This window comes from Burkholderia sp. Bp8991 (assembly GCF_003853795.1).
Lineage (GTDB): Bacteria > Pseudomonadota > Gammaproteobacteria > Burkholderiales > Burkholderiaceae > Burkholderia.
Genome location: NZ_QTQJ01000047.1, coordinates 1 through 44,239 on the forward strand (window position 1 = coordinate 1; position 44,239 = coordinate 44,239).

The 44,239-nt window shown below is 66.4% G+C and carries 38 protein-coding genes and 4 pseudogenes; 26 read left to right on the top strand and 16 right to left on the bottom strand.

Translation table 11 applies throughout. The annotated features are described in order from the left end of the window. Positions 1-147: 147 nt before the first annotated feature. The 4 genes from DIE02_RS32885 to DIE02_RS32900 all read left to right on the top strand — a co-directional run bounded on the left by DIE02_RS32885 (position 148) and on the right by DIE02_RS32900 (position 4,639). On the top strand, positions 148-594 hold the full coding sequence (locus tag DIE02_RS32885) for a DoxX family protein (RefSeq protein ID WP_124524228.1): 447 nt from the start codon (positions 148-150) through the stop codon (positions 592-594). A 383-nt stretch (positions 595-977) separates the two neighbouring features. Beyond that, entirely contained in the window at positions 978-1,997 is a 1,020-nt protein-coding gene (locus DIE02_RS32890) for an aldo/keto reductase (RefSeq protein ID WP_124524227.1), read from the top strand. 17 nt (positions 1,998-2,014) lie between these two features. Beyond that, positions 2,015-2,428, top strand: coding sequence for an SRPBCC family protein (locus DIE02_RS32895; RefSeq protein ID WP_124524226.1), 414 nt, complete (start codon positions 2,015-2,017; stop codon positions 2,426-2,428). A 627-nt stretch (positions 2,429-3,055) separates the two neighbouring features. Further along, positions 3,056-4,639: an aldehyde dehydrogenase (NADP(+)) gene (locus DIE02_RS32900; RefSeq protein WP_124524225.1), complete on the top strand. Its 1,584-nt coding sequence runs from the start codon at positions 3,056-3,058 to the stop codon at positions 4,637-4,639. A 153-nt stretch (positions 4,640-4,792) separates the two neighbouring features. On the opposite strand, the gene DIE02_RS32905 is transcribed toward DIE02_RS32900, so the two are convergent. After that, positions 4,793-5,701, bottom strand: a complete 909-nt coding sequence (locus tag DIE02_RS32905) for a LysR family transcriptional regulator (protein WP_044847137.1) — start codon at positions 5,699-5,701, stop codon at positions 4,793-4,795. Positions 5,702-5,802: 101 nt separating this feature from the next. Between DIE02_RS32905 and DIE02_RS32910 the strand changes: the two genes are divergently transcribed. Both DIE02_RS32910 and DIE02_RS36240 read left to right on the top strand, forming a co-directional pair. Further along, positions 5,803-6,822 (top strand): aldo/keto reductase, encoded by a 1,020-nt coding sequence (locus tag DIE02_RS32910; protein ID WP_124524224.1) that lies wholly within the window; start codon positions 5,803-5,805, stop codon positions 6,820-6,822. A gap of 242 nt (positions 6,823-7,064) precedes the next feature. Further along, positions 7,065-7,260: pseudogene (locus tag DIE02_RS36240) on the top strand (IS5/IS1182 family transposase); the annotation flags it as partial. On the opposite strand, the gene DIE02_RS32915 reads toward DIE02_RS36240, so the two are convergent. Both DIE02_RS32915 and DIE02_RS32920 read right to left on the bottom strand, forming a co-directional pair. Then, a complete protein-coding gene (locus tag DIE02_RS32915; protein ID WP_124523814.1) occupies positions 7,247-7,693 on the bottom strand; it encodes a DUF6196 family protein in 447 nt (148 codons plus the stop codon). The pseudogene DIE02_RS36240 and the gene DIE02_RS32915 sit on opposite strands and share 14 nt — an antisense overlap. Positions 7,694-7,999: 306 nt before the next feature. Continuing rightward, positions 8,000-8,788, bottom strand: a complete 789-nt coding sequence (locus tag DIE02_RS32920; RefSeq protein ID WP_260427905.1) for a DMT family transporter — start codon at positions 8,786-8,788, stop codon at positions 8,000-8,002. Positions 8,789-9,032: 244 nt separating this feature from the next. On the opposite strand from DIE02_RS32920, the gene DIE02_RS32925 reads away from it, so the two are divergent. Then, on the top strand, positions 9,033-9,932 hold the full coding sequence (locus tag DIE02_RS32925) for a LysR family transcriptional regulator (RefSeq protein ID WP_124489418.1): 900 nt from the start codon (positions 9,033-9,035) through the stop codon (positions 9,930-9,932). On the opposite strand, the pseudogene DIE02_RS36515 reads toward DIE02_RS32925, so the two are convergent. The 4 genes and pseudogenes from DIE02_RS36515 to DIE02_RS32945 form a co-directional block, all read right to left on the bottom strand. After that, a pseudogene (locus tag DIE02_RS36515) lies at positions 9,924-10,046 on the bottom strand (IS5/IS1182 family transposase); the annotation flags it as partial. The gene DIE02_RS32925 and the pseudogene DIE02_RS36515 overlap by 9 nt on opposite strands. Then, positions 10,040-10,144 (bottom strand): annotated as a pseudogene (locus tag DIE02_RS36245) (IS5/IS1182 family transposase); the annotation flags it as partial. The pseudogenes DIE02_RS36515 and DIE02_RS36245, both read right to left, overlap by 7 nt. Positions 10,145-10,256: 112 nt before the next feature. After that, positions 10,257-11,198 carry a LysR family transcriptional regulator gene (locus DIE02_RS32935; protein ID WP_124523820.1) on the bottom strand — a complete coding sequence of 314 codons (942 nt, stop codon included), beginning with the start codon at positions 11,196-11,198 and terminating at the stop codon, positions 10,257-10,259. A gap of 542 nt (positions 11,199-11,740) precedes the next feature. Further along, the gene (locus DIE02_RS32945; RefSeq protein WP_124523822.1) at positions 11,741-12,040 is read right to left on the bottom strand and encodes an H-NS family nucleoid-associated regulatory protein; all 300 of its coding nucleotides are present in this window, start codon (positions 12,038-12,040) and stop codon (positions 11,741-11,743) included. 393 nt (positions 12,041-12,433) lie between these two features. Here DIE02_RS32945 and DIE02_RS32950 point away from each other — a divergent pair, with 393 nt between their 5' ends. Further along, positions 12,434-12,829 carry a hypothetical protein gene (locus DIE02_RS32950; protein WP_124523824.1) on the top strand — a complete coding sequence of 132 codons (396 nt, stop codon included), beginning with the start codon at positions 12,434-12,436 and terminating at the stop codon, positions 12,827-12,829. Positions 12,830-13,086: 257 nt separating this feature from the next. Here the strand turns inward: DIE02_RS32950 and shc are convergent, their stop codons facing one another. Continuing rightward, a complete protein-coding gene (gene shc / locus DIE02_RS32955; protein ID WP_124523826.1) occupies positions 13,087-15,147 on the bottom strand; it encodes a squalene--hopene cyclase in 2,061 nt (686 codons plus the stop codon). A gap of 52 nt (positions 15,148-15,199) precedes the next feature. Here shc and DIE02_RS32960 point away from each other — a divergent pair, with 52 nt between their 5' ends. The 3 genes from DIE02_RS32960 to DIE02_RS32975 all read left to right on the top strand — a co-directional run bounded on the left by DIE02_RS32960 (position 15,200) and on the right by DIE02_RS32975 (position 18,219). After that, the gene (locus tag DIE02_RS32960) at positions 15,200-15,934 is read left to right on the top strand and encodes a TetR/AcrR family transcriptional regulator (protein ID WP_124523855.1); all 735 of its coding nucleotides are present in this window, start codon (positions 15,200-15,202) and stop codon (positions 15,932-15,934) included. A gap of 712 nt (positions 15,935-16,646) precedes the next feature. Further along, the gene (locus DIE02_RS32970; protein WP_124523828.1) at positions 16,647-16,901 is read left to right on the top strand and encodes a hypothetical protein; all 255 of its coding nucleotides are present in this window, start codon (positions 16,647-16,649) and stop codon (positions 16,899-16,901) included. A gap of 145 nt (positions 16,902-17,046) precedes the next feature. Further along, positions 17,047-18,219: a 4-hydroxybenzoate 3-monooxygenase gene (locus DIE02_RS32975; protein ID WP_124523830.1), complete on the top strand. Its 1,173-nt coding sequence runs from the start codon at positions 17,047-17,049 to the stop codon at positions 18,217-18,219. 78 nt (positions 18,220-18,297) lie between these two features. Here DIE02_RS32975 and DIE02_RS32980 read toward each other — a convergent pair whose 3' ends face one another. Continuing rightward, on the bottom strand, positions 18,298-19,197 hold the full coding sequence (locus tag DIE02_RS32980; protein WP_124523832.1) for a helix-turn-helix domain-containing protein: 900 nt from the start codon (positions 19,195-19,197) through the stop codon (positions 18,298-18,300). A 183-nt stretch (positions 19,198-19,380) separates the two neighbouring features. On the opposite strand from DIE02_RS32980, the gene DIE02_RS32985 reads away from it, so the two are divergent. The 5 genes and pseudogenes from DIE02_RS32985 (at position 19,381) to DIE02_RS33000 (ending at position 24,082) form a co-directional block, all read left to right on the top strand. Further along, a complete protein-coding gene (locus tag DIE02_RS32985) occupies positions 19,381-20,217 on the top strand; it encodes an SDR family oxidoreductase (RefSeq protein ID WP_185641049.1) in 837 nt (278 codons plus the stop codon). An 83-nt stretch (positions 20,218-20,300) separates the two neighbouring features. Then, positions 20,301-22,112: an FAD-dependent oxidoreductase gene (locus tag DIE02_RS32990; RefSeq protein ID WP_260427906.1), complete on the top strand. Its 1,812-nt coding sequence runs from the start codon at positions 20,301-20,303 to the stop codon at positions 22,110-22,112. A gap of 14 nt (positions 22,113-22,126) precedes the next feature. Continuing rightward, entirely contained in the window at positions 22,127-22,468 is a 342-nt protein-coding gene (locus DIE02_RS32995) for an NIPSNAP family protein (protein WP_124523836.1), read from the top strand. Between the two features lie 48 nt (positions 22,469-22,516). Then, positions 22,517-22,615, top strand: a pseudogene (locus DIE02_RS36520) (SDR family NAD(P)-dependent oxidoreductase); the annotation flags it as partial. Between the two features lie 93 nt (positions 22,616-22,708). Beyond that, entirely contained in the window at positions 22,709-24,082 is a 1,374-nt protein-coding gene (locus DIE02_RS33000; protein WP_260427904.1) for an MFS transporter, read from the top strand. A 125-nt stretch (positions 24,083-24,207) separates the two neighbouring features. Here DIE02_RS33000 and DIE02_RS33005 read toward each other — a convergent pair whose 3' ends face one another. Beyond that, the gene (locus DIE02_RS33005; RefSeq protein WP_124523839.1) at positions 24,208-25,149 is read right to left on the bottom strand and encodes a dihydrodipicolinate synthase family protein; all 942 of its coding nucleotides are present in this window, start codon (positions 25,147-25,149) and stop codon (positions 24,208-24,210) included. Between the two features lie 589 nt (positions 25,150-25,738). On the opposite strand from DIE02_RS33005, the gene abaF reads away from it, so the two are divergent. Together abaF and DIE02_RS33015 are read left to right on the top strand one after the other, a co-directional pair. Continuing rightward, entirely contained in the window at positions 25,739-27,118 is a 1,380-nt protein-coding gene (gene abaF, locus DIE02_RS33010) for a fosfomycin efflux MFS transporter AbaF (RefSeq protein ID WP_124523841.1), read from the top strand. A 363-nt stretch (positions 27,119-27,481) separates the two neighbouring features. Next, positions 27,482-30,247: a UPF0182 family protein gene (locus DIE02_RS33015; protein ID WP_124523843.1), complete on the top strand. Its 2,766-nt coding sequence runs from the start codon at positions 27,482-27,484 to the stop codon at positions 30,245-30,247. A 157-nt stretch (positions 30,248-30,404) separates the two neighbouring features. Here the strand turns inward: DIE02_RS33015 and DIE02_RS33020 are convergent, their stop codons facing one another. After that, a complete protein-coding gene (locus DIE02_RS33020) occupies positions 30,405-31,775 on the bottom strand; it encodes an MFS transporter (RefSeq protein ID WP_124489394.1) in 1,371 nt (456 codons plus the stop codon). Between the two features lie 460 nt (positions 31,776-32,235). Between DIE02_RS33020 and DIE02_RS33030 the strand changes: the two genes are divergently transcribed. After that, the gene (locus DIE02_RS33030; protein WP_124489393.1) at positions 32,236-32,637 is read left to right on the top strand and encodes a hypothetical protein; all 402 of its coding nucleotides are present in this window, start codon (positions 32,236-32,238) and stop codon (positions 32,635-32,637) included. Positions 32,638-32,828: 191 nt separating this feature from the next. Here DIE02_RS33030 and DIE02_RS33035 read toward each other — a convergent pair whose 3' ends face one another. After that, positions 32,829-33,752, bottom strand: coding sequence for a recombination-associated protein RdgC (locus DIE02_RS33035; protein ID WP_124523859.1), 924 nt, complete (start codon positions 33,750-33,752; stop codon positions 32,829-32,831). A gap of 242 nt (positions 33,753-33,994) precedes the next feature. Next, entirely contained in the window at positions 33,995-34,912 is a 918-nt protein-coding gene (locus DIE02_RS33040) for a LysR family transcriptional regulator (RefSeq protein ID WP_124523845.1), read from the bottom strand. 138 nt (positions 34,913-35,050) lie between these two features. Here DIE02_RS33040 and DIE02_RS33045 point away from each other — a divergent pair, with 138 nt between their 5' ends. The 3 genes from DIE02_RS33045 to DIE02_RS33055 all read left to right on the top strand — a co-directional run bounded on the left by DIE02_RS33045 (position 35,051) and on the right by DIE02_RS33055 (position 37,529). Continuing rightward, complete coding sequence (locus DIE02_RS33045) at positions 35,051-35,815, top strand: SDR family NAD(P)-dependent oxidoreductase (RefSeq protein WP_124489416.1); 765 nt, start codon at positions 35,051-35,053, stop codon at positions 35,813-35,815. A gap of 83 nt (positions 35,816-35,898) precedes the next feature. Continuing rightward, positions 35,899-36,606, top strand: a complete 708-nt coding sequence (locus tag DIE02_RS33050) for a pirin family protein (RefSeq protein WP_124523847.1) — start codon at positions 35,899-35,901, stop codon at positions 36,604-36,606. A 242-nt stretch (positions 36,607-36,848) separates the two neighbouring features. Beyond that, a complete protein-coding gene (locus DIE02_RS33055) occupies positions 36,849-37,529 on the top strand; it encodes a GntR family transcriptional regulator (protein WP_044847167.1) in 681 nt (226 codons plus the stop codon). A gap of 142 nt (positions 37,530-37,671) precedes the next feature. Here DIE02_RS33055 and DIE02_RS33060 read toward each other — a convergent pair whose 3' ends face one another. Continuing rightward, positions 37,672-37,866, bottom strand: a complete 195-nt coding sequence (locus tag DIE02_RS33060; RefSeq protein WP_124523848.1) for a hypothetical protein — start codon at positions 37,864-37,866, stop codon at positions 37,672-37,674. A 557-nt stretch (positions 37,867-38,423) separates the two neighbouring features. On the opposite strand from DIE02_RS33060, the gene DIE02_RS33065 reads away from it, so the two are divergent. From DIE02_RS33065 to DIE02_RS33080, 4 genes are all read left to right on the top strand, one after another. Next, positions 38,424-39,410 (top strand): TRAP transporter substrate-binding protein, encoded by a 987-nt coding sequence (locus DIE02_RS33065; RefSeq protein ID WP_124523850.1) that lies wholly within the window; start codon positions 38,424-38,426, stop codon positions 39,408-39,410. Then, positions 39,407-39,985 (top strand): TRAP transporter small permease, encoded by a 579-nt coding sequence (locus DIE02_RS33070; protein ID WP_124524223.1) that lies wholly within the window; start codon positions 39,407-39,409, stop codon positions 39,983-39,985. The genes DIE02_RS33065 and DIE02_RS33070 overlap by 4 nt, the downstream gene beginning before the upstream one ends. Before the next feature lie 4 nt (positions 39,986-39,989). After that, positions 39,990-41,342 carry a TRAP transporter large permease gene (locus DIE02_RS33075; protein ID WP_124523853.1) on the top strand — a complete coding sequence of 451 codons (1,353 nt, stop codon included), beginning with the start codon at positions 39,990-39,992 and terminating at the stop codon, positions 41,340-41,342. Positions 41,343-41,662: 320 nt separating this feature from the next. Beyond that, positions 41,663-42,487 carry an alpha/beta fold hydrolase gene (locus tag DIE02_RS33080; RefSeq protein ID WP_124524222.1) on the top strand — a complete coding sequence of 275 codons (825 nt, stop codon included), beginning with the start codon at positions 41,663-41,665 and terminating at the stop codon, positions 42,485-42,487. A gap of 98 nt (positions 42,488-42,585) precedes the next feature. On the opposite strand, the gene DIE02_RS36250 is transcribed toward DIE02_RS33080, so the two are convergent. Both DIE02_RS36250 and DIE02_RS33085 read right to left on the bottom strand, forming a co-directional pair. Then, positions 42,586-42,714, bottom strand: coding sequence for a hypothetical protein (locus DIE02_RS36250; protein WP_260427357.1), 129 nt, complete (start codon positions 42,712-42,714; stop codon positions 42,586-42,588). Positions 42,715-42,854: 140 nt separating this feature from the next. Further along, a complete protein-coding gene (locus DIE02_RS33085) occupies positions 42,855-43,922 on the bottom strand; it encodes a porin (protein WP_124530225.1) in 1,068 nt (355 codons plus the stop codon). Positions 43,923-44,239 lie beyond the last annotated feature (317 nt).

Sequence of the window (44,239 nt, forward strand, 5' to 3'; positions counted from 1 at the left end):
GCGCGGCGGCCGCCGCGATGTGCGGCTGCGCGAATGCATGCAACGTGCACCAGCATGCGCACGCGAGTGCGTGGGGCAGCGCGCTGCCGACGTCGGACGCGAAGGGCTTCTGGGGCGCGTTCGGCTGTTCGTGCTGGGCGGTCTGACATGTCGACGACGATCGGCCGGTACAGCCCCGCGTGGATCCGTGTCCTGCTCGCGCAGCCGTGGGTCGGCGCGCTGGTCCGGCTTGCACTCGTTTCCGCCTTTCTGATCGGCGGCGTCGCGAAGGCGCTCGACTTCGACGGCGCGGTCGCGGAGCAGGCGCATTTCGGCCTGCATCCGCCTGCGCTATGGGCTGCACTGGCGATTGTCGTCGAGATCGGCGGTTCGCTGTGTGTGGTGTTTCGCCGCTTCACGTGGCTCGGCGCCGGCAGCCTCGGCGTGCTGACCGTCGTCGCGATGCTGGTGGCGAACGACTTCTGGAACCAGACGGGCGCAGCGCGCTTCATGGCGCTCAACGGTTTCTTCGAGCACCTCGGCCTGATTGCAGCGCTCGTCCTCGTCACGATGCTGGGCGATGCCCGGCATGCGCAAGGCGACGGTCGCGCCTGAGGGCATGAGCCGCGCATTGCGACGGAACGCAGATTCGATCACCAGGCGGCTTTTCCCCGTTGCGCCTTTGAAAGAGGCGCAACGGGGATTCCTTTGCGCGACGCGTTGCAGGCGTGCGGCAATTGGGGGCACGCGTGGCGTTGCCCATCGTGCTCACCGGCGAAATCACTTTTGATCTGAAATCACGAATCGGCGGCCGATTCCGTCGCCAGCCTTGTCGGGCGGGGCCGCCGCGCGAACGGACCCTCCGGACGCGATATCCGCCCACCCCTTCAGACCACGTTTTAGACCTCCAGGGACTCAACTGTGTCGAATTCCGTCTTGGACAGACTTAACCCGTCTGCCTAGACTGAACTCGCTTTCCCTCACCCCTGGAGAAAATGATGAGTCTCAAAGACAAGCTGCCCGGTAACAAGATCCTTGGTTTCGGTACTGCCCCGCTCGGCAACATGTTCCGCAACATCCCGGACGCGGAAGCGGCGGCCACCGTCGAAGCGGCATGGCAACACGGCATCCGTTATTTCGATTCGGCCCCGTTCTACGGCGCCGGCCTCGCGGAAATCCGCCTCGGCGACGCGCTGGCGAATCACCCGCGTGACGAATACGTACTGAGCACCAAGGTCGGCCGCGTGATCCTCGACGAAGTCGAGGACGTGTCGGCGCGCGATCTCGGCGAGAAGGGCGGCCTGTTCGAACACGGCCGGCCGAACCGCATCGTCAACGACTACACGGCCGATGCGACGCTGCGTTCGATCGAGGACAGCCTGAAGCGTCTGCGCACCGACCGCCTCGACATCGTCTGGGTGCACGACATCGCACAGGACTTCTACGGCGACGAATGGCTCGCGCAGTTCGAAGTCGCGCGCAAGGGCGCATTCCGCGTGCTGAGCAAGCTGCGTGAAGAAGGCGTGATCAAGGCGTGGGGCCTCGGCGTGAACCGCGTCGAGCCGATCGAGCTCGTGCTCGACCTCGCCGAACCGCAACCGGACGGCATGCTGCTCGCCGGCCGCTACACGCTGCTCGATCACGAGCGCGCGCTGCAACGCGTGATGCCGGCGGCTGCCGCGCAGAACGTCGGGATCGTCGTCGGCGGCCCGTACAGCTCGGGCGTACTCGCGGGCGGCACGCACTTCGAATACCAGAAGGCTTCGCCGGAAATCCTCGCGAAGGTCGAGCGCATCAAGGCGATCGCCACACGCTACGACGTGCCGATCAAGGCCGCCGCGCTGCAGTTCTCGATGTCGCATCCTGCCACCGTCGCGGTGATTCCGGGCGCGAGCCGTCCGGAGCGGATCGCGGAAGACCAGGCTGCGCTGAACGTGGTGATTCCGGCCGACTTCTGGCGCGAAATGCGTGAACAAGGTCTGATTGCGGCCAATGCGCCGCTGCCGACCGATCGTTGATCCGCAAAGGTGATGACATGGCACAGGCCAATGCAAGCATCGAGATCACGGCTTCGGCCGACACGGTCTGGACACTGATCGGCGGCTTCGGGTCGCTGCCCGACTGGCTGTCGTACATCCCGGCGAGCGAGCTGAGCGAAGGCGGTCGCGTGCGCAGCCTCGCGAACCCGGACGGCGATGCGATCGTCGAGCGGCTGGTCGCCTTCGACGACGCGGCACGCAGCTACACGTACGCGATCCTCGACGCGCCGTTCCCGGTCGTGAACTATCGCTCCACGCTGCGCGTGCGCGAGAACGGCGCGAACGCGGCGACGGTCGAGTGGTCGGGCACGTTCACGCCGGATGGCGCGACCGACGACGAAGCGATCCGCCTCTTCCGCGGTATCTACGAGGACGGTCTTGCCGAGCTGGCGAAGCGGTTCACGGCGTGACGGTGTCGTGGCGTAGCGGCGCGATCGCGTGACGGTGTGACGATGTCGCGCGCGGTGGCGCGGGTGCCGGTCGTGTCGGCACCCGCCGGCGCCTTGCGCCGTGGCGGGTTTTCATCCGTGACGACGCGCGGCACCCGCGCCACCGCGCGTGCATCGTCAATCGTCGTATGAACGTGCCGAGCCGTCGTCGGCGGTGCGGTCGCACCGTTCGTCGTCCGGCCGCCGCGGCGGCATGCGATGGACGCGGAACGCGCCCGCATGCGGCGGCGGGGCAACGACCGATAACGCGCGGTTATACCGGTATCACATCCCGTCAATTGTCGCGCGGGGGCGGACTCCGTATGCTGGCCCATTGCGCGGCTTTCCGGCGCATTTCGGACGTGCGCGTCAGTCGGTGCGCCGCCGGCACGCGCTGCGCGCACGGCAGCGCCGGCGCGTGAGCGTGCCGGCCGGCGCACGCGGCGGCACCCGAGCCCGGCATCGAGCGCCCCGCTGCACGGGTTCGAACCGCCCGGCCCACTCACGGCGACGCGACAGGCGCGCCGGCACGACAAACAACACACAACACCTATGCGAGCCCGTGATCGCACGGCGTTCGCCCCCGATCCATCTACAGAGGAAACGAACATGACACTCGCAGGCAACCTGCTGATCGGCTCGCGCGCACGGCGCGGCACGAACGGCGACACATACGCGGTCGACGCATCCAGCGGCGAACGCATGGCGCCGGCCTTCGGCGGCGCGAGCAGCGTCGATCTCGATGAAGCATGCGCGCTCGCCTGGGCCGCGTTCGACACGTATCGCGAAACGCAACCCGAAGCGCGCGCGACGTTCCTCGAGACGATCGCGGCGAACATCCTCGCGCTCGGCGACGAACTGGTCGAGCGCTGCGTCGCGGAAACGGGCCTGCCGCGCGCCCGCGTCGAAGGCGAGCGCGGCCGAACGGTCGGCCAGCTGCGGATGTTCGCCGACGTGGTGCGCGCGGGCGACTACCTCGACGCGCGCATCGATCCGGCGCAGCCGGCACGCCAACCGGCGCCGCGTCCCGACCTGCGCCTGCGTCATATCGGCCTCGGGCCGGTCGCGGTGTTCGGCGCGAGCAATTTCCCGCTGGCATTCTCGGTCGCGGGCGGCGATACGGCGTCCGCGCTCGCGGCCGGCTGCCCGGTGATCGTGAAGGCGCACCCGGCGCATCCGGGCACGTCGGAACTGGTCGGGATCGCCGTGCAGCGGGCGGTGAAGACGTGCGGGATGCCGGAAGGCACGTTCTCGCTACTGTTCGACACCGGCCTCGAGATCGGCCAGGGGCTCGTGCGCGATCGGCGCATCAAGGCGGTCGGCTTCACCGGTTCGCGCCATGCCGGCACCGCGCTGATCGCACTTGCGAACGCGCGGCCCGAGCCGATCCCCGTGTACGCGGAAATGAGCAGCATCAATCCGGTGCTGCTGTTCCCGAACGCACTCGACGCGCGCGGCGACGCGATCGCGCAGCAGTTCGTGCAGTCGCTGACGCTCGGCGCCGGGCAGTTCTGCACGAATCCGGGGTTGATCCTCGCCGTGGACGGGCCGGCACTCGAGCGCTTTACCGCCGCGGCGGCGGAGCGTCTCGCCCAGGCCGCGGCGGCGACGATGCTCACGCCGGGTATTCATCAGGCCTTCGAGCGTTCGGTGGCCGCGCTCGCGCAGCATCCGCAGGTGCGCACCGTCGCGCGCGCGCATGCGCCGGCCGGCGCGTACCAGGGGCAGGGCGCGCTGTTCTCGACGAGCGCGGACGCGTTCCGCGAGTCGAAGGCGCTGCATGAGGAGATGTTCGGCGCGGCGTCGCTGATCGTCCGCTGTCCGGACCTCGAGACGATGCTCGATCTGATCGAGTCGCTGGAAGGGCAGCTGACGACGGCGCTCCATATCGACGAAGCCGACTACGCCGCCGCGCGCACGTTCCTGCCGGCGCTGGAGCGGCGCGCGGGCCGCGTGCTCGTCAACGGTTTCGGCACCGGCGTGGAAGTCGCGCATGCGATGGTGCACGGCGGCCCGTATCCGGCCACCGCGGACGGGCGTACGACGTCGGTCGGCAGTCTCGCGATCCGTCGTTTCCTGCGGCCGGTCTGCTATCAGGACATGCCGGAGGCGCTGCTGCCCGATGCGCTGAAGACCTCGAACCCGCTGGCGATCAACCGGCTGATGGACGGGAAGGTCACGCTCGCGAACTGACACGCGAGCGGGGGGAAGCCGGCATCAGGTATCGCGCATGCAATCGCATGCGGACCGCTGCCGGCGCGATCGATTTCAGCCGCATTCGTGTGCGGGGATGCGGACGGCACGATAGATTCTTTGTCTTTGCCGGCGATCGCGCCCCCCGTCACGTCACTTGACCGTCGCGACCACATCCTCGCCGGTCAGAATCTCGCGAAACACGCCGACCAGCGGCCGCAGGTTGACCTTGTGCCACGCGGCCCACAGCGGCGTGCGATAGCTGAACCACGGCAGCTCGCGCAGCACGACGCCTTCCGGCACCTGGTGACGCAGGCTCTGCTGGATCATCGTCACGCCGAGCCCGGCGGCGACGAGCCCGAGCGCCGCGAGCGGCTCGCTCGCCTCGACGGAAATATCCGGCGAGAAACCGGCCTTCGCGCACGCGGCGACGAACGCGCCGTGACGCGGCGCGCTTTCCTGCTGCGTGACCCCGATCCACGGCTGCGTCGCGAGATCGTCGGCCACAAGCGTCTTCTTCTTCGCGAGCGGATGGCCTTCGGGCAGCGCGAGCAGCATCGGGTCGTTCAGCACGCGCATCGATTCGAGTTCCGGATCGTCGGGCGCGGGCGGCTCGGTCACGAGCGCGATGTCGAGACTGCGCTCGCGCAGGCCTTCGAGCTGCGCGGCGGACGTGTAGTTGTACAGCGCGATGTGGACGGCCGGGCGGTCCGCGCGCAACGTCTTCAGTGCGCGCGGCAGCACGCCCGAGTGCGTGGCCGTTTCCAGGTAGCCGATGCAGAGCCCGCCTTCGTCGCCGCGGCCGAGCCGGCGCGCGAGCGATTCCAGCCGGTGCGCATGGCGCAGGAACGCCTGCGTCTCGCTGAGGAACGTGCGGCCGTCGCGTGTCAGACGAATACGCTGCTGGCTGCGCTCGAACAGCGTCAGCCCGAGCTTTTCCTCGAGCTGCGCGATCTGGCGGCTGAGCGGCGACTGCGAAATGTGCAGCCGTTCGGCGGCGCGGCCGACGTGTTCTTCCTCCGCGACCGCGATGAAATATTGAAGCTGACGGATGTCGAGCATATAAGACCTCGGGGGACTCAACTTTGATGAATTATGTCTTGGACAGACATAACCATGCAACCTAGACTGGACGCACTTTTCCGTGACCTGTGGAGAAATGCATGCGTCTCAAAGCCACGCTGCCGGCCGACAACACGCTCGGTTTCGGCGCCGCCCCGCTCGGCAACATGTTCCGCGACATCCCCGACGACGAAGCCGCCGCGACCGTCGAAGCCGCGTGGGCGCGCGGGATCCGCTACTTCGACACCGCGCCGTCGTACGGCGCGGGGCTGGCCGAGTCGCGTCTGGGCGACGTGCTCGCAGGCCATCGGCGCGACGACTACGTGATCAGCACGAAGGTAGGTCGCGTCGTGCTCGACGAAATGGAAGGCGCGAGCGCGCGCGACTACGGCGAGAAGACCGGGATCTTCGCGCATGGCCGCGCGAACCGGCTCGTCAGCGACTACACGGCCGACGCGACGCTGCGCTCGATCGAGGGCAGCCTGAAGCGCTTGCGTACCGATCGCCTCGACATCGTATGGGTGCACGACATCGCGCAGGACATCTACGGCGACGAATGGCTCGCGCAGTTCGAAGTCGCGCGCAAGGGCGCGTTCCGCGTGCTGGGCAAGCTGCGTGAAGAAGGCGTGATCGGCGCGTGGGGGCTCGGCGTGAACCGCGTCGAGCCGATCGAGCTCGTGCTCGATCTCGACGAACCGCAGCCGGACGGCATGCTGCTGGCCGGCCGCTATACGTTGCTCGATCACGAGCGCGCGCTGCCGCGGGTGATGCCGGCGGCAGCCGCGCGAGGCGTCGGGATCGTCGTCGGCGGTCCGTACAGTTCGGGCGTGCTGGTCGGCGGCGCGCACTTCGAATACCAGAAGGCTTCGCCGGAAATCGTCGCGAAGGTCGAACGCATCAAGGCGATCGCCGCACGCTACGACGTGCCGGTCAAGGCGGCCGCGCTGCAGTTCGTGCTCGCGCATCCCGCGGTCGCGTCGGTGATTCCCGGTGCGAGCCGTCCGGCGCGCATCGCGGAAGATGTCGACGCGCTGAACGCGACGATTCCGGCCGATTTCTGGCGCGAGATGCGCGAGCAGGGGCTCGTCGCCGCGAACGCGCCGCTGCCGATCGATCGCTGATCGGGCCGGTCGACGCGAGTCGATAAAAAATGCCCGCGCAAGCGGGCATCGTCGGGACGGTGCGGTGCGGCGCGCCGTTCGGGCGCGCGCTTGGCCGTTCAATTAGAATCTCTAACAAAATGAACGGATGGGGCTGCCAACCTGTCGCCCGCTCTGCTCACCACTTCGTTGTTTCGCTGACGACGAGACCATGGCAAAACCGATACTCGATGGCGAAATGCGGTCACTGATCCAACCGCTGCGATATTTCGTGCGCGAATGACTGGTTTAGCGCTTGCGTGCCGTTGCGGTCATCGCCGACAAAGGTACGACTCGAACGCCTTTGTGGAGAGTATTCACTCTCCGCGTGCGAAGGCCGTCATCCCGCTTCGCTCGAACAGAAAAACCAAGCGTCGCTATAGCCGCGTGCTGTATCGGATGAGCTTTATCGATGATCGCTCTGCCCCTGAACAAGCCGCTTGACTTCCTCGATCACTTCGTCTGCCAGCGACTCGGGTACGCCCCAGTAATCGAAGATACCGCCATCCGCATGATTCTGTCCGCACGTCACAAATACGCCGGTGCCAAATCGATTCTTGAGATGGGTAGCCAGCCAGCCAACGAAGCCACTATTGTCTGCCCCTGCCGGGAAGTGGAATCGAAAGATGCCGAACTGTTCCTGGTGTGAACCGTCACTCGGCACAAGCTGACTCCACACGTTGTCGTCTCGCACCAAGGCAAGTGCGTCGGCCCGCACAGCGCTTGGGAATTGATCCAGCGGAAATTCAATGAACGTGTACGTGCCGGAGTAAATCCGTAGGCGTGCCTCGGTGATGACTCGTCGAAGGCGACGCTCAGTTTGTTCGACGGTCTCACGTGAAATATCAACCATGTCTACTCCGAGAATGAGGCGGTTACAGGTCAGATCATCAATGCAAGTAGAAACGAACTTCATCCTACCAGCATGTGACGCAATCACCGGCGAATAGTCGCCCGAACCGAGCGGACCGGATAACCCGACAACCCGCACAAATGTAAACAGACCCTGGAGCTGCCCGGAGCAGGCGTTTGGCGGACAGACAGGTCGCTCAACATCACCCTGCACTCGAATCGTCGATCGCGGCCAGCGCCTGCCCTGTCAGTCCGACTCCGATGGCGAGGCGACGAAGCGCATGCCAGCCAAGCCTTGTGGCGCCGGCTACTGCTGCATCACGGCGCCTGCGCTGGCACCGATGACAAACAACGTGCCGATACTTTGCAGCAGGGTCACGGGCTGCCCGAGTACCGCAAATCCGATTGCCGAGGCGATCGCAGGCTCGACGCTCATCAGGATGCCAAACGCCGACGCCGTCATGCGCCGTAACGCAATCATCTCCAGAACATAAGGCAGGAGCGGGACGAGCACGGCGAGACCGGCAGCGTCGATCAATTGCCCGGCCGGAAAATGCCCGCCGCTTTCCGCGAGGCCGAATGGCGCGGTCACGAGCGCCGCGACGATCAGCGACGTGGACAGGCCTTGCAAACCATCGAACAGCGACCCCACGCGCTTCATCATCAGGATGTAGGCGGCCCATCCGAGCGCCGAGCCGAGCGGGAATACGAGCGCCGAAACCGGCACGATCCACATGTCGTCCTGGCGCGCGAGCAGCACGATTCCTGCCAGGGCGAGCGCGGCCCACGCAAGCATCCGGATCTTGCGTACGCCGATGGTCGCGACGCACAGCGGCCCCAAGAAATTGATCGCGACCGCGAGCCCGAGTGGCACGCGCTTGACCGCCTCGAAGAAGCACAGTGTCATGCAGGCCATCGCGCAGCCGAGCGCGATGGCGGCGATCCAGCGCTGCCGGGAATAGCGCCGGACGGGCGGGCGCACGATCACGGCCAGCGCGAAGGCGGCGAAGCACAGGCGCAGCCAGGTCGTGCTGAACGTTCCGTACTCGATCATCGCGGGCCGCGACAGTGCAGCGCCGAGCTGGACGCTGCACATCGACACCACGGCGAACCCGGGCGCCAGAGCCGCTTGGAAGCGTCGTGTCCGCGACGCGCCAAACGACGCATTCGCCGTGAACGCGTCGCGCGCAACCGGTGTGGAAGCGGTCGTGTGCCGGCCGGCCCGGATGCTTCCGGTTTCTTCGTTCATGCAGTGCTCCATGATGGCGATGCGGCGATGGTAACCACGCATGTTCGTTTGGTATAAGCTCGAATTTTTTATGGGCGCTTCAAGAATATTTATGGCTCGGGATCTCGACAGCGGCTTGTTGCGCACCTTTCTGATCGTGGTCGAAACCGGTAGCGTGAGCGAGGCGGCGCAGGCGCTGCATCGCACGCAGGCCGCCGTCAGCATGGCATTGCGCCGGCTGGAAGAATCGGTCGGGCAGCGCCTGCTCGAACGTTCGCCACGCGGCATCAAGCCGACAGCGGCGGGCAGCGTGCTGCTGCCTTACGCGCAGCGCATGCTCGACATCGGTATCGCGGCGCGCGCTGCGCTGAATGCAGGTGAGATCTCAGGGACGGTCCGGCTCGGCCTCCTCGAGGACATCGCTGTTGGCCATCTGCCGCACACGCTGCGTGATTTTGGCGCGTCGTTCCCGAATGTCGCCGTGGAGATCGTCGTCGATTCGAGCAAGGCGCTGTCGCAGGATTTCATGAATGGCTCGCTCGATTTCGCGATCATCGACCCGACGTTCATCCATGCGGAACCGCTCGTGCGGTGGCAGCATCCGCTGTTCTGGGCGGCTGGCCTTGCGTATGACGGAGATGTCCGCCACGGTCCATTGCCGTTCGTCGCATTCGGCGGTGCGTGCCCGTGGCAAGACAGGCTGTATGCGTCATTGCGCGATGCTCGGGTCGCATGGAAAGTCATCTGCACGAGCACGAGCCTGGCCGCCATTCAATCCGCAGTCGAGGCAGGGCTGGGGGTCACGGTCCTGCTCGAATGGAACGTCCGGCGCGATTCGATGCGCGTGCTCGATCCGGCTGCCACCGGATTGCCGCACCCGCCATCTGCGGAATTCGGCTTGTTCAGCCGTGCGGATGGCAGCGATCGCATGTCGGCGGTACAGGCCTTGCAGCGCTTTCTCCTTCGCGAGTTGCGCGATGCCGCAACGCTCCAGGAAGCGCTCACACAATGAGTCTTGAAGCCGTCGCCGGCAGTTGATGCAAGCGGCGATCTTCATGAACGCTTCGTGGATCGCCGCGAGGCGCTCGAACCGGATGTGCAGTCGCCCGAAGTTGTGCAGCCAGGCTGTTGCCAGTCGCGCGGTCTGCGCCAGCAGCTGATGCCCGAGCCGCAGCCCGTTTCCTGCGGAAGCATCTTCCAGGAAATGCCGGACTGCGGCACGAACCCAACGGCATCGCGAACGCGGCGCTGCTGCGTTCGTGATCGACTTCAACCGCTCCGCGTGCCCGACGCTCTACCGCGACATGGCGGCGGCGTTCGGCCGCGTTCTCGCCGATCAAGTAGGCAGCGGCTGCTGTAGCGTCTCGACGAGCATGCGCGCACCGGGTGTCAGGTGCGCGAAGGTGCGGGCCACCACGCCGAACGGCTCGTCGAGCGCGGGGATCGCGACCGGCAGGCATGCGACGAGGCCGAAGCGTTCGCCGAACTCGGCGACTTCGCGCGGAATCACCGCGACCAGTTCCGGGTTCGCCTGCAGCAGCGTCAGTGTCGCGAACGTCGACGCCGTCTCGATCGGATAGCCCGGCACCTCGATGCCGGCATCCGCGAGCGCGCGTTCGAGCGCGAGCCGCATCGGCGTGTTGACCGGATACGCGACCCATTCCGCGTCGGCGAGATCGCGCAGCGTCAGCGCGTCGCGTTCGGCCAGCGCATGCGTGCGCGCGGTCACGACCGCGAGCGGTTCGGACTGCAGCGGGATATGGTCGTAGGCTCCCGGGCGCCGGTTGTTGCCGTTGCGGCAGATCGCGAGATCGATGCGGCCGTCGTCGATCAGGGTCAGCAGGCTCGCGCTGGTGCCTTCGACGATCTCGACCGACAGGTGCGGCTGGCGGCGGCGCAGGTCGGTCAGCGCGCGCGTGAGCAGCGGCACCGCGCCCATGACCACGCCGACGGCCAGATGGCCGCCATGCCCCTGCGTGATCGCGAGCACTTCGGTATGCAGGTGTTCGAGGTCGCTGTAGATGAGGCGCGCATAGCGCGTGACGCAGCGGCCGAGGTCGTTCGCGACGAGGCCTTTCGGTTGCCGCTCGAACAGCGGCATGCCGAGGATGTCCTCGATTTCGCGCAGCACCTTGGTCGCACCGGGTTGCGATATCGCGATTTCTTCGGCGGCCTTGTGCAGCGAGCCGTGGTTTTCGAGCGCGATAAGCAGCTTGAGCTGCTTCAGGCGAAGGCGCGACGCGATGTTCGCGAGAGAGGGAACGGCCAGCGGTTTCATGGCGTCGACCAAACCGAAAGCGGCGATTATAGCCCTGCCGGGCCGAAAACGATCTTGAGGATCGCCAATGCAGAACCGGTCAGCGCGCGTGCGGTGAAGCGGCCCCGCACGCGACGCGGCCCGTGATGTTCGTCGTCAATTACCGTACATGTCGAAGTCGAAGTATTTCGACTGGATCCGGTTGTACGTGCCGTCGCCGTGGATCTGCGGGAGGCATTTGCGCGGATGCGGGATCGGCGCGACGCATGAGCGGGGGAGCGGAGGAGCGGATCGCGATTGCGCCGCACCGATTGGCCGTTGCCCGTCGATCATGCTCGGCCCGTATCGCAATGCAGGCAGGTGTTTGCCCACACGTAGCGGAGTGTTCGGCGTGTTGCGGTTGCTCGGGCGAGCACACAAGCGAGCGTAGGGTGCCACTACGCTCGCTTCAGCGCTCCTTGCGAGCGGCTTCATCGACGCGATGACGTGCATTGCCGAAGCACATGATCGGCGCTCGATGAGCGTGTTGCCGCTGATCGAGCCGCGGCGTTATCCGGAATGGTTCATTCCTGAATCAGGAATCGATTCCGGTTCTTGGCATCCTTGATCCATGCGGGCGCGCGGCCACGGCCTGACCAGGTTGCGCCAGTCTTGGGATCGCGATACTTCGCATTCACGGTCGACGGCTTTTTTGCCGTCGCTCGATCCCGACGAACACCGAAGATGTCTTTTTCGGTAATTCCGTACTCCGCGACCTTGGTACGGATGTCTTCGATTACAGCCTGGAGCTCGGTGAGACGGGCGGTTTCCGCTTTCTCCGCCAGCGCGTCCATTTGAGCCTTCAGTTCCTTGTATGTAGCCATGCTTTCCTCCGCGGGTTGTACTGCAAACATGATATGCGGCTTTTTGCCGAAATGATAATGATTGGCTATGCCTAATTCGCCAAGTTTAAAGCAAATTGAACTTTGGATCTCCCTTGCCTTCGGCGCGAGGAACTGTCCGGCTATCGAATTCTATTTTCATATGATGTGAGTTTCGCTGCCGATCGCACCGCCTACGACTGGAAATCGGCGATGAATCCGTTTGCCATCGTGTTTGGCGAGCGATTCACGCCATCGTCGCGACAAGCAGGTCGATCCTGAGTGTCACCAAAAGCGGAGCGGGACCCGCAGGCTACAACATAGTTACCGAATGGCAACGGAAAGCCGGCAATAACGTCGCGAAACGAAAGATGATCTAAAGAGGACACCTGGTTTATGAACTCCGCCAAAGGCAGCGGGGCCGCTGCGCTTACTCGAACGGCGGACTTTCGTGCTCTGTTGGCGAAATTGCTTTACGAACGGGGCCCGAATTTCGCGCTCGAGGTTCTTGTGGTGACCACGACGCCGGGTTGGGAAGAAAACAGACGAGCGCAAATTTGCGACATCCTTTCAGATGAGGCGAGGCTTGCGGTTATTCAGCGTATGGCGGCAGCGCAGCAGCCTGAAATCGTAGACCAGACAGCGTCCACAACGGTGATTGACGAAATTGCGAGATTTGCTCTGGAATTCCGGATCGAGTCGAAGCGTTTAAGGCAGGGTGCGGCGAAAACGCTCCGTACGAGGATCTTATCTTCCGCCGGCGATCGATTACCTCGCTGTCAGACCGCGTGATCAACCGCTTTTCCCGTGCGTTTTCGCAGCCACGTTGCGGCCGATGATCGTCCGAGAGGGCGGGCATACCCTACATCAGGTAGCAGGACGGGCTCGGCGGAAAGCTTCCGCCGAGCCCGTCCTCGCCGTTCATGTACTCGGCGCGTCACGCGATCGAGCGCGAGGAACGCGCGGCACCTCCCGCGCGCGGGCGGGAAGATCGCGCGCGTTGCCGCTCGAGTTCGGACTCGTGCTTGCGCTCATGCACACGCTCAGGCTCAGGCGAGCGCGGCATCCGTGGTGCGGGAGGCCGACACGCCGGCCCCGCTGGACGAAGACGTACCGGCCAGCGCAGTGCCGGCCAGACGCCGATAGCGCGCAAGCGCCCACAGCGGGAAGTACGCGGTATAGCCGTGATACTTCAGGTAGAAGATGCGCGGAAAGCCCGGAGCATTGTGCGAGCGGTGCCACCAGAAGCCGTCGTCCTGCTGCACCGATTGCAGATACGCGATGCCGCGTTTCACCGAGTCGGATTCGCAGTCGCCGAACGCCATCTGCGCGAGCAGCGCCCACGCGGTGAAGTTCGACGTGCTTTCGCCCGCATTGGTGCCGGCGAGCGCCGGGTCGATGTAGCTGTCGTTCGTCTCGCCCCAGCCGCCGTCCGCGTGCTGACGCGCGCGCAGCCAGGCCAGCGCGCGGGCAATGTACGGCTGCGCGGGGTCTTCGCCCGCGAGCGCGAGCCCGGCCAGCACGCTCCACGTGCCGTAGATGTAGTTCGTGCCCCAGCGGCCCCACCAGCTGCCGTCGGGCTGCTGCGTGCGCTTCACGTAGTCGATCGCGCGCGCGAGCGACGCGCGGTCGGCCGCGCGCTTCGTGACACCGAAGCACAGCAGCACGCGGCCCGATACATCCTCGGTCGGCGGATCGAGCAGCGCGCCGTGATCGGCGAACGGGATCGCGTTCAGGTACATGCGGTCGCAGTCGGCGTCGAACGCCGCGAAGCCGCCGTTGCGCGATTGCAGCCCGCGCATCCAGTCGAGTGCGCGTGCGACGCGCGCCGCATACGGGTGCGAGCCATCCGCGTTGCGGTGCGTGCGGCCACGGCGGTCGAGCATCGCGGTGACGACCGCGGTGTCGTCGATGTCGGGGTAGTACGGGTTCGCATACTGGAACGCCCAGCCGCCCGGTTGCGTGTCGGCGGACGCGTTCTCGATCCAGTCGCCGCGCAGGTCGTTCACCTGGCGCTCGGCGAGCCAGTCGTATGCGCGGGCGATGCATGCGTCGAGTTCATTCTGTGAGCCTGACGGCGCGCCGGCGTCGGGCGCGGCCACGCCACGCGCCTGCTCGAGCGCCATCGTGCTCCACGCGGTGTCCCATACCGGCGACAGGCACGGCTGGCAGTACACGCTGCCGTCGGGCCGCGTGACCAGCAGCTTTTCGAGCGCGTTCTCGCAGTCGCGGCGCAGCGGATGATCGTCCGGGTAGCCGAGCACGTCCATCATCTGGTAGCTGTACACGATCGGCGGAAAGATCCCGCCGAGCCCGTCCTCGCCGTTCATGCGCTCCGCGCACCACGCTTCCGCATGCCGGATCGCACGTTGCCGCAGGCGTTTCGGCAGCAGCGGCTCCACGTGACGCACCACGCGATCGAGCGCGAGGAACGCGCGGCGCATCCCGCGCGCGGGCGGAAAGTATTGGCGTTCCTGGTCGGGCGGCGTGACGAACAGCTCGGGGATCGCGATGTTGCGCGGGTTGCGCGCACGCGCCTTCAGCGAGCACAGCACGAGCAGCGGCACCATCGTCGTACGTGCCCAGTACGCGACCTTGTACATCGAGATCGGCACCCACTTCGGGAACAGCACGAATTCGACCGGCATGAACGGCGCCGCGCGCCACGGCACCTGGCCGAAGGTCGCGAGCAGGATGCGCGTGAACACGTTCGCGCGTGCCGCGCCGCCGAGCTTCAGGATCGCGTCGCGCGCGCGGACCATGTGCGGCGCCTGCTCGCTGTCACCGGCGGCCTTGAGCGCGAAGTACGCCTTCACGCTGCACGACACGTCCGGATCGCCGTCGACGTACAGATCCCACCCGCCATGCGTGTCGAGCCGCTGGATCGCGCGCAGGTAGCGCGCCATCTGCTCCTGGCGCGCGTCGTCGATCTTGTCCATGAAATGCATCATCAGGATGTATTCCGCGGTGATCGTCGCGTCGGATTCGAGTTCGAAACACCAGCTGCCGTCGGGCTGCTGAAGACGCATCAGCGCGTCGCGGCCGCGGGCGATCGCGGTGTCGAGCGCGGACCAGGAGGAGGGGGCGGGTTTATTCATGCGGCGGATCATACCATCCAGCCGGAATGTTTATATCGAGACCACGGGTGCTAACATCGCCGCCATGAAGAAACGCCCCGAACCCGCTTTGCACGACATCCCCGCGCCCGTCGACACGGCCGAATCGGCCGCCCCGCAGGCGTCCGGCGCACCGGCTGTGCCCGGTTCTGAGGCTGATTCCGCGCCCGTCGCCGGCGTGCGGCGTAAAAAGGCGCCGGAACAGGTGCGCGCGCAACTGCTGAAAGCCGCGTCGGAAATCGCGACCCATCACGGCGTGGCCGCGTTGACGCTCGACGCGGTCGCCGAGCGCGCAGGCGTGACGAAAGGTGCGCTGCAGTATCACTTCGCGAACAAGCAGGGCTTGCTCGACGCGCTGTTCGGGCAGGCGACCGAGCGCTTCGCGACGCAGATGGCCGCACGCCGCGCGGCCGATTCGCACGGCGACGGCGCGGCGGCGCGCGCATATCTGCATGCGGTGCTCGACACCGCGCAGCCGGCCGCGAGCACCGACGTGCTGCGCGTGCTGGTCGCGTCGATGATCACCGAGCAGGAGACGCGTGCGCGCTGGTCGGTGCCGATGCGCGAGTGGACGCGGCCGGACCCGGTGCCGCTCGAACGGGCGGCGACGCTGATGATCTGCCGGCTCGCGGCCGACGGGCTGTGGATCTCGGAGCTGCTCGACAGCGTGGAGATTTCGGCGGAACTGCGCGCGGAGATCGTCCGGCAACTCGACCGGATGACCGCGGCCGAGCCCGCGGGCACCGGCACGATCAAGGGGGCGCGCGGCCGGCGCCGCTGAGTATTCGCTCGCCGAACGGCGCGACGAGATCGGCAATACGTCGCACACCCGTCTTCGCGAAGACTGCCTTGCTCTGGCTGCGCACGGTGCGAATCTGTACGCCGTTGCATGCCGCGTGCTCGGCCGGCGCCAGGCCGCCGGCTATGCCGGTCGCGACGGCCGGTTCCGCGCGGGTGAGCGAGAGCGGACGCCGGTGCCGGTGCGCGCGTCGCGCACGAAGCAGTTCGCCGCTCGCGCGTCGGCGAGCGCCATGAGGGCCTCGAGCGCGACGTCCGACTGTTCGGGATCGACGGCGGCCGTGCAGAGCGCCGCGATCGACTCGTCGGCAGCGCAAATCCTCGCGTCCCCGTTCCCCGTTTGCCGCACGCGCTACGTTGCGCGTGTTGCCGCATCGCGTTCGCCGGATCTGGCATGCCGGCGTGTCGCACGGATGCGGTGCGGTCGACTTCTGCAGGCATCCTCAATTTTGGGGATGCCATCGTGAGGCGGAGTGTCTACGATCGGCAACGAAGAGAGGGGCCGTGGACGTGACGCGTGCGGTACGACATCGATCCGACGATATGAAGAAAATCGTCGTGCTGCCGGGTGTTTTTCTGACATACGACGCGCGTACCGTGAAGCGAAACGAGGACGACGCGTCGAGCAAAAGGACCATGCGGCGACGCGCCGATGAAGACAGGCCAGGTGCTCTGTTTCGGGGAGTGGCAAGCACATGCTGACGAGAGACTATGTGGAGCGCGAGCTCTCTCATATCGAGAGAATGGTCGCGCTGCTGGAAAGCGATACCGATACCGGCGCGGCGGTGATGCCGGTTGCGATGCGCGTGAGTCACCCGAGTTACTGGCGCGAGCGGATCGAGGCGCTGCTGGCGATCCCCGGCATGCCGCGCCATCTGACGAAGCTCGGCAATGCGCTGCTCGCGAAGATCGACGGGATGGAGTCGCGGCCGGCGCCGGCGAAGCCCTGAACGGATGGACGCGCGCGGCCCGGGACGTGCCGCGCCCGCCCGCCTGTATCCATTATCGAGATAGTCCATATTCCGGATATCGCGTTGCGGGATAGCACTCGTCGCCGCCACACTTGCGCAAAATCAATCCCAACCGGAGACATTCATGCGTACGCAAGTCGGCATCATCGGCGCCGGGCCCGCGGGCCTGCTGCTTTCCCATCTCCTTCATCTGCGCGGTATCGAGTCGGTCGTGCTCGAGTCGCGCAGCCGCGAACAGATCGAATCCACCATCCGCGCCGGCGTGCTCGAACAGGGCACGATGGACGTGCTGACCGAATCGGGCGTCGGCGACCGGATGAAGGCGGAAGGCGCGCTGCATCACGGGTTCGAACTGGCATTCGAAGGCAAGCGCCGCCGCATCGATTTGACCGAACTGACCGGCAAGGCGATCACCGTCTATGCGCAGCACGAGGTGCTGAAGGATCTCGTGGCCGCGCGCGTGGCGGCCGGCGGCGCGCTGTACTTCAACGTGTCCGGGACGACGGTTGCCGGCATCGAGACCGATGCGCCGTCGATCCGCTTCGTGCACGACGGCGTCGAACAGACGCTCGACTGCGACTTCGTGATCGGCTGCGACGGCTCGCAGGGCGTGTCGCGCACGATGATCCCCGCCGCCTTGCGGCAGGACTACGAGCGCGTGTTTCCGTTCGGCTGGTTCGGCATTCTCGTGGAGGCGCCGCCGTCGTCGGACGAGCTGATCTATGCGCGCCACGAACGCGGCTTCGCGCTTGTCAGCACGCGCTCGCCGAACGTGCAGCGCATGTATTTCCAGTGCGACCCGAAGGATTCCGTCGACCAATGGTCCGACGATCGCATCTGGGCCGAGATGCACGCGCGTGTCGACTCCGCCGATGGCCGGCAGGTCGTGGAAGGGCGGATTTTCCAGAAGAACATCGTCGGCATGCGCAGCTTCGTGTCGACCACGATGCAGCACGGCCGCCTGTTCCTCGCCGGCGACGCGGCGCACATCGTGCCGCCGACCGGCGCGAAGGGTCTCAATCTCGCGGTGTCGGACGTGCGCATCCTGACGTCCGCGCTGCAGGCGTTCTACGACGAAGCGCGCACCGACCTGCTCGACGCCTACAGCGAAACCGCGCTGCGCCGGATCTGGCGCGCCGAACACTTCTCGTACTGGATGACGCGCATGATGCATCGTCTCGACGACGCGTCGCCGTTCGAGCAACGTTTGCAGGTGGCCGAACTCGAGCACGTGACGACATCGCGCACGGCGGCGATGGCGATGGCTGAAAACTACGTCGGCGCGGTCGCGGTCTGACGCGCGGCGATCGAGCGGGCTGTTGCGGTCGCGGCTTTCGGGAGCCGCGACCGCGCGCATCGCCCGCACCGCGCCCGCTTACGAGCGGCCCGGCATCAGGTCGCGATGGGCCGCTTCCCTGAACTCGCCCGGCGTCAGGCCGGTCTGCTTGCGGAAATAGCGGCTGAAATACGCGCTGTCCGCAAACCCCATCTCGTGCGCGATCTGCTTCACGCTCAGATTCGAATAAACCAGATCGCGCTGCGCTTCGCGAATCAGATGCGCGTTGACGACCGCCGTCGTCGAGATACCCAACTCCTCCCGGCACACGCGCGCAAGCTGCGCGGCCGTTACGCCGAGCCGGTCCGCGTAGAATTCCACCGGCCGATGCTCGCGAAAATGCGTGTCGATCAGTTCGCGAAACCGCCGCAGCAACGTGGCGCGCCGATCGGTGCCGGCATGCGACGGCGCGGCCGCGAGATCGCTCAGGCGCGCGACATGCACGATCAACGCCACCAGCAACGCCATCCCGGCCGCGCCGCGTCCGCGTGAGGCACTGCGGAATTCCTGTTCTAGCAACGCGAACAGCGGCATCAGCATCGACGCGCTCGCGTCCGGCTCCTTGACCGGAATCACCGCCGCGCGTTGCAGGATCGACAGCGCGCCCGGCGCGGCGGTCTTGACCAGCGTTTCGAGCGCGCGCTGCACGACCGTGATCACGAGGCCGTCGATCTGCGGCGAGAACTCGAACGCATGGACCGTCTGCGCGGGCAGCACCACGAGGCACGGCGGCGCGAACGTGTGCTTCCCGCTCTCGATCACGACATGCCCCTGCCCGCCGCGGATGTACAAAATCTGCAATAGCGCATCGTGACGGTGCGCGGCGATATGCCAGTCGTTCGGCTGGCTGCGCTCCGGTATCCATTCGAAGTTGAACGCGTCGTACCAGGGCGGACGCGCCGATTCGCCATACAGATCGTAGTTAGGGATTCTCCTCATGCCGCACGGCCTCCTGTGTACAAATTGTCCTGTTGCTTGCGGCGTTTGTCCAATTTTCGCGCGATGCGCGCTTCTATACTTTTCCCATCGACGTAGCGCTTGCCACTGACGCAGCGCGCGACGTTCGGGTAGCGTGTGCCGGATCGAGCCGGATCTCTCAAGCTCATTTCAAGAGGATACCTAATGATATCGCAAGCGAACAATAAACAGCAGGACTGGCTTCGTCTCGACGGGCAGGTGTGCGTCGTGACGGGGGCCGCGGGCGGCATCGGCGCGTCGATCGTCGAAACGTTCGTGGCGGCCGGCGCGCGGGTCGCGCTGCTCGACCGCGACGCGGACGGCACCATCGCGATCGCCGAGCGGCTGCGCGCGGCCGGCGGCAACGTCGTCGCGATCGGCTGCGATATCGGCGACGCCGCCAGCGTGACCCAGGCCGCCGAACGCGTGGAGCGCGACCTCGGTCCCGCCGACGTGCTCGTGAACAACGCCGGCCTGTTGCGTGCCGGCGGCATCGAGACCATCGACCTCGACGCATGGAACGCGATGCTGCAGGTCAATCTCACCGGCTACATGTTGTGTTCGCAAGCGTTCGGGCGCGCGATGCTCGCGCGCGGCTCGGGTGCGCTGGTGCATGTCGCGTCGATCGCGGCGCGCCACCCGCAGACGTACAGCGGCGCCTACAGCGCGAGCAAGGCGGCGGTCGCGATGCTCGCGCGGCAACTGGCGGCGGAGTGGGGGCCGCGCGGCATCCGCAGCAATACCGTGTGCCCGGGAATGATCCGCACGCCGCTGTCCGAGTCGTTCTATGCGAGCGGCGACATCGAGGCGCGCCGCAGCGCGATGACCGCGAACCGCCGCATCGGCCGGCCCGACGACATCGCGAACGTCGTCGCGTTCCTCGCGAGCCCGCGTGCGGCATACGTGAATGGCGCGGAACTGGTGGTCGACGGCGGCCTCGACGCGATGCTGATGGATCTCGTGCCGCGGCCCGGCTACGAGGCCGGTGCCGGCGCACGCTGATTCGCGGCCTTGCCGCGCTGCACGCACGGCGCGCAGCACGAGCTCGGCGACGCACATTTATTCAAGAGATGGAGGAAGACATGATGAACGACCAGCAGCGTTCGAAGCACGTCACGTGCGATCTGCTCGTGATCGGCTCGGGAGCGGGCGGCCTGTCCACCGCCATTACCGCGCGCAAGGCGGGGCTCGACGTGATCGTCGTCGAGAAGGAAGCGTGCTTCGGCGGCACGACCGCATTTTCCGGCGGCGTGCTGTGGATTCCCGGCAATCGCCATGCGCGCGCAAACGACGTGCAGGATACGCGCGAAGCGGCCCGCACGTATCTGCGCGGCGAGACGGGCCCGTTCTACGACGATGCGGCGATCGACGCGTTTCTCGAGCACGGCCCGCGCATGCTCGACTTCTTCGAGCGCGAGACGGACGTGAAATTCGTGCCGACGCTGTATCCCGACTATCACCCGGACATGCCCGGCGGCGTCGACATCGGCCGCTCGGTCGTCGCCGCGCCGTACGATGCGCGCGGGCTCGGGCGCGATCTCGAGCGCCTGCGTCCGCCGCTGAAGACGATCACGTTCATCGGGATGATGTTCAATTCGTCGAACGCAGACCTGAAGCACTTCTTCAACGCGACGCGCTCGCTTCGGTCGGCGTGGTACGTGACGAAGCGGCTTGCCGCGCATCTGAAGGATCTCGCGCTGTACCGGCGCGGCGTGCAGATCACGAGCGGCAACGCGCTCGCCGCGCGCCTCGCGAAGTCCGCGCTGGATCTCGGCATTCCGATCCTGACGAACACGCCCGCACGCGAACTCGTCGCGGACGGCGCGCGCATCGCCGGCGCAACGGTCGGGGCCGACGGCGCGACGTATCGCATCACCGCGCGCCGCGCAGTCGTGCTCGCGAGCGGCGGCTTCTCGCACGACGTCGCGCGCATCGCGCGTGCTTATCCGCACGTTGCGCGCGGCGGCGAACATGTATCGCCGGTGCCGGCCGGCAACACCGGCGACGGCGCGACGCTCGCCGAGCGCGCGGGCGGCCGCGTCGAGATCCGCTATCCGCAACCGGCCGCATGGATGCCCGTCTCGCGCGTGCCGCTCGGCGACGGCAGCTTCGGTGTGTTTCCGCATCTGCTCGATCGCTACAAGCCCGGCGTCATCGGCGTGACCCGGCGCGGCACGCGTTTCACGAACGAATCGAATTCGTATCACGACGTCGGCGCCGCGATGATCGCAGCATGCCAAGGCGAGACCGAGACGGCGATGTGGCTCGTGTGCGATCACGCGACGATCCGCAAATACGGGCTGGGCTTCGCGAAACCCGCACCCGTGCCGCTCGGGCCGCTGCTGCGCAACGGCTATCTCGTGCAGGGGCGCACGCTGGCCGAACTCGCGCAGCGCGCCGGCCTCGATGCGGCGAATCTGGAAGCGACCGTGCGACGCTACAACCGCGATGCCGCGCGCGGCGAGGATCCCGAATTCGGCCGCGGCACGACGTCGTTCAACCGTTATCTCGGCGACGCCGACCATCGTCCGAATCCGTGCGTGGCGCCGCTCGGCGACGGGCCGTATTACGCGCTGAAGGTCGTGATGGGTGACCTCGGCACCTTCGACGGCATCCGGACCAACGTGGTCGGCCAGGTGCTCGCCGCCGACGACCGGCCGATCGCCGGCCTGTATGCGGTCGGCAACGATCGCGCCAGCATCATGGGCGGCAACTATCCGGGCGCGGGGATCACGCTCGGGCCGATCATGACGTTCGGCTATCTGAGCGCACGCCATATCGCGGGGCTGGCCGATCTAGGCGACCAGACCGACCTTCGTGACCGACTCGATCTTGCCGAGCCGACACCATCCGCCGCCGAGCCGACACCACCCGCCGCCGCGCGCGCGACCGCCTGACCCCGGAGCCGACCATGACTACCGCTAAATCCTTCATCGACCATCGCATCTATACGATCCGCCCGCGCGGCATGGCGGAGTTCATCGAGATCTTCGACCGGCTCGCGATGCAGATCCAGGTCAAGTATCTCGGCGCGCCCGTCGGCTTCTACATGAGCGACATCGGCGCGTTGAACCAGGTCGTCCATCTGTGGGGCTACGACAGCATCGCCGACTACGACGCGCGGCGCACCGCGCGCGATGCCGATCCGGACTGGCCCGCGTATCTGCAGGCGTCCGGCCACCTGATCGTCGCGCAGGAGAGCCGCATCATCCGCCGCGTCGAGTTCCCGAGCCTCGCGTACCTGACGCGCTGAGCCGATGACGATGAAACCCGGACCCGACACGGACGACACCCCGCGCGCGTGGCGATCGTCACGGGCGGCGCGGACGGCATCGGCCGGGCATGCGCGATGCGGTTAGCCGCCACGGGCTGCCGCGTCGCGATCGCCGGCCTGCAAGGGCGCCGGGTTCACGACGAAACCATGACCATGAACAGGTCCGCGCGCGGGCGGTGCATCGGCACCGTCGTGCGACCGGACCGAAGGAGACATACGATGAAAACCCCCCAGCGTACGCTCGACGTGCAGTCGTTCATCGACGCCGAGCGCTTTTCCCCCTGTCAGTGGCTGATCCTGATCCTGTGCTTCCTGGTCGTGGCCGCCGACGGCTACGACACGGCCGCGATCGGCTTCATCGCGCCCGCGCTGACGCACGACTGGGGCATCGCGCGCAGCGCGCTCGGCCCGGTGATGAGCGCGGCGCTGGCCGGGCTCGGCATCGGCGCACTCGCCGCCGGCCCGTGCGCGGACCGGCTCGGCCGCAAGACCGTGCTCGTGCTGTCGGTTGTGTGCTTCGGCGCGTGGAGCATGGTGTCCGCGCATGCGCAGTCGATCGAAGCGCTGACCGCATTCCGCTTCCTGACCGGGCTCGGCCTCGGTGCGGCGATGCCGAACGCCGTTACGCTGATGGCGGAATATGCGCCCGCCCGGATCCGCGGCGTGGTCGTCAACGCGATGTTCTGCGGTTTCTCGTGCGGGCTCGCGGCGGGCGGCATCACGTCGGCATGGCTGATTCCCCATTTCGGCTGGCAAAGCGTGCTGACCGCGGGCGGCATCGGGCCGCTCGCGCTGGCGGTCGCGCTCGTGATGCTGCTGCCCGAGTCCGCGCAGTATCTCGCGGTGCGAGCGGGCACGCATGCGCGCATCGCGCGCATCCTCGCGCGGATCGCACCGCGCGAGCGCTTCGACGACTGCACGTTCGTGGCCGCCGGCGCGCGAGCGCAAACGGGCGGGGCGTCCGCGCTCGCGCAGGTCGTATCCGCGCAGTTCCGTTCGCGCACGCTGATGCTGTGGGCGGCCTATTTCATGGGACTGCTGATCTATTACCTGCTGACCAACTGGATGCCGACGCTGCTTCGCGACGCCGGTTTCAGCGCCGAAGGCGGCGCGCTGATGACGTCGCTGTTTCCGCTGGGCGGCGTGCTCGGCAACCTCGGTGCCGGGTGGCTGATGGATCGCTTCAACCCGAACCGGACGATCGTGTGCGCGTATGCGCTGGCGGCCCTGCTGGTGCTCGCCGCGAGCCGCACGATCGGGCATGCCGCGTGGCTCGGCACGTTGATCTTCCTGTGCGGCACCGTGGTGACGAGCGCGGTGACGTCGATGTCGGCCTATGCGGCGAGCCTGTATCCGACGCGCTGCCGTGCGACGGGCGTGGCCTGGATGCTCGGCATCGGCCGGATCGGCGGCGTGGCCGGCGCGTTCGCCGGCGCGATGCTGATGGGGCTCGGCTGGCACTTCGGCGACGTGTTCAGCCTGCTTGCGGTGCCGGCGCTCTGCGCGGCCGGGGCGGTGTACGCGATCGGCCGTTGCCGCATGGAAATCACGGAACAGGAGCGCGCGAGCGGCGCGGCCGCGCAGCAGCACTGATTCGGCAGGTGCGCGATTGCAGCGCACAGCGCGAATGAAAAAAGCCACGGAGGGTTCCGTGGCTTTTTGTTTTCGTCACGCAGCCGTTTCATGGCTGCGTATCGAACGGTTTCGTGCGAACGCGCTTACGCGATGCTCTTCGACCAGTTCGCATACCAGTTGCGGAACAGCGTGTACTGCGCTTCCGCGTAGTTGCGCTGCGCGTCGCTCAGGGCGTCGGTTTCGTTGAAGTGCAGCGTGTATTCCTTGTCGCCGTTCAGCACCATCAGGTGCTTGTAGAACAGGACCAGGTCGCAGCCTTCGTCGAACGACGACAGCACGGCCAGCGCCGCCTCCAGTTCCTTCGCCCGCACGCGCGCCACTGCGTCGCCTTGCGCGGCCTTCTTGCACAGGTCGACCAGTTGCAGCACTTCACGCGGCAGCGCGTTGCCGATACCGGTGATCGCGCCTGCGGCGCCGCAGTTCACGAAGCCGTGGAAGACCTGCGTGTCGACGCCGGCCATCAGCGTGACGCTGTCGTCCTGCGACGTGATGTTCTCGGCTGCGTAGCGCATGTCGGCGGCGCCGCCGAATTCCTTGAAGCCGATCAGGTTCGGGTGCTGGCGACGCAGTTCGAAGAACAGGTCGGCGCGGGTCGCGAAGCCGTAGTACGGGCTGTTGTAGATCACGGCCGGCAGGTTCGGCGCGGCGTTCAGGATCGCGGCGAAGTGCGCCTTCTGGGCCGCCGGCGATGCGCCGCGCGACAGCACGCGCGGGATCACCATCAGGCCGTGCGCGCCGACCTTCGCGGCATGCGCGGCGTGCGACACGGCTTCCTTCGAGTTCACCGCGCCGGTGCCGACGATCGTCGGGACGCCGGCTTCGACCAGGCGCGCGACGCCTTCCTGGCGCTGCGCTTCGGTCAGCAGCGGCCAGTCGCCCATCGAGCCGCAGTACACCACCGCGCGCATGCCGAGTGCAATCAGTTCCTTGCCCTTCTTCACCAGCGCGTCGAAATCCGGCTGACGGTCAGCGGTGCACGGCGTCATCAGGGCCGGAATGGTGCCGGTAAAAATGTTGTCGCTCATCTCGTTTCCTCACATTCAGATAGGGTCAACTGCCATTGCTGGCAACCTGGGCTGTACGCGCGCTCGCCGTCTCGTCGGTGCTGCATGCGATCCGGACGGCGGCTGGCCGCCTCTTGTTTGCCTCGGTGCCGAAACGTTGCCTCCGGTTTCGCCCGAGAGTCAGCCATCGACGGAAGTCATTCTAGCCAGTTCGAATATTTTATACAATATAAAATAAAAAGGGCGTGACGAAGGTCGTCGTGCCGGAGCCGCGGGGAGGGTGGCGAACCGCGCCGCAGCGGCTTTGGGCGGGGGCGACGGACGATCCCGTCGACGCCGGAAAATTCACGCCACGCCCCGTCCGTCGGCCCGCGAGCCGCGGTCGGCGTCCCATAGACGGGTCCTGCCGTACTTTCCTCTGATCAGAACCATCGCGCTCGCAGGCTCGGAACCTGACGGCCAGATGCCGCCCCGCATGTCGCATTTCTGCCGAAACCTTTTTTGAGATTGCGTGGATTGTGTATTGGATATTGTATAAAATCTTTCGACGTGCTTACGCGCGAACCCGGCCCGCCAAGGGAAATGGAAGACAACGAGAGGAGATACGGAGATGACAAGTCAGGTCGGCGAGGCAGTCTCGCCTGGTAGTGCAGCAGCCGTGCGGGACACGGCGTCGAAGCGGGAATTGAAGCGGGTCGTCGCGGCGTCGATGGTCGGCTCGGTGGCGGAGTGGTACGAGTTCTTCCTGTATGGAACGGCGTCGGCGCTGGTGTTCGGCACGCACTTCTTCAAGAAGACCGGCAACCCGATCGACGGCCTGCTCGCCGCGTTCGCGCTGTATGCGGTGGGATTCGCCGCGCGCCCGATCGGCGGGCTGGTGTTCGGCTACTACGGCGACAAGTTCGGCCGCAAGTATCTGCTGCAGGTGAGCCTGATCGTGGTCGGCGTCACGACCTTCCTGATGGGGTGTCTGCCGACCTTCGATGCGATCGGCTACTGGGCGCCGGTGCTGCTGGTGTCGCTGCGCCTGATCCAGGGCTTCGCGTTCGGCGGCGAGTGGGGCGGCGCGATCCTGCTGGTCAGCGAACACAGCCCGGACAACCGCCGCGGCTTCTGGGCCAGCTGGCCGCAGGCCGGCGTGCCGGCCGGCAACCTCGTCGCGACCATCATCCTGCTGGTGCTGTCGAGCTCGCTGTCCGAGGCCGACTTCCTGGCGTGGGGCTGGCGCGCGGCGTTCTGGTTCTCGGCGGTGGTCGTGCTGATCGGTTTCTGGATTCGCCGCAAGGTCGACGATGCGCCGATCTTCAAGGAAGCGCAGGCGCGCCGCGCGCAGAAGCAGGAAAAGCAGCTCGGCGTGGGCCACGTGCTCAAGTATCACTGGCGGCAGGTGCTGATCGGCATCGGCGCGCGGTTCGCCGAGAACATCCTGTATTACATGGTCGTCACGTTCTCGCTGACTTACCTGAAGCTGGTCGTCGGCTTCGACACCACGCGGATCCTGAAGCTGATGTTCGCCGCCAACGCGATTCACTTCTTCTTCATCCCGCTGATGGGGCTGATGTCGGATCTCGTCGGGCGCAAGCCCGTGTATCTGACGGGCGCCGTGCTGACCGCCGGCTGGGGCTTCGTCGCGTTCCCGATGATGGATACCGGTAACGACTGGATCATCATGGCCGCGATCGTGCTCGGCCTGTTCATCGAATCGATGACGTACTCGCCGTATTCGGCGCTGATGACCGAGATGTTCCCGACCAACGTGCGCTATACCGCGCTGTCGCTGTGCTACCAGGTCGCGCCGCTGATGGCCGGCTCGCTTGCGCCGCTGATCGGGCTGTCGCTGCTCGAGCGCTATCACTCGTCGACGCCGATCGCGTTGTATCTGGTTGCGGCTGCGGTGATCTCAATCGTGTGCGTCGGGCTTGCGAAGGAAACGCGCGGCAAGTCGCTGCGCGAGGTCGATGCGGAGGCGAGTCGGCGCACGCACGTGTGAGGCGGGTGATCGACGACTGATTGCGCGCACGGAAGCCACCCGTGAGGGTGGCTTTTTTGTGCTTCATCGAGGATGTCCGGGGAGCGCGGGGAAGACGGCCGGCGTTCGGTTCACTACGGTCGTCACTGATTGCGCCCGGCAGCGGCCATCGACGGGTGCTTGTCGAGGGGGGATCGAATCTGCCGCGGTGCACTGCACTGCGTTCGTTCCCGGGTGATGTCGCGCATGCCGTCGGATGGCGACGCGTCGGCAACGGGCGTAGCATTCAGACATGCGGCCGGCCGCGATGCTCGCTGCCGGATCGGCGGCACGCCAGGTCCGGCCGCGGCCGGCCACCCATGACGGCCCGGCAAAGGAGCCTCGATGCGCTCGCAAGCAACGTCCGTCCCACGCCTGAGACGCTACGGGATCGCGGCTGCGATCGTCATCGCCTGCCTGATCGTCGTCGGGCGCGTCACCGGTCTCCTGGTCGACTGGCTCTGGTTCGCGTCGATCGGCTATGCCGGCGTCTTCTGGACGATCCTGTCCGCGAGGGTGCTGCTGTTCGCCGCGGTGTTCGCCGTGTCGGCGGCCGCGATCGGCGCGTCGGGGTGGCTCGCGCATCGTCATGCCAGGCCCGTCGATGTCTGGCAGGTAGCGGACGCTTCGTCGACGCGTGCGGAGGATGTCCTGCGCGCGCTGGCGGGGGAGGTCGCGTCGCGCATTCCCTGGCGCGCGGTCATTGCCGCGGGTGCCGTCATTCTCGGGCTTGCGATCGCCGCCGGTGCGATGTCGAGCTGGGATGTCGCGCTTCGCTTCCTGCATCGGGTGCCGTTCGGCGGGCGCGATCCGATCTTCGGCAAGGACATCGGTTTCTATCTGTTCGCGCTGCCCGTCTGGATCGTGCTGAAGAACCTGCTGCTGCAAGTGGTCGTGTGCTGCGCGATCGTCGCGGGCGGCGTCTACTGGCTGCGTGGCGACATCATGCTCCGCCCGCCGAAGGGGCTTTCGTCGGCCGCCGCGGTTCACGGGTCGGCGCTACTGGCACTGTTCTTCCTGCTGAAAGCCTGGTCCTGGTGGCTCGAACGCTTTCTGCTGCTCTACGACAACAACGGGGTCGTGGTCGGCGCCGGTTATACGGATGTCCACGTGATGCTGCCGGTGCTGTGGCTGCTCGTCGGCCTCGCCGTTGCGTCGGCCGTTGCGATGCTGGTCAACCTGCGCCGGCCCGGCTATCGGTTGCCGGCCGCCGCGATGCTGCTCGTGTTCGGCACGTCGTTCGCGCTCGGCATCGTCTATCCCGCGCTGTTCCAGCGCTTCTACGTCAAGCCGAGCGAACTGCAGCTCGAGACGCCCTATATCCAGCACAACATCGCGTTGACGAGGCAGGCTTACGGTCTCGCGCAGATCGAGGTCAAACCGTTCGCGGCCGAGCAGGGCCTGAACATCGCGTCGCTGCAGGCCAATCGCGCGACCGTCGACAATATCCGCCTGTGGGATGTGCAGCCGCTGATGGATACCTACGCGCAGTTGCAGGAGATCAGGACTTACTACAAGTTCTTTTCCGTGGATATCGATCGCTACCGTCTCGACTCCGGCTACCGGCAGGTCATGCTGTCGGCGCGCGAACTGGAGCAGTCGATGCTGCCGGAGAACGCCCGAACCTGGGTGAACCTGCATCTGCTGTTCACCCACGGCAACGGCATCGTGATGTCGCCGGTCACGGAGAAATCCACGGAAGGCTTGCCGTCGCTCTATCTGCGCGACATTCCGCCCGTCGCCGATGGCGGACCGGCGATCGACGAACCGCGCATCTACTTCGGCGAAGGCGGGCAGGGCTATGTGATCGTGAAGGGCAGCGTGCCCGAATTCGACTACCCGAAGGGGGACAGCAACGTCTACACGTCGTACAGCGGGCGCGATGGTGTCGCGATCGGCGGCGCGGTGCGGCGCAGCCTGTTCGCATGGCAGTTCGGCGATCCCAACATCCTGCTGACGCACTACATCACGAACGAGAGCAGGATCCTCTTTCACCGCAACATCCGGGACCGGATCCGCACGATTGCACCGTTTCTCGCGCTCGACCACGACCCCTATGTCGTGGCAAGCAACGGACGCCTGTTCTGGATGCAGGACGCCTATACGACCAGCCAGTGGTTTCCGTATGCGCCGCCCGGCACTGGCGATGGTGCCAACTACATTCGCAACGCGGTCAAGGTGGTGGTCGACGCGTACAACGGCACGGTCGACTTCTACGTCAGCGATCCTTCCGATCCGCTGGTGCGGACTTACGCGCGCATCTTCCCGGGCATGTTCAAGCCGCTCGACGCGATGCCGCAGGATCTTCAACGGCACATCCGCTACCCCGAGGATCTGTTCCTGATCCAGGCGAACCTCTACCGCGCTTATCACATGGATGCACCGGAAGTGTTCTATAACCGCGAGGACCTCTGGCAGTTTCCTCGTGCGCTCGGCGACATCGACGGGGGCGACGCCGCGAACCGGCAGATGGCGCCGTACTACACGATCATGCGGCTGCCCGGCGATGCGCAGGCCGGCTTCGTGCTCATGCTGCCGATGGTGCCGAGCCAGCGCGAGAACATGATCGCGTGGCTGGCCGCGCGTTGCGATCCGCCCGGGTACGGCAAGCTGATCGTCTACGCGTTCCCCAAGGAAAAGCTGATCTACGGGCCGTACCAGATCGAGGCGCGCATCCAGCAGAGCACGGAAATCTCGCAGCAGATCTCGCTGTGGAACCAGATGGGCTCGCGCGTCATCCGCGGACATCTCGTGGTCGTTCCGATCGAGCACTCGATTCTCTACGTGTCGCCGCTCTATCTGCGCGCGTCGTCCGGCCAGTTGCCCGAGCTGAAACGGGTGATCGCGGCCTATGGCGATCGCGTCGTGATGGAGGAAAACCTGAGCGAGGCGCTCGCGGCGCTCTTCAAGGAGACGAGGCCAGGGCCGGGGCCGGTGGCGACGCCGGCCGGCGCCGCCGCGGATACGCGCGCCCGCGACGCGCTGGCCCATTACGATCGTGCGATCGAGCGGCTGAAGGCGGGGGATTGGGCCGGCTTCGGCGCGGAACTCGATGCGCTTCGACCGTTGCTCGAAGCGCTGGGCGCCGCTCGCGCGGATCACAAACAGTGAGTGAGGCGCGGCTGAGAGGGCGTGGGCGTAATTGACCGCAATCAAGCAGTTGTCGTGTCGTTCCGGGCGCACACGTTGGCTTGAATCGGGACCGGGCGCGGAAAGCGGGCCGGCAGCCGGCTCGTCGTCCCATGCATCGAGCGAACCGGCCAACCCGTCAGGTCAGCGGCGGCGCGTGCCCATGATCCTCCAGACTTCGCGCGTCGTCGTATTCCCGCGAAATATCCTTGTTCGTGTAGTCGCCGAGCTTCGATGCGGCGACCAGGCTCAGCACCGCACATATCAGCACGTACACCGCGATCGCATACCCCGAATGGTAGTAGGCAAACAGCGCGGTCGCGATCAGCGGTGCCGGGCCGCCCGCAATGACCGAAGCGAGCTGATAACCCATCGACGCACCGCTATACCGCAACCGCCCGGTAAACGATTCGGCGATCAATGCCGCCTGCGGTCCGTACATCATCGAATGCGGGACCAGCGACAGCACGATGGCCGCGAAGATCCACGCCGGATTCCGGCTGTCGACCATCGCGAAGTAGAGGAATCCGAATACACCGACGGAAACCGCACCGATCATGTACATCCGCCGCCGCCCGATCAGATCCGACACGTGGCCGAACAGCGGAATGGTGACGAATTCGACCACGGACGCCACCAGCACCGCCGTCAGCAGCAGCTCTCGCGTGACGCCCAGCGCCGTGATCCCGTAAGTGAACACGAACGCCGTGAAGATATAGAACGGCGCCTGTTCGGCCATCCGCGCGAACGCCGACAGCACGATATCCCTCGGCTGCTTGCGCAGCACTTCGAGCATCGGCGCCTTCTCGATCCGGCGCTCGGCCAGCAGTTTCGCGAAGATCGGCGTCTCGAGAATGTTCAGGCGGATATAAAGCCCGATCGCGACCAGCAGGATGCTGAGGACAAACGGCACGCGCCAGCCCCACGTGAGAAAACTGCTGCCGGACAACCAGCTCATGGCCAGCACGGCGAGGTTGGCGAGGAACAATCCTGCCGGCACGCCGAACTGCGGCCACGACGCGACGAAGCCGCGATGCGCATTGGTGCGCGCCCACTCCATCGACATCAGGACCGAGCCGCCCCATTCGCCGCCGACGCCGACGCCCTGGATGAAGCGCAGCACCGTGAGGAGAACGGCGCCCCAGATGCCGATCGTCGCGTAGGTCGGAACGAAGGCCACGGCGAACGTCGCGAGCCCCATCAGCAACAGGGTCACGATCAGCGTGGCCTTGCGGCCGATGCGATCGCCGTAGTGGCCGAAGATCGCCGCGCCGACCGGCCGCGCGACGAAGCCGACGGCATAGATCAGGAACGCCTGAAGCGTGCCGACGAGTGGATGGGATTGGGGGAAATACAGCTTTGCGAAGACCAGGCCGGTGACCGTGCTGTAGAGGAAAAAGTCATACCATTCGATCGTGGTGCCAATCGTGCTGGCGATGACGGCGCGGCGCAACTGGCGCCGGGCTTCCTCGTCGGAGAGGGGCGTGGCCGCGGATTGCATGGCAGCCATTTTGGTATCTCCCGGAAAAGGGCGATAGAGAAATAAACCATACGCCCGGCGACAGGTTTCAGCAAGCGCAGGCCACGAATGGACTGCAGGGCGCTCAAGACTTTCAATAAGAAGTCCTGATATATAGCCAGATCAACCGCCCGCGCGCGCATGCATGTCGATGAACGCGCGGTTGCACGATGGCTCGGTGATTTCCGTCCATTGAAGATGCGCGTATTTGCAGTACGCGATCCGCAGCGATTCCCGGTTTCGTGAGAAGGCACCGGCGCGGTGCCGGTCGAAACGGCGGCCGTGGAATCGTGGAGTAGTATTCCCAATGTCCAGGTTATGGCTCGGCCTCCACGGCGCATAGCCAACCCGTCCGCGACGAGGGCGGCCGCCTCGTCAAAGGATTTGGAAGCTGCTTCAACGATACGTATGGTGGCGTCGGCCGTGACGACGGCATTGAGGGGAGTGCGTCATGTCAACCGAGTGGAAGCAGCGCGTCAGACTGTTCATCCAGCGCTTCTGGCAGCCGACCAGTGCGTGCATGACCTGCATGCCGGGGAGCTGGGGCAACATCATGAGCCTCGCTCACTGGTCGATTGCATTTCATACCGGTCTGTTTACCGGACTCCTGGCTGTACTGCTGACTTTCACGCCCGCGGCGAAACTCTACGCGCATCGATACGGCAATGCGGTGATCGTCGGCGTCCTGACGACGTTGGGCGACGCCTACTCGCACACGAGTCACTACCGTATCCCCTATGTCGAGCACATCGTGACGGGTGCGATTTCAGGTCTCTTGACGCTGGCAGCCTCATATCTGTTCGAAGACCGCGCGCGACGCCTTCGGGCGGTATGGGCCCGGGTGTTCGGATAGCTCGTCCGCTGACTTTTCGAACCCGCCGGGCCGAACGGCAAGAGGCTCCACGGTGCGGCGGCGCTTCGTCGGCGCGCAGCCGCACCCCGCCCGCCGCCAGAGCGGCGACGGTCCTCCCCGACAGGTCGCGTCAGCGCGAAGCCGCGCCGTAGCGCCGTAGCGCGGCGACGATCCTCGACAGCCGACGAGGTTCAGGCTGCCGCCGCGATTTGAACCGAGTCTTGCCGCTCGCCACCCAGGATATCGACGAGATCGGTCAACATCCGCGCCAATTCACCCGTCATCAGCGTGACATCCGAGTCGAAGCGTTCGTCGTCGTTCTGCGCGGTAGGATCCGACGCCTCCTTGATCACGTCGAGCGGCGTGACACGCTTGATCGTCAGCGACGGCGTCAGCACGAAGGAGATGCGGTCATTCCAGGTCATCGCGAGGCGCATGCATTGTTTGCCGGCCTCGATGTGCCGGCGCATGTCGTTCGCCTCCAGCGCGTGGCCGACGTATCGCACCGTGGCGCCACCTTCGCCGCTCGAGCGCAGCTCGGCGTCCTGATCCACGGTGAATCCGCCCGGCGCCTCGCCGGACAGCAGCCAGTCCGTCATCGCGGCGACCGGCGACAGCGCCACCTGGACGCCGGTGAGCGGCAATTGATCGATCGATTTGACGAGCAGGCCGCGAACGTCGTCGGCAAGTGCCTGTGCGGCCGCATCGATGACGAGCCAGCCGTTCACCGTATCGATCCACACGCGGGTATCGCGGCGAATGGTGAACGCGCGCGGCAGCAGTTCGTCGGTCACCTGCTCCTTGAGTTCGCGCAGTTGTTTTCGCCCGACCTTGAAACCCTGCTGCTCCTCGACCTCGAGCGCCCGGGCCTTGGTCACCTGATTGACGACCGACGCCGGGAGCAGCTTCTTTTCGGCGCGAAACGTCAGCAGCATCTGCCGGTTGATCGAATACACGAGCGCGCCGTCGTCACGCGGCGACGCCCATCCCGAGCGCTGCATCTCGACGCTGGTGCCCGGCTGAAACGCGTGGGGCGCCAGCCATGCTTCCATCTGATCGGGGGTAACGGCCCACGGTGCCGGAAGACGGTGAAGCTGAAGATTCTTGAACCACATAGGCGTGCGGGCAAAGCGCGTCATTCTATATGACGGTGACGTCTACCGGCCAGAAGCGCCGGTCGGGATGCAACATCGGCAGGCCGCTTCGATAGCTCGAGCGGCCGTTCGTCGTCGTGTCGTCAAGCGGGTTGCGCCGCCGAGAATGCGTGTGCCGCGGCCATCGTATCCGGTGCTTCGCGCCACACCGTCATTGCATGAATGCAATGACGAAACGCCGGCTGATCGACCGTGCCGACGCATCATTTCGGCCATCGCCAGGTCGGCTCGGAAAGGTGCTCGGCGAGATAATCCGACAGCGCCGCGACTTTCGCGGGCCGCGCGCGCGCCGAGGGCGTGACGAAGTAAATGCCGCCCTTCGTCAGCGACCAGTCGGTCAGGATCGCTTCGAGACGACCGTCGGCCAGGTAATCGCCGGCGATGAACTCGGGCAGTTCGGCAATCGCCAGTCCGGCGAGCAGCGTGGGCAACAGCGCATCGGCGTTCGTCACGCGCAGCGGGCCCGTCGGCATCACCGGCTCTTCTTCGCCTGCGTCGTTCGTGAAGCGCCATACGGCGCTACGCGCGCGGTATGCGTACGAGAGACAAGGACGATCCGCGAGTTCGCGCGGATGGGCGGGCCGTCCTTCACGCATCAGATATTCCGGCGACGCCACCACGAATTGCGTCACCGCGCACAGCCGCCGCGCGACCAGCGACGAGTCCGGAAGCGCGGCGATCCGCAGCGCGGCGTCGAACCCGTCGGCGACCAGATCGACCGACGCATCCGACAGATGCAGGTCGATCGACACTTCCGGATACGCGCGAAAGAAGCCCGGCAGCAGCGGCGCGACCCAGCGCAGGCCGTACGACATCGGCACGGCCAGACGTACCAGCCCGCGTGGCCGCACCGACATTTCGCGTGCCGAGCTTTCCGCCTCCTCGGCCTGGCGATAGATCTCGCCGGCTTTCTCGCTGATCGTGCGGCCGAACTCGGTGAGCGAGAGCTGACGCGACGTGCGATTGAACAGCCGCGCGCCCAGCCGGTCCTCCAGGCGGGCCACGCCGCGCGAGACGGTCGCGACCGACACGCCGGTCGCGCGCGCCGCGGCGGCAAACGAACCGTGCTCGGCCACCTTCGCGAACATCGCGAGCCCCTCGAAATCGGGTAGTTGAGCCATCTTCCCTCATCTTTTCATTTCTGCAACGTTTGTTTGCAATCAATTCTATTTCGAAAAGATGAGGCCGTCGATATTCTCCTCACATCGCAGTACGGGATGCAACGAAACCCCCACCGACCCAACGAAAGGAGCAATACCATGGCACGCAAACTCGACAACAAGATCGCACTCGTCACCGGCGCAACCAGCGGCATCGGTCTCGCCACCGCCCAGCGCTTCGCGGCCGAAGGTGCGCACGTCTATCTCACCGGCCGCCGACAGGCCGAACTCGATGCCGCCGTGAAGGGCATTCGCGAAGCCGGCGGCAAGGCGACCGGCGTACGTTCGGATTCCACCAAGCTCGATGAGCTCGACGCGCTGTATGCGCAGATCAAGGAAGAACAGGGCCGCCTCGACGTGCTGTTCGTGAACGCCGGCGGCGGCTCGATGCTGCCGCTTGGCAGCATCACCGAAGCACACTACGACGACACCTTCGAGCGCAACGTGAAGGGCGTGCTGTTCACGGTACAAAAAGCGCTGCCGCTGCTTGCCGAGCGTGCCTCGGTGATTCTCACCGGCTCGACGGCGGGCAGCGCGGGCACCGCGGCGTTCAGCGTGTATTCGGCTTCGAAGGCAGCGGTGCGGGCCTTTGCACGCAGCTGGATTCTCGATCTCAAGGAACGCGGCATCCGCGTGAACACGATCAGCCCGGGCGCGACCCGCACGCCTGGCCTGCTCGATCTCGCCGGCGACGATGCCGCGCAGCGCCAGGGTCTCGCCGATTATCTGGCTGCCCAGATCCCGATGGGGCGCCTCGGCGAGCCTGGCGAGATCGCGAGCGCGGCGCTGTTCCTGGCCTCGGACGACGCGAGCTTCGTGAACGGCATCGAATTGTTCGTCGATGGCGGCCAGCAGCAGATCTGAGCGCAGCCACGGCGCGCGGGTGCGGAAGACGCCGTCTGCGACGATCGCGATCCGCGCCCGGCGTACTCGAACCGGGCTCCGTCATGATTGAACATCGGCCATTTCTTGCGCTTGGCGCAATCCGGCGCGGCCGTGTCGACATTCGCCAGCATTTCCGCATCGGCGAATCCGGGCGCGCCGACGATGCGCCGCTCGGTCCGCTCTACATGTGGAGCGACGTCGAATTCGCGCCGCGCTCGGGCCTCGGCCCGCATGCCCACCGCGACGTCGAGATCGTCACGTGGGTGCGGTCGGGCGCCATCACGCATGAAGACGACGCAGGCAATCGCGTGCGTCTGGTCGCCGATTCCGTCCACGTGACGAGTGCCGGCACGGCGATCCATCACGCCGAGCGCAACGACGAGAATATGCCCGCGCGGCACTTCCAGATCCGGCTGCGGCCGCGCACACCTGCCGGTACACCGCGCTGTGCGACGCGAGTCTGTTCGCCCGGATGTCGCGAGGGCCGATTCGTGACGCTGGCGAGCGGCGATCCGGAGGATGTCCGCGCCGGCGCGTTGCCCGTTCATGCCGATGCACGCGTGCGTATCGCGACACTGCGTGAAGGCACTGCGTTGCGGCACGCGTTGCCGATGCCCGGTTCCGCTTATCTGGTTGTCGATCATGGCCGGCTGGACGTAGGGCCGATCAGGCTGGCACGACGCGATGGCGTTGCCGTTCGCGATGAAACGTGGCTCATGTTGCGGGCGCGGGACGACACGGACGTCATGATCGTCGAGCGCTTATGCTAGGGCGCATGCTCGATCAGCGCGCGGCCGCAGCCTGGTTCATTGCCGTGCCGACTTCGAGAAAGCGCGCCGGTGAGCGTCCGGTGCCGTATTGCGGGAACACCGGACGTCGATGCCGACGTCGCCTGTGGTGGCGACCGCCGACGCTCGGCCGCAAGGCCGCTCTGCTAATATCGTAGAAAGTATGCAATATCCAGCGCCGCGTCGGCGCTTGCCTGACCGCCATCCCCAGTCCGAACCGCAACATGAACGAGAAACGCCCCGCTCTTGTCTACGCCACGCGCGCCGAAGCCGCAGCGAATGAACTGCGCCGCCGCATCCTGACGGGGGAATACGTCGACGGCTACCAGCTTCGCCAGGATGCGCTGGCGACCGAACTCGGCATCAGCCGGATCCCGCTGCGCGAAGCGCTCGTGCAGCTCGAGAGTGAAGGGCTCGTGAAGATCCTGCCGCACAAGGGCGCGATCGTGTCGGAGCTGTCGCCGGAGGACATCACCGAACTGTTCGAATTGCGCGCGCTGCTGGAGCCCGTGCTGCTGAAAAAGTCGATTCCGAAGCTGACCGCCGAGGATTTCGCGCGGCTCGATGCGATCCTCGACGAATACAGCGCGGTGCTGCACGCGAGCCAGTCCGGCCGCTGGGGCGAACTGAACACCGAGCTTCATCATCTGCTGCTGTCGCGCGCCGACCAGCCGAAGACGGCGGCGATCGTCGCGTCGCTGCTGCAGCAGACCGACCGCTACACGCGCGTGCAGCTGTCGCTGTCCGAGGCTGCGCGCGACGTGGCCGAATCCGAGCACGCGGAGCTCGTCGCGCTGTGCCGCAAGGGCGATGCGCGCGCGGCGGCGTCGCTGCTCAAGCGCCACATCGAGCATGCGGGCGGCGAGTTGAATGCGTTTCTGCGGGACCGGCGGCTCGGGCGTTGAGGTCTTTCACGCGCCGCGCGCCGCGCGGATACCCGATTCCGGTCGATCGCGGCGTTGCAGCGCGGTCGCATGCGATCCGTGGCCCGTCCGGGCGCCGCACGGCGCCGAAGGCGGCCTGCACGCATCGCTTCCGTTTGACCGTCTAGCCGCCGCCGATCCCCTGCAGTACCTTACCCGTCCCTCCGCACACCGCGCATGGCTGTCCTTCGACCATCCCGGTGCCGCGACACACGCCGCATAGATCCTCGCCGACGGCCGGCGCATCGGGCGGCCCTTCGTCGCCCGGATTCAACGGCGTGTCCTGACGCTGTCCCGCCGGCGTTCTGGTCGTCTGCATCGCACACCTCCTTGCGTGTTTCCGATGTCGCGGCAAGCGCGCATCGCGCGTGCCTGCCGCGACGGCATGCGCCGTGGCCGACGCGCGGTGCCGCCAGCACGCGTGAGCAGGCACGCCGGCAACGATGACGCGACGCACCGCATGACTGCGGGGCATCGTCGTCGTCACGTCCTCATTACAACGACGGCGGCCACGTCGAACCGGCCATCGCCGACGGCAGTCAGTCATCCTACGACTGTAGAAATAGAAACGAAAGAGAGTATCCGGCTCCGGAAAACGACACGGCACCGCGCCGGCTCAAATGCAGCCCCATTTCCGGAAAACGTTTCGCCGGCTACGTGCTGAACTGAGAAGGCTTTTCCCTTCGCCTCGCCGAAAACCCGCTACAGAAGCGCCTATAGGGTATGCACCAAGTGAGTTAAACGATTAACCGACGTACATTCGCTTCCACACGTCATACAACGTATGACTGCGATTCAGTGGAGGCCGTGCCCCGACTGATGCGCAAGCCGCCCGGATCGCCGCCAGACGACGAACAACCATCAAGGAGACTGACGATGAAGCACCGATTCACCCGCTCCCGTACCGCCCTGGCCGTCGCGCTCATGGCCGGCTTCGCGGTGTCCGCGCAGGCCCGCGTGTTCCGCTCGGCGGACGTGCACGGCGACAGCTTCCCGACCAACATGGCGGTCAAGTACATGGGCGACGAGCTGTCGAAGCTGACGGGCGGCAAGGACTCGATCAAGGTGTTCGGCAACAGCGCGCTCGGCTCCGAGAAGGACACGGTCGACCAGGTGCGGATCGGCGCGATCGACATGGCGCGCGTGAACGGCGCGTCGTTCAACGAGATCGTGCCGGAGTCGCTGATCCCGTCGTTCCCGTTCCTGTTCCGCGACGTCGACCATTTCCGCAAGGCGATGTACGGCCCGGCCGGCCAGAAGATCCTCGACGCGTTCGCGGCGAAGGGGATGATCGCGCTGACGTTCTACGAGAGCGGCGCGCGCTCGATCTACGCGAAGCGCCCGGTACGCACGCCGGCCGACATGAAGGGGCTGAAGGTGCGCGTGCAACCATCGGACCTGATGGTCGACGAGATCAAGGCGATGGGCGGCACGCCGACGCCGATGCCGTTCGCCGAGGTCTACACGGGCCTGAAGACGGGCCTCGTCGATGCGGCGGAAAACAACCTGCCGTCGTACGAGGAAACCAAGCACTTCGAGGTGGCGCCCGACTACTCGGAGACGCAGCACGCGATGACGCCGGAAGTGCTGGTGTTCTCGAAGAAGATCTGGGACACGCTGTCGCCGCAGGAACAGGCCGCGATCAGGAAGGCAGCATCCGATTCGGTGCCGTACTACCAGAAGCTGTGGACCGCGCGCGAGGCATCGGCGCAGCAGACGGTGACGAAGGGCGGCGCGAAGATCCTGCCGGCCGCGCAGGTCGACCGCGCGGCATTCGTGAAGGCGATGCAGCCGCTGTGGGCGAAGTACGAGAAGACGCCGCAGATGAAGCAGATCGTCGACGAGATCGAGGCCACCAAGTGACCCGTCGCACTTCCCTGAACGGCGCGGCGGCCGTGGGCGCATCGGACGCGGCGGCCGCGGACGGTGCGGCGCCGTGCCGGCCGCATGCGGCGGCGCCGCGCCTGCGCTGCATGAACGACCTGTTGTTCCGCGCGCTGGCCGTGGTCGCGTCGCTGTGTCTCGCCGCGCTCACGGTGCTGGTGTTCTACGCGGTCGTGATGCGCTACGCGTTCGAGAACGCGCCCGACTTCGTCGAGCCGATCGCGCTGCTGCTGGTGATCGTGATCGCGATGTTCGGCGCGGCGATGAAGGTGCGCGACGGCGGCCACATCGGCCTCGACTCCCTCGTGCGGCGCCTGTCGCCGGGCCCGCGCACCGCGGTGATCGCGATCCAGCACCTGAGCCTGATCGCGTTCGCGATCGCGATCATGGTCGGCTGCGGCAGCATGGCCGCGGAGACGATGGGCGACCGCATTCCGATCATCGGATTGCCCGAAGGCGTGCGCTACCTGATCACGATTCCCGCGGCGATCGCCATCATCCTCTTCTCGCTCGAGCACCTGCTCGCGCTTCGTCGTTCTTCGTCGGGACAATAACGCCATGGAACTCGCGATCCTGTCCGTCAGTTTTCTGGTTTTCCTCGTGCTCGGCGTACCGGTCTCGTTCGCGCTCGGCATTTCCTGCGTGCTGACCTACCTGGTCGAAGGGCTGCCGATCGCGACCGCGATGCAGGCGATGATCTCGGGGATGAACGCGTTCTCGTTCCTCGCGGTGCCGTTCTTCATCTTCTCCGGCGAGCTGATGCTGCACGGCGGCATCGCGGACCGGATCCTGCGCTTCGCGCAGGCCACCGTCGGCCATTTCCGCGGCGGCCTCGGGATGGCCAACGTCGTCGCGTGCACGCTGTTCGGCGGCGTGTCGGGTTCGCCGACGGCCGATACCTCCGCGATGGGCGGCGTGGTGATTCCGCTGATGAAGCGCGAAGGCTACAGCGCGGCTTACGCGGTCAACGTGACGACCCACGCGTCGCTCGCCGGCGCGCTGATGCCGACGTCGACCAACATGATCATCTACGCGTTCGCCGCGCAGGGGATCACGGGCATGCTGCACGGCCAGCCGGTGAGCGGCGTGTCGATCGGCGACCTGCTGTTCTCCGGCCTCCTGCCGGTGCTGTGGGTGATGGGCTTCGTGCTCGCGGCCGCATACTGGCAGGCCGTGCGCCACGGCTATCCGCGCCGCGAGGACGGTTCGTCGGCGCTGCCGTCGTTCCCGGGCTGGTATGCGGTGCTGCGCAGCTTCGTCGGCGCGGTGCCGGGCCTGATGGTGATCGCGATCATCCTCGTGTGTGTCGCGAAGGGGATCGCGACCGCGACCGAAGCCGCCGCGATCGCCGTCGTGTACTCGCTCGTGCTGACCGCGCTCGTCTACCGGACGCTGACGGCCGGGAAGCTGCGGCGCGCGCTGTCGCATGCGGCGCGCACGACGGGCGTCGTGCTGCTGCTGATCGCCGTGTCCAACATGCTGCGCTTCCAGATGTCGTACCTGGAGATTCCGGATGCGATCGAAGGGCTGCTCAAGCAGTCGACCGCCGCGCCGTGGCTGATGCTGCTGTACATCAACATCATCCAGGTGTTCCTCGGCACGTTCGTCGACATGGCCGCGCACATCCTGATCACGACGCCGCTGTTCCTGCCGATCGCGATGGCATGCGGCGTCGGGCCGGTGCAGTTCGGGATCATGCTGCTGCTGAACTGCTCGCTCGGCCTCGTGCACCCGCCGATCGGCTCGGTGCAGTTCGTCGGCTGCGCGATCGGCAACGTGTCGATCGGCGAGACGACGAAGATGGCGTGGCCGTATTACCTCGCGATCTTCAGTGCGATCAACATCGTCACGTACATGCCGTTCTTCTCCACCTGGCTGCCGAGCCTCATCAGCGGGCACGCGGTGTTCTGAGCGCGTGTTTCGCCCGTCGCGGCGCCGGACGATCCGAGGTCGTCCGGCGCCGCAGTCACGTCAGCGGTTGCTTCACGCGCGGCGTGGCGCGCCATCGCGGCGGCCGCACCGGCGTCGGCCGCGTCGCGCGATCGGCGTCGTGCCGGCCGCACGGCGCAAGTGCGCGATGCGCTGCGTCGCGGCATGCGCGGCAGTCACCCGCAACGGCGGCAACCTGTGCGATGATTCGCCGCTTCGCGTTCGTCGCAGAACGCCGCGGATCGCGGCGCCCGTTGCCGGGCCGCCGCTCACCGCCCACCGCATTGACATCCGGAGACGACATGCCCGCACACATCGTTCATGGCAGCACCCTGCATTACCAGGATCACGGCACCGGATTTCCGGTGCTGTTCGGGCACAGCTATCTGTGGGATGCCGCGATGTGGGCGCCGCAGATCGACGCATTGTCGAGCCGGTATCGCGTGATCGTGCCGGACCTGTGGGGACATGGCGCGTCGGGCCCGCTGCCTGCCGGCACGCACACGCTCGACGATCTTGCCGCGCACGCGAGCGCGTTGCTCGATGCGCTGGAGATCGGGCAGTGCGCGGTCGTGGGGCTGAGCGTCGGCGGGATGTGGGGCGCGCGGCTCGCGTTGCGCGAACCGCAGCGCGTGCGCTCGCTCGTGCTGATGGACGCGTCGCTCGAGGCCGAACCCGACGCGACGCGGCTGCGCTACTTCGGGATGCTCGATGCGATCGCCGCCGCCGGCTGCATCGCGCCGCCGCTGCTCGATGCGATCGTGCCGCTGTTCTTCCGGCCGGACGTGAACCTGGCCGACCCGGTGCCGCGCGCCTTTCGCGCGGCGCTCGCGAACCTGCCGGCCGACCGGCTGCGGGAATCGATCGTCCCGCTCGGCCGGCTGATCTTCGGGCGGCCGGATACGCTCGCCGCACTCGCCGGGCTGGATGCCGAACGCACGCTGCTGATGTGCGGCGCGGGCGACATGGCGCGCCCGCCGTCGGAGACGGTGAAGATGGCGAGCGTGATCGGCTGCCGCCATGCGCTGGTGCCGGACGCCGGCCATATCTCGAACCTGGAGAACCCCGCGTTCGTCACGCGGATGCTGCTCGACTGGTTCGACGAGCAGCAGCTCGCGGCGGGCTGAACGCCGCACGCGATGCCGGCGGCGGGCGCCGCGCGGCATCGCGTGACGACGCAACGACTTGCGTTGCGACGTGGCCGCGGCAATGCGACGTTACCGCGTCATGCGCGTTCGCCGACCGGCGTGAACTGGCGGTCGCGCACGCGGCCCGCGTCGGCACCGCGGCGAATCAGGTCCTGCGCCTCCGCACGGCTCGCGACGCACGGTGACGGGCGGGTGGAGCTTCGCATGTGCATCCGCATGTGCATCCGCCCGCAACGGAAGTCGCGCCGAAACCGGATGCATCGCTGCAGGCCGGCTTCGGCGAAAAACGATTCGGAGTGCGAATGCATCGGGGCGGTGGTTCGATGCAGTCTCCACCGCCCGTGCATCAGAACATGTGGCGGATCCCGAGGTTCGCGCCGACGGTCGTGCCGGTGACCGCGTAAAGCGCGTTGGTGATCCCCAGCCCGGTGTTCATCGCACCGTGGTTGTTGACCATCGCGACCTGCGCGTACAGCGCGGTCGCCTTCGACAGGCTGTAGGTCGTGCCGATCGCCGCGAGCAGCGAGTGATTGGCCGTGTCGTTGCGATCGCTGGTGAACCAGACGCCGCCGTTCAGGTCGACGGCCGGTGTCGCCTGGTAGTCGAGGCCGCCGCCGTACACGTTGTTGCTGAACGAGCCGCCGACCTTGTAGCTCGTGAACGACGCCTTCGCGGTGACCGGGCCGAAGCGGTAGGCGGCGCCGATCGTGCGCCCGACGAACGCGACGGTGCTCGGCGTCGGCGTCGGGTTGGTGCCGTCGTTGCCGTCGTAGAACGCGGCGTCGATCATGAAGCCGTCGTGCTCGTACTTGAGGCTCGCCGAATACTGGCGGCCGGCCTGGAAGTCGCCGGCCTTGCCGCCGAACGCGAACATCGCGCTGCCGGTGAGGCCGGCGATCGTCGGGCTCGTGTACGACACGGCGTTCGGGTTGAACAGGCCCGTCACCAGCACGTTGTCGACGTAGTTGATCAGCCCGCTGCCGAAGTGCGAGAAGCTGCGCGGATCCGAATCGAAGATCGCGAGCAGGAACGGCGAATACTGCACGCCGGCCTTGGCCGTGCCGAACCCGCCGTCGAGCCCGACCCACGCCTGGCGGCCGAAGAAGTTGCCGTTCGAATGCGCGAACGCGCCGTTGGTGACGGCGAAGCCGCTCTCGAGCTGGAATTTCGCCTTGAGGCCGCCGCCGAGATCCTCGGTGCCGGTCATCCCGAACGTCGTCGGCGTCATGCCGGTGTCGGTCATCGCGAACTGATGGCCGGCGTTCGCGCCGGTGGCGGCGTCGCGTGTCTTGCTGGTGTACAGCAACGCGGCGTCGAGGTTGCCGTACAGCGTCACGCTGCTCTGCGCGAAGCCGCTGCTGCTGGCCAGCGTGCCTGCCAGCGCCGCGCAACCGATCACGATTCTGCTTTTCATTGAGGTGTCTCCAGTGTTGTTGTACGTCGATGCATCGAACAAGGGGATGCGGCGGATGCCCGCGTGGCGGTTTCCGTCGCATGAGCCGCGCACGCAGGGTGGGGCGCGGCGGGACGCACGTGCGCGGCCGGGTGGCGGCCGCGTGCGACGCGTTCAGGGCGGGGATGGGCGCCCGAACGCGCGTGTGTCGACAGTGTCGGGTGCGGCCGGTGCCGGCCGCGTCATTCAGAGAGACCGGTTGAGCTGCTCGAGGATCGCCGGGTTCTCGAGCGTGGACGTGTCCTGCGTGATCGCCTCGCCCTTCGCGAGCGAGCGCA

Bases quoted from the DNA above. Each gene is read 5' to 3' on its own strand.
- DIE02_RS33065 (WP_124523850.1), top strand. From the start codon at position 38,424: ATGAAGCACCGATTCACCCGCTCCCGTACCGCCCTGGCCGTCGCGCTC.
- DIE02_RS32970 (WP_124523828.1), top strand. From the start codon at position 16,647: ATGCTGACGAGAGACTATGTGGAGCGCGAGCTCTCTCATATCGAGAGA.
- DIE02_RS33055 (WP_044847167.1), top strand. From the start codon at position 36,849: ATGAACGAGAAACGCCCCGCTCTTGTCTACGCCACGCGCGCCGAAGCC.
- DIE02_RS32985 (WP_185641049.1), top strand. From the start codon at position 19,381: ATGATATCGCAAGCGAACAATAAACAGCAGGACTGGCTTCGTCTCGAC.
- shc (WP_124523826.1), bottom strand. From the start codon at position 15,147: ATGATCCGCCGCATGAATAAACCCGCCCCCTCCTCCTGGTCCGCGCTC.
- DIE02_RS33015 (WP_124523843.1), top strand. From the start codon at position 27,482: ATGCGCTCGCAAGCAACGTCCGTCCCACGCCTGAGACGCTACGGGATC.
- DIE02_RS32975 (WP_124523830.1), top strand. From the start codon at position 17,047: ATGCGTACGCAAGTCGGCATCATCGGCGCCGGGCCCGCGGGCCTGCTG.
- DIE02_RS33085 (WP_124530225.1), bottom strand. From the start codon at position 43,922: ATGAAAAGCAGAATCGTGATCGGTTGCGCGGCGCTGGCAGGCACGCTG.
- DIE02_RS33005 (WP_124523839.1), bottom strand. From the start codon at position 25,149: ATGAGCGACAACATTTTTACCGGCACCATTCCGGCCCTGATGACGCCG.
- DIE02_RS36250 (WP_260427357.1), bottom strand. From the start codon at position 42,714: ATGCGAAGCTCCACCCGCCCGTCACCGTGCGTCGCGAGCCGTGCGGAG.
- DIE02_RS32890 (WP_124524227.1), top strand. From the start codon at position 978: ATGAGTCTCAAAGACAAGCTGCCCGGTAACAAGATCCTTGGTTTCGGT.
- DIE02_RS32895 (WP_124524226.1), top strand. From the start codon at position 2,015: ATGGCACAGGCCAATGCAAGCATCGAGATCACGGCTTCGGCCGACACG.
- DIE02_RS32935 (WP_124523820.1), bottom strand. From the start codon at position 11,198: ATGAAACCGCTGGCCGTTCCCTCTCTCGCGAACATCGCGTCGCGCCTT.
- DIE02_RS32990 (WP_260427906.1), top strand. From the start codon at position 20,301: ATGAACGACCAGCAGCGTTCGAAGCACGTCACGTGCGATCTGCTCGTG.
- DIE02_RS32920 (WP_260427905.1), bottom strand. From the start codon at position 8,788: ATGTGCAGCGTCCAGCTCGGCGCTGCACTGTCGCGGCCCGCGATGATC.
- DIE02_RS33035 (WP_124523859.1), bottom strand. From the start codon at position 33,752: ATGTGGTTCAAGAATCTTCAGCTTCACCGTCTTCCGGCACCGTGGGCC.
- DIE02_RS33030 (WP_124489393.1), top strand. From the start codon at position 32,236: ATGTCAACCGAGTGGAAGCAGCGCGTCAGACTGTTCATCCAGCGCTTC.
- DIE02_RS33000 (WP_260427904.1), top strand. From the start codon at position 22,709: ATGAAAACCCCCCAGCGTACGCTCGACGTGCAGTCGTTCATCGACGCC.
- DIE02_RS33040 (WP_124523845.1), bottom strand. From the start codon at position 34,912: ATGGCTCAACTACCCGATTTCGAGGGGCTCGCGATGTTCGCGAAGGTG.
- DIE02_RS33045 (WP_124489416.1), top strand. From the start codon at position 35,051: ATGGCACGCAAACTCGACAACAAGATCGCACTCGTCACCGGCGCAACC.
- DIE02_RS33050 (WP_124523847.1), top strand. From the start codon at position 35,899: ATGATTGAACATCGGCCATTTCTTGCGCTTGGCGCAATCCGGCGCGGC.
- DIE02_RS32960 (WP_124523855.1), top strand. From the start codon at position 15,200: ATGAAGAAACGCCCCGAACCCGCTTTGCACGACATCCCCGCGCCCGTC.
- DIE02_RS32885 (WP_124524228.1), top strand. From the start codon at position 148: ATGTCGACGACGATCGGCCGGTACAGCCCCGCGTGGATCCGTGTCCTG.
- DIE02_RS32905 (WP_044847137.1), bottom strand. From the start codon at position 5,701: ATGCTCGACATCCGTCAGCTTCAATATTTCATCGCGGTCGCGGAGGAA.
- DIE02_RS32915 (WP_124523814.1), bottom strand. From the start codon at position 7,693: ATGGTTGATATTTCACGTGAGACCGTCGAACAAACTGAGCGTCGCCTT.
- DIE02_RS33075 (WP_124523853.1), top strand. From the start codon at position 39,990: ATGGAACTCGCGATCCTGTCCGTCAGTTTTCTGGTTTTCCTCGTGCTC.
- DIE02_RS32910 (WP_124524224.1), top strand. From the start codon at position 5,803: ATGCGTCTCAAAGCCACGCTGCCGGCCGACAACACGCTCGGTTTCGGC.
- DIE02_RS32995 (WP_124523836.1), top strand. From the start codon at position 22,127: ATGACTACCGCTAAATCCTTCATCGACCATCGCATCTATACGATCCGC.
- DIE02_RS32950 (WP_124523824.1), top strand. From the start codon at position 12,434: ATGAACTCCGCCAAAGGCAGCGGGGCCGCTGCGCTTACTCGAACGGCG.
- DIE02_RS33060 (WP_124523848.1), bottom strand. From the start codon at position 37,866: ATGCAGACGACCAGAACGCCGGCGGGACAGCGTCAGGACACGCCGTTG.
- DIE02_RS33020 (WP_124489394.1), bottom strand. From the start codon at position 31,775: ATGGCTGCCATGCAATCCGCGGCCACGCCCCTCTCCGACGAGGAAGCC.
- DIE02_RS33080 (WP_124524222.1), top strand. From the start codon at position 41,663: ATGCCCGCACACATCGTTCATGGCAGCACCCTGCATTACCAGGATCAC.
- DIE02_RS32925 (WP_124489418.1), top strand. From the start codon at position 9,033: ATGGCTCGGGATCTCGACAGCGGCTTGTTGCGCACCTTTCTGATCGTG.
- DIE02_RS32900 (WP_124524225.1), top strand. From the start codon at position 3,056: ATGACACTCGCAGGCAACCTGCTGATCGGCTCGCGCGCACGGCGCGGC.
- abaF (WP_124523841.1), top strand. From the start codon at position 25,739: ATGACAAGTCAGGTCGGCGAGGCAGTCTCGCCTGGTAGTGCAGCAGCC.
- DIE02_RS32980 (WP_124523832.1), bottom strand. From the start codon at position 19,197: ATGAGGAGAATCCCTAACTACGATCTGTATGGCGAATCGGCGCGTCCG.
- DIE02_RS32945 (WP_124523822.1), bottom strand. From the start codon at position 12,040: ATGGCTACATACAAGGAACTGAAGGCTCAAATGGACGCGCTGGCGGAG.